General features: G+C 52.1%; 52 protein-coding genes, 1 tRNA gene and 5 pseudogenes (2 of these 58 running past the window's edge). 26 read left to right on the top strand and 32 right to left on the bottom strand.

The annotated features are described in order from the left end of the window. A protein-coding gene (gene nhaC, locus K6K13_RS08885; RefSeq protein WP_222160462.1) for a Na+/H+ antiporter NhaC crosses the window boundary here: on the top strand, positions 1-332 show its final stretch. It extends 1,117 nt beyond the left edge of the window; only the last 332 of its 1,449 coding nucleotides appear in the window; the start codon falls outside the window, past its left edge; it ends in the stop codon at positions 330-332. A gap of 137 nt (positions 333-469) precedes the next feature. On the opposite strand, the gene K6K13_RS08880 is transcribed toward nhaC, so the two are convergent. Continuing rightward, entirely contained in the window at positions 470-2,671 is a 2,202-nt protein-coding gene (locus K6K13_RS08880) for a putative bifunctional diguanylate cyclase/phosphodiesterase (RefSeq protein ID WP_222160461.1), read from the bottom strand. Positions 2,672-2,928: 257 nt separating this feature from the next. On the opposite strand from K6K13_RS08880, the gene K6K13_RS08875 reads away from it, so the two are divergent. Continuing rightward, a complete protein-coding gene (locus K6K13_RS08875; protein WP_222160460.1) occupies positions 2,929-4,077 on the top strand; it encodes an iron-containing alcohol dehydrogenase in 1,149 nt (382 codons plus the stop codon). 529 nt (positions 4,078-4,606) lie between these two features. Continuing rightward, on the top strand, positions 4,607-4,972 hold the full coding sequence (locus K6K13_RS08870) for a hypothetical protein (RefSeq protein WP_222160459.1): 366 nt from the start codon (positions 4,607-4,609) through the stop codon (positions 4,970-4,972). A gap of 29 nt (positions 4,973-5,001) precedes the next feature. On the opposite strand, the gene ttrR is transcribed toward K6K13_RS08870, so the two are convergent. Then, positions 5,002-5,592 carry a tetrathionate respiration response regulator TtrR gene (gene ttrR / locus K6K13_RS08865; RefSeq protein ID WP_222160458.1) on the bottom strand — a complete coding sequence of 197 codons (591 nt, stop codon included), beginning with the start codon at positions 5,590-5,592 and terminating at the stop codon, positions 5,002-5,004. Beyond that, positions 5,583-7,337 (bottom strand): tetrathionate respiration histidine kinase TtrS, encoded by a 1,755-nt coding sequence (ttrS, locus tag K6K13_RS08860; RefSeq protein ID WP_434064597.1) that lies wholly within the window; start codon positions 7,335-7,337, stop codon positions 5,583-5,585. Before ttrS ends, ttrR begins: the two co-directional genes overlap by 10 nt. Before the next feature lie 178 nt (positions 7,338-7,515). Between ttrS and ttrB the strand changes: the two genes are divergently transcribed. From ttrB to K6K13_RS08840, 4 genes are all read left to right on the top strand, one after another. After that, positions 7,516-8,250 carry a tetrathionate reductase subunit TtrB gene (gene ttrB, locus K6K13_RS08855; protein ID WP_222160457.1) on the top strand — a complete coding sequence of 245 codons (735 nt, stop codon included), beginning with the start codon at positions 7,516-7,518 and terminating at the stop codon, positions 8,248-8,250. Then, positions 8,251-9,276, top strand: coding sequence for a tetrathionate reductase subunit TtrC (gene ttrC / locus K6K13_RS08850; RefSeq protein ID WP_222160456.1), 1,026 nt, complete (start codon positions 8,251-8,253; stop codon positions 9,274-9,276). Beyond that, on the top strand, positions 9,269-12,340 hold the full coding sequence (gene ttrA, locus K6K13_RS08845) for a tetrathionate reductase subunit TtrA (protein ID WP_222160455.1): 3,072 nt from the start codon (positions 9,269-9,271) through the stop codon (positions 12,338-12,340). Before ttrC ends, ttrA begins: the two co-directional genes overlap by 8 nt. A 229-nt stretch (positions 12,341-12,569) precedes the next feature. Continuing rightward, on the top strand, positions 12,570-13,763 hold the full coding sequence (locus K6K13_RS08840; RefSeq protein WP_222160454.1) for an MFS transporter: 1,194 nt from the start codon (positions 12,570-12,572) through the stop codon (positions 13,761-13,763). A 61-nt stretch (positions 13,764-13,824) separates the two neighbouring features. On the opposite strand, the gene K6K13_RS08835 is transcribed toward K6K13_RS08840, so the two are convergent. Continuing rightward, positions 13,825-14,760: a DMT family transporter gene (locus K6K13_RS08835; protein ID WP_222160453.1), complete on the bottom strand. Its 936-nt coding sequence runs from the start codon at positions 14,758-14,760 to the stop codon at positions 13,825-13,827. A 393-nt stretch (positions 14,761-15,153) separates the two neighbouring features. Between K6K13_RS08835 and K6K13_RS08830 the strand changes: the two genes are divergently transcribed. Beyond that, a complete protein-coding gene (locus K6K13_RS08830; RefSeq protein WP_222160452.1) occupies positions 15,154-15,708 on the top strand; it encodes a TetR/AcrR family transcriptional regulator in 555 nt (184 codons plus the stop codon). Between the two features lie 13 nt (positions 15,709-15,721). Here the strand turns inward: K6K13_RS08830 and K6K13_RS08825 are convergent, their stop codons facing one another. Then, on the bottom strand, positions 15,722-16,615 hold the full coding sequence (locus K6K13_RS08825) for an ABC transporter six-transmembrane domain-containing protein (RefSeq protein ID WP_222160451.1): 894 nt from the start codon (positions 16,613-16,615) through the stop codon (positions 15,722-15,724). Between the two features lie 94 nt (positions 16,616-16,709). Between K6K13_RS08825 and K6K13_RS08820 the strand changes: the two genes are divergently transcribed. Next, a complete protein-coding gene (locus K6K13_RS08820) occupies positions 16,710-17,270 on the top strand; it encodes a TetR/AcrR family transcriptional regulator (RefSeq protein ID WP_222160450.1) in 561 nt (186 codons plus the stop codon). Between the two features lie 116 nt (positions 17,271-17,386). Here the strand turns inward: K6K13_RS08820 and K6K13_RS08815 are convergent, their stop codons facing one another. Continuing rightward, positions 17,387-18,601 carry a diguanylate phosphodiesterase gene (locus K6K13_RS08815; RefSeq protein ID WP_222160449.1) on the bottom strand — a complete coding sequence of 405 codons (1,215 nt, stop codon included), beginning with the start codon at positions 18,599-18,601 and terminating at the stop codon, positions 17,387-17,389. A gap of 481 nt (positions 18,602-19,082) precedes the next feature. Between K6K13_RS08815 and umuD the strand changes: the two genes are divergently transcribed. After that, positions 19,083-19,514 (top strand): translesion error-prone DNA polymerase V autoproteolytic subunit, encoded by a 432-nt coding sequence (umuD, locus tag K6K13_RS08810; protein ID WP_222160448.1) that lies wholly within the window; start codon positions 19,083-19,085, stop codon positions 19,512-19,514. A gap of 48 nt (positions 19,515-19,562) precedes the next feature. Here the strand turns inward: umuD and K6K13_RS08805 are convergent, their stop codons facing one another. After that, positions 19,563-20,060 (bottom strand): M48 metallopeptidase family protein, encoded by a 498-nt coding sequence (locus tag K6K13_RS08805; RefSeq protein ID WP_222161023.1) that lies wholly within the window; start codon positions 20,058-20,060, stop codon positions 19,563-19,565. A gap of 244 nt (positions 20,061-20,304) precedes the next feature. Here K6K13_RS08805 and umuC point away from each other — a divergent pair, with 244 nt between their 5' ends. Beyond that, positions 20,305-21,567, top strand: coding sequence for a translesion error-prone DNA polymerase V subunit UmuC (umuC, locus tag K6K13_RS08800; protein WP_222160447.1), 1,263 nt, complete (start codon positions 20,305-20,307; stop codon positions 21,565-21,567). A gap of 55 nt (positions 21,568-21,622) precedes the next feature. Here the strand turns inward: umuC and K6K13_RS08795 are convergent, their stop codons facing one another. Then, complete coding sequence (locus K6K13_RS08795; RefSeq protein ID WP_222160446.1) at positions 21,623-22,270, bottom strand: LysR family transcriptional regulator substrate-binding protein; 648 nt, start codon at positions 22,268-22,270, stop codon at positions 21,623-21,625. A gap of 379 nt (positions 22,271-22,649) precedes the next feature. Here K6K13_RS08795 and K6K13_RS08790 point away from each other — a divergent pair, with 379 nt between their 5' ends. Together K6K13_RS08790 and K6K13_RS08785 are read left to right on the top strand one after the other, a co-directional pair. Further along, positions 22,650-23,903, top strand: a complete 1,254-nt coding sequence (locus tag K6K13_RS08790; RefSeq protein ID WP_222160445.1) for an FAD-dependent oxidoreductase — start codon at positions 22,650-22,652, stop codon at positions 23,901-23,903. A gap of 15 nt (positions 23,904-23,918) precedes the next feature. Beyond that, positions 23,919-25,148, top strand: a complete 1,230-nt coding sequence (locus tag K6K13_RS08785) for an MFS transporter (protein ID WP_222160444.1) — start codon at positions 23,919-23,921, stop codon at positions 25,146-25,148. A gap of 150 nt (positions 25,149-25,298) precedes the next feature. Here K6K13_RS08785 and K6K13_RS08780 read toward each other — a convergent pair whose 3' ends face one another. Beyond that, the gene (locus K6K13_RS08780) at positions 25,299-26,240 is read right to left on the bottom strand and encodes an AEC family transporter (RefSeq protein WP_222160443.1); all 942 of its coding nucleotides are present in this window, start codon (positions 26,238-26,240) and stop codon (positions 25,299-25,301) included. Between the two features lie 130 nt (positions 26,241-26,370). Here K6K13_RS08780 and K6K13_RS08775 point away from each other — a divergent pair, with 130 nt between their 5' ends. Continuing rightward, the gene (locus K6K13_RS08775) at positions 26,371-27,270 is read left to right on the top strand and encodes a LysR family transcriptional regulator (protein ID WP_222160442.1); all 900 of its coding nucleotides are present in this window, start codon (positions 26,371-26,373) and stop codon (positions 27,268-27,270) included. Positions 27,271-27,326: 56 nt separating this feature from the next. On the opposite strand, the gene K6K13_RS08770 is transcribed toward K6K13_RS08775, so the two are convergent. The 3 genes from K6K13_RS08770 to licT form a co-directional block, all read right to left on the bottom strand. Further along, complete coding sequence (locus tag K6K13_RS08770; protein WP_286206789.1) at positions 27,327-28,799, bottom strand: glycoside hydrolase family 1 protein; 1,473 nt, start codon at positions 28,797-28,799, stop codon at positions 27,327-27,329. 9 nt (positions 28,800-28,808) lie between these two features. Continuing rightward, positions 28,809-30,695, bottom strand: a complete 1,887-nt coding sequence (locus K6K13_RS08765) for a beta-glucoside-specific PTS transporter subunit IIABC (RefSeq protein WP_222160440.1) — start codon at positions 30,693-30,695, stop codon at positions 28,809-28,811. A gap of 110 nt (positions 30,696-30,805) precedes the next feature. Next, the gene (gene licT, locus K6K13_RS08760) at positions 30,806-31,657 is read right to left on the bottom strand and encodes a BglG family transcription antiterminator LicT (protein ID WP_252120458.1); all 852 of its coding nucleotides are present in this window, start codon (positions 31,655-31,657) and stop codon (positions 30,806-30,808) included. Between the two features lie 483 nt (positions 31,658-32,140). Here licT and K6K13_RS08755 point away from each other — a divergent pair, with 483 nt between their 5' ends. The 4 genes from K6K13_RS08755 (at position 32,141) to K6K13_RS08740 (ending at position 34,824) form a co-directional block, all read left to right on the top strand. Beyond that, entirely contained in the window at positions 32,141-33,199 is a 1,059-nt protein-coding gene (locus tag K6K13_RS08755) for an NAD(P)-dependent alcohol dehydrogenase (RefSeq protein ID WP_222160439.1), read from the top strand. 54 nt (positions 33,200-33,253) lie between these two features. Beyond that, a complete protein-coding gene (locus K6K13_RS08750; protein WP_222160438.1) occupies positions 33,254-34,150 on the top strand; it encodes a LysR family transcriptional regulator in 897 nt (298 codons plus the stop codon). 161 nt (positions 34,151-34,311) lie between these two features. Further along, a tRNA-Val gene (locus tag K6K13_RS08745) sits at positions 34,312-34,388 on the top strand. Positions 34,389-34,614: 226 nt separating this feature from the next. Further along, the gene (locus K6K13_RS08740) at positions 34,615-34,824 is read left to right on the top strand and encodes a SymE family type I addiction module toxin (RefSeq protein ID WP_222160437.1); all 210 of its coding nucleotides are present in this window, start codon (positions 34,615-34,617) and stop codon (positions 34,822-34,824) included. A 121-nt stretch (positions 34,825-34,945) separates the two neighbouring features. On the opposite strand, the gene K6K13_RS08735 is transcribed toward K6K13_RS08740, so the two are convergent. The 5 genes and pseudogenes from K6K13_RS08735 to K6K13_RS08715 form a co-directional block, all read right to left on the bottom strand. Further along, entirely contained in the window at positions 34,946-35,245 is a 300-nt protein-coding gene (locus tag K6K13_RS08735; RefSeq protein ID WP_222160436.1) for a hypothetical protein, read from the bottom strand. Positions 35,246-35,250: 5 nt separating this feature from the next. Beyond that, the gene (ybiA, locus tag K6K13_RS08730; RefSeq protein ID WP_222160435.1) at positions 35,251-35,697 is read right to left on the bottom strand and encodes a riboflavin biosynthesis intermediates N-glycosidase; all 447 of its coding nucleotides are present in this window, start codon (positions 35,695-35,697) and stop codon (positions 35,251-35,253) included. 1 nt (position 35,698) lies between these two features. Then, on the bottom strand, positions 35,699-36,037 hold the full coding sequence (locus K6K13_RS08725; RefSeq protein ID WP_222160434.1) for a hypothetical protein: 339 nt from the start codon (positions 36,035-36,037) through the stop codon (positions 35,699-35,701). Continuing rightward, complete coding sequence (locus K6K13_RS08720; RefSeq protein ID WP_222161241.1) at positions 36,034-36,411, bottom strand: DUF7587 domain-containing protein; 378 nt, start codon at positions 36,409-36,411, stop codon at positions 36,034-36,036. The genes K6K13_RS08725 and K6K13_RS08720 overlap by 4 nt, the downstream gene beginning before the upstream one ends. Before the next feature lie 27 nt (positions 36,412-36,438). Next, positions 36,439-37,005, bottom strand: a pseudogene (locus K6K13_RS08715) (RHS repeat-associated core domain-containing protein); the annotation flags it as partial. 17 nt (positions 37,006-37,022) lie between these two features. Here K6K13_RS08715 and K6K13_RS08710 point away from each other — a divergent pair. After that, entirely contained in the window at positions 37,023-37,205 is a 183-nt protein-coding gene (locus tag K6K13_RS08710) for a SymE family type I addiction module toxin (protein WP_252120457.1), read from the top strand. Positions 37,206-37,257: 52 nt separating this feature from the next. On the opposite strand, the gene K6K13_RS08705 is transcribed toward K6K13_RS08710, so the two are convergent. From K6K13_RS08705 to K6K13_RS08675, 7 genes and pseudogenes are all read right to left on the bottom strand, one after another. Further along, complete coding sequence (locus tag K6K13_RS08705; RefSeq protein WP_222160433.1) at positions 37,258-37,722, bottom strand: SMI1/KNR4 family protein; 465 nt, start codon at positions 37,720-37,722, stop codon at positions 37,258-37,260. 9 nt (positions 37,723-37,731) lie between these two features. Beyond that, on the bottom strand, positions 37,732-38,007 hold the full coding sequence (locus tag K6K13_RS23545; protein WP_222160432.1) for an HNH/ENDO VII family nuclease: 276 nt from the start codon (positions 38,005-38,007) through the stop codon (positions 37,732-37,734). 125 nt (positions 38,008-38,132) lie between these two features. Then, positions 38,133-38,417, bottom strand: a pseudogene (locus K6K13_RS08695) (RHS repeat-associated core domain-containing protein); the annotation flags it as partial. A 20-nt stretch (positions 38,418-38,437) separates the two neighbouring features. Beyond that, a pseudogene (locus K6K13_RS08690) lies at positions 38,438-39,535 on the bottom strand (IS3 family transposase). 190 nt (positions 39,536-39,725) lie between these two features. After that, positions 39,726-40,465, bottom strand: a pseudogene (locus K6K13_RS08685) (IS5 family transposase). Positions 40,466-40,606: 141 nt separating this feature from the next. Further along, positions 40,607-42,274: an ATP-dependent endonuclease gene (locus K6K13_RS08680; protein WP_222160431.1), complete on the bottom strand. Its 1,668-nt coding sequence runs from the start codon at positions 42,272-42,274 to the stop codon at positions 40,607-40,609. Between the two features lie 242 nt (positions 42,275-42,516). Beyond that, on the bottom strand, positions 42,517-42,825 hold the full coding sequence (locus K6K13_RS08675; protein WP_222160430.1) for a hypothetical protein: 309 nt from the start codon (positions 42,823-42,825) through the stop codon (positions 42,517-42,519). Positions 42,826-43,400: 575 nt separating this feature from the next. Between K6K13_RS08675 and hcp the strand changes: the two genes are divergently transcribed. Both hcp and hcr read left to right on the top strand, forming a co-directional pair. Then, complete coding sequence (gene hcp, locus K6K13_RS08670; RefSeq protein WP_222160429.1) at positions 43,401-45,053, top strand: hydroxylamine reductase; 1,653 nt, start codon at positions 43,401-43,403, stop codon at positions 45,051-45,053. 59 nt (positions 45,054-45,112) lie between these two features. After that, positions 45,113-46,129, top strand: a complete 1,017-nt coding sequence (hcr, locus tag K6K13_RS08665) for an NADH oxidoreductase (protein WP_222160428.1) — start codon at positions 45,113-45,115, stop codon at positions 46,127-46,129. A 1-nt stretch (position 46,130) separates the two neighbouring features. Here the strand turns inward: hcr and K6K13_RS08660 are convergent, their stop codons facing one another. Together K6K13_RS08660 and K6K13_RS08655 are read right to left on the bottom strand one after the other, a co-directional pair. Continuing rightward, positions 46,131-47,249 (bottom strand): glycosyltransferase, encoded by a 1,119-nt coding sequence (locus tag K6K13_RS08660; RefSeq protein WP_222160427.1) that lies wholly within the window; start codon positions 47,247-47,249, stop codon positions 46,131-46,133. A 201-nt stretch (positions 47,250-47,450) separates the two neighbouring features. Further along, positions 47,451-48,263, bottom strand: a complete 813-nt coding sequence (locus K6K13_RS08655) for a polysaccharide deacetylase family protein (protein WP_222160426.1) — start codon at positions 48,261-48,263, stop codon at positions 47,451-47,453. 393 nt (positions 48,264-48,656) lie between these two features. Here K6K13_RS08655 and artP point away from each other — a divergent pair, with 393 nt between their 5' ends. From artP to artJ (K6K13_RS08630), 5 genes are all read left to right on the top strand, one after another. Next, on the top strand, positions 48,657-49,385 hold the full coding sequence (gene artP, locus K6K13_RS08650; protein WP_222160425.1) for an arginine ABC transporter ATP-binding protein ArtP: 729 nt from the start codon (positions 48,657-48,659) through the stop codon (positions 49,383-49,385). Positions 49,386-49,405: 20 nt separating this feature from the next. Then, entirely contained in the window at positions 49,406-50,137 is a 732-nt protein-coding gene (gene artJ, locus K6K13_RS08645) for an arginine ABC transporter substrate-binding protein (RefSeq protein WP_222160424.1), read from the top strand. Positions 50,138-50,146: 9 nt separating this feature from the next. Next, entirely contained in the window at positions 50,147-50,863 is a 717-nt protein-coding gene (gene artQ / locus K6K13_RS08640) for an arginine ABC transporter permease ArtQ (protein WP_222160423.1), read from the top strand. After that, positions 50,863-51,531, top strand: a complete 669-nt coding sequence (gene artM, locus K6K13_RS08635; RefSeq protein WP_222160422.1) for an arginine ABC transporter permease ArtM — start codon at positions 50,863-50,865, stop codon at positions 51,529-51,531. The genes artQ and artM overlap by 1 nt, the downstream gene beginning before the upstream one ends. A gap of 175 nt (positions 51,532-51,706) precedes the next feature. Further along, positions 51,707-52,438 carry an arginine ABC transporter substrate-binding protein gene (gene artJ, locus K6K13_RS08630; RefSeq protein ID WP_222160421.1) on the top strand — a complete coding sequence of 244 codons (732 nt, stop codon included), beginning with the start codon at positions 51,707-51,709 and terminating at the stop codon, positions 52,436-52,438. A gap of 60 nt (positions 52,439-52,498) precedes the next feature. Here artJ (K6K13_RS08630) and rlmC read toward each other — a convergent pair whose 3' ends face one another. The 6 genes and pseudogenes from rlmC to potF all read right to left on the bottom strand — a co-directional run. After that, on the bottom strand, positions 52,499-53,626 hold the full coding sequence (gene rlmC / locus K6K13_RS08625) for a 23S rRNA (uracil(747)-C(5))-methyltransferase RlmC (RefSeq protein ID WP_222160420.1): 1,128 nt from the start codon (positions 53,624-53,626) through the stop codon (positions 52,499-52,501). A gap of 74 nt (positions 53,627-53,700) precedes the next feature. Further along, a complete protein-coding gene (locus K6K13_RS08620; RefSeq protein ID WP_222160419.1) occupies positions 53,701-54,177 on the bottom strand; it encodes a YbjO family protein in 477 nt (158 codons plus the stop codon). Between the two features lie 79 nt (positions 54,178-54,256). Then, entirely contained in the window at positions 54,257-55,102 is an 846-nt protein-coding gene (gene potI, locus K6K13_RS08615) for a putrescine ABC transporter permease PotI (protein WP_196906831.1), read from the bottom strand. After that, positions 55,099-56,077 (bottom strand): annotated as a pseudogene (gene potH / locus K6K13_RS08610) (putrescine ABC transporter permease PotH). The gene potI and the pseudogene potH overlap by 4 nt, the downstream one beginning before the upstream one ends. Positions 56,078-56,089: 12 nt before the next feature. Next, a complete protein-coding gene (potG, locus tag K6K13_RS08605; protein WP_222160418.1) occupies positions 56,090-57,223 on the bottom strand; it encodes a putrescine ABC transporter ATP-binding subunit PotG in 1,134 nt (377 codons plus the stop codon). A 160-nt stretch (positions 57,224-57,383) separates the two neighbouring features. Further along, positions 57,384-57,671: the 3' end of a spermidine/putrescine ABC transporter substrate-binding protein PotF gene (gene potF, locus K6K13_RS08600; protein WP_222160417.1), read on the bottom strand. Its footprint extends 822 nt past the window's final position; the window shows 288 of its 1,110 coding nt (coding positions 823-1,110); the start codon falls outside the window, past its right edge — the gene reads right to left on this strand; the stop codon is at positions 57,384-57,386.

Here is a 57,671-nt window from a genome sequence, read left to right as displayed (position 1 = left end):
TGGTCACGGGCGCGACCAGTGACGGGAAGTTGGCGCTGCTTATTCCCGCTGAATTGTTTAGAGAATCTTATCTGCGCATGGGGCTGGACACCAAGAACCTGTCGCGAACGGTGGAGGATGCAGGTACAGTGACTGAGCCACTGCTACCCTGGACCTCAGCCGGGGTATATATGGCCAGCACCCTGGGGGTTAGCACACTGGATTTACTCCCGTGGGCAATCCAATGCTATGCGGCGATCTTCTTCGCGCTGATATACGGCTTTACCGGATTCGGTATCGCCAAATTACCCGCCGTCGCCAGAACAGCACCGCAAGGCCTAAACCCAGTGTAATACGGGCGATCCAAAATAATGACACCCAGCCATGCTGCCACACTGGCTGGGCACACCATTAAGGTCATGTGTTAAGGCAGGCAAAAAAGTATGTGGAGCCTCGTTAATATTCTCCCCCTTTTGTCCTGAAACCCTGATTATGGATTAACCTTCTGCCTAAACGTCTGCGGAACAAGCCCGAATTTCGAAGCAAAGGCTTGCACCTCCAACGGCTTACCAAACCAATAGCCTTGTCCTTCCTGACAGCCGTGCTGGCGTAAGTCATGCCACTGCTCTGCGGTTTCGATGCCCTCTGCAATCGCTTCAATCTCGAAATTACGGGCAATATCAAGAATGGCATAAGCAACAGAGGCATCACGTCGGGAAGTGAGCAAATTTTGAATAAATGAACGATCGATTTTTATGCGTGTTACCGGGTACTGGTTAAGCATACTCAACGACGCGTAGCCCGTACCAAAATCGTCGAAGGCAATAGAAACGCCCATATCATGAATTTTTTGCAGTGTGTCCGACATGATTGAATCATTGTTATTATTCAGGGCGATATTTTCCGTTAGTTCAATTTCCAGGGCTTCGGCGGGAAGACCGTGGCGTTTTAGCACATCCGCAATCTCTGCGGCCAAATCCCCAGTGGTCAGTTGCACATCGAACAAATTCACGCCGATGCGAAAATCAGGCGCACCGCAACGGCGCCAATAGGCAGCCTGCGCGCAGGCTTCATCGAGTATCCAGGATCCCACGCTGACCGCCATTGGCCCACGGGCTAATGTGGTTAAAAACTCCGAACGGGGTAATAGCCCTCGCGTGGGATGGATCCAGCGGATTAACGCTTCCGCACCGGACAATGAGCCGTCGCTCAGTTTTATCTGTGGCTGATAAAACAACACAAACTCGCTGTTGTCCGTTGCGCGTAATAGCTCCATAGCATGATGACGGCGCGCCGTTGCTTCCTGACGTAACTCCGGCGTAAAGATATAGAGTTGATTTCGTCCTGTCCGCTTCGCCCTTGATAAGGCCAGGTCGGCATTGGCAATCAGTTCCAGCGCCTCATAGCCGTGTTTCGGTGCCAATGAAATGCCCCCACTGCCCGTTACACTTATTGGGCTGCCCTGCACCAGAATCGGCTGAGCGATATGCGCCATGATCTGCTGGGCACAAAACCCAGCGTCAGCCTGTTCGTAAATATCCGGCAGCAGCACAGCAAATTCATCACCGCCAATACGCGCGACAATCTGCGTTTCCTTGGTTGATGTGAGCAAGCGATGGGTGATTTCACATAAAATTTCGTCACCGGCGGCATGCCCAAAAGCGGCATTGACATCCGAGAAACCGTCAATATCAATCATCATGATGGCAGCATTGGGGTCTCGCAATACGGCGTCTTCGACGCAGCGATAAAAGCGGCGCCGGTTTCTCAGCCCGGTTAGCGGATCGCAATCGGCACTGATGGCAATGGCCTTTTTATCCTGTCGATAACGCGTCATATCGCGTAACGCGGCGGTAAACTGCAAATTGCCCCCACAGCATTCACAAAACAGCGATAACACAAGGAACAGCGGGCTGCCGTTTTTATGACGCCCACTCACCTCAAAAGGCGGTGTTTCACTGCATGTACCGTCCGCAATAACGCGGCGGATGGCGTTCCAAAACTCTGTATTTTCATCAATACCAAAAAGGTCGCTGACCACTAATTCGGCGAGATCATCCTCCGCGTAACCACACAGCTGCGCGGTTGCCTCGTTCCAACTGGTAATGCGCAAGGCGCGATCAAAGTGGATAACCGGCGCTTCCCCCGCCAATACCGTATTCTCCATCTCAGCGCGATGTTCGCTGGCCACTTCAATGCGTCGCAGTTCAAGGCGATCGGACGCCATTCTGGCCAATTCTGTCAGGCGAGCATGATCCTCAGCAGTAAAGTTCTGATGGGGGCTGTTATCAAGAATACATAACGCACCTAGCGCATATCCTTCGGGGGAGCGTAACGGCACCCCCGCATAAAAACGGATATGACTCGGCCCGATCACCAAGGGATTATCATGAAAGCGCTCATCCCGTTCGGCGTCACGCACAATCATCCCATTTTCGGTGAGAATGGCATGCGCACAGAAAGAGGCATCTCGGGTCATATCAACAGACCCCTCGCCTAACCCATGACTCGCGGCAAAAAACACGCGATCGCTGCCGATCATATTGACTGCAGCTATCGGCATATCGAACATACGGGACGCGATGCGCACAACTGGCGACAAACTGGATAAGGTAGCCCCAGGATCAAGCGCATATTCGCCGAGCGCTTTCAGTCTTTGTGGATCATCATCAGGAATGCTCGGACACTTCATAGAGTCTCCTTAATACCAAACCATACAGAAAATCTTACAAAAAAACTTCACAGAGATAAGCGTAGGCCAAAACTATATAATTCCGCCACTCCCACACTTTTTCATCGCACGCCAGCAGGCATCAATACAGTGAAAAATTTTTGTCATGTTGAGAACAATTGAGCTCTTTGGCTTGTGAACCATTTGAAAATAGATACATTACTTATTTTAATGAACCGCACAGGTGTGTGCAGATTGATGTAATAAAGGAGTTTTCAATGCCCCGGTCATTTTCTGTGGTAAGCCCCGGTGAAATTCGTTTTGGCCGCGGTGAAGCCGCGGGTGCCGCCACCTGGCTGGCCGCGCGCGCACGGCATGTCCTTCTGGTTCAGGGCGCCAACCCACAACGCGCCGCTTTTCTTATCGAAAAACTTCATGCGGCGCAGGTGCGCGTCAGCACGTTCACCATGGCTCACGAGCCCACGCTTACCAATATTGAACAAGGGGTTGAGCTCGCCCGGCAGCATGGCGTAGATGCGGTTGTCAGCCTGGGTGGCGGCGCGGTTATTGATGCCGGCAAAGCAATCGCAGCCCTGGTGAAAGCACACGGACCACTGATTGACTATCTGGAAGTGGTCGGTACTGGCAGGATCCTGGAGTCAGCCCCCTTGACTTTCGTTGCACTGCCGACTACCGCAGGAACCGGTGCCGAGGTAACCAAAAATGCCGTTATCAACGTTCCAACGCACCGTCGAAAAGTCAGTCTGCGTGATAATCGCATGCTGCCAGATCTCGCCATCATTGATCCAGCCCTGACAGACAATACGCCTCGCAGTGTGACGCTCGCCTCTGGGCTGGATGCCTTGACGCAGGTCATTGAACCTTATATATGCAATCGCGCAACGCCCTACACGGACGCCCTGTGTCGGGCCGCAATTCCGCAGGGCATCAGTGCGTTAATGCAGTTGATGAAGCAAGAATGTCCGCAGAGTCGGGATACTATGGCGTGGGTAAGCCTGTGTGGCGGCCTGGCGCTGGCGAATGCCGGGCTTGGCGTGATTCATGGCTTGGCGGGTCCATTGGGTGGGTTATGCGATGCCCCACACGGTGCGCTATGCGGTAGCCTGCTCCCCTTCGGCTTGATGCTGAATAATGCCCATGTCACCGATCCAGCTTTACTGGTGCGCTTTGATGAAATACGCCATTGGTTTGCCAGTGCGCTCGACGTTCCTCCGATTCAGGCCTTTGACGCACTTCGCGACTGGCGTCGCCAGGCTGGTTTAGGTTCACTCAGTACGCTCGGTGTCTCGCAGGACGCATTGCAATCCGCTGCGCTGGCGGCCAGCAGTGCATCATCCATGAAAGCCAATCCGGTGCCGTTAACCTACGAGCAATTACTCGGGATGTTACAACTGGCTTGGGAATAATGCGTTCACAGCGACGCAGGCCAAACGCGATCTTACCAATTCACTTTCTGAATGTATTGAAAGTGCACTTCTCACCACCATCAGTGGGGGCCCCACATGGCGTATTGCTCAGGGAATCAGATTGGTTCCTGCCGCCACTTTTAGTGCGAGTACATACTCAGGCACTACTGTTGTAGGCATGAACGGCACGATAGGCTTGAATGGCACACAAGGAGAAATGTCGACGGGTGGAAGTGCAGCGATCCCATCAGACCGAGCATGGTGCCTGAACGTTGGTGGTATAACGCCATCAATTCAACAAAGTTTTAGTGTTTCAGGACGTTGGGTGATATTAACTGATGGCACTCAACAATTCGGTCTTTATACCATACCCCGAATGTACGCAGGTACGTTCACTAGTGATAAGCGTAATACCATAGGAATGATTACCTATGCTCACCTACGCGTTAACGTCGTATCTTGCACAATTGCGACCCCCGCCGCTGTTAATTTCGGTAACGCGGCTCGGAATACGACCTCTGGCGCCGAATTGGCCAATCAATTTTCTACATTTCCCGTCGCGTGCGGACAAGATGACCCGAATACTATTGATACGAATATCAACGTCCAATCCAGCGGCAATGTGTTTGAAGGAAATACATCGCGGTTAGCATTAAACGAAGCTGGGGGATATATCACGGAAGAGATCGGAAACAGCGTCACGGGTAGCGGCACCTGTGATGCCACTACCGGGGTTAACGTTAACAGTACCGATATTCATGTCGGCGTGCTCACTGCCAGTACGCTAGACCAAACCGTCGACAACCAAATTACCTGGCGATTGTGCTCGGGCGGAAACGCGTTACCTACCGGGCCGATTACCGCTTCCGCCAATGTGGCAGTAACCTACAATTGATAACGACGCGCAGGCGGTTAATCTTACGGCTATGCCAGCGCGGTTTTATAGAATTTGTTGACCAGGCTGGCGAGGCTGTCCGCCTGCATTTTTTCCATCACGCGGGCGCGGTGCACTTCAACAGTGCGCAGCGCAATATGCATTTTTTCCGCGATTTCCCGGTTGATCAACCCTTGCACCACATAGCTGGCCAGCTCCCGCTCTTTAGGCGTCAGCTCGGCGTAACAGCGTCGGATCTGGAGGCAGGCATAGAGATCGGCAGAAACGGTAAAGGCCTGGGCCAACGCGGCGGTTAACGGCGCAACGGCAACCGGTTTTTGTAAAAAATCCACTGCGCCCTGTTTGATTTGTGTGACCGCCATCGGCACATCGCCGTGTCCGGATAAAAAAATCACCGCCAGCGTACTGTGCTGTTGCCGCATGGTGGCGTAAACCTGCTGCCCATCCATTCCTGGCATACGCATATCCAACAGTACCACGCCTACTTCATGCAGCGGCGCCTGCATGAGAAAGGGCTCCGCACTGTGCCAGCAGGTCACGCTATAGTCCATGCTCTCTAACAAAAACTGGCATGCCTCGGTCACCGCAACGTCATCATCCACCAGGTGGATCATTGGCATTTATTCCCTCCGTCAACAATCATGAAGCGTAACGTAACGCATATCCCCCGCGTGTTTTTGGGACTGGGGCGGTTTTCCAGCGTAATCTCGCTGCCGCATTGCCGCATCAAACGCTGGCAAATCGCCAGGCCTAATCCCATGCCCGTTGCTTTGCTGGTGGTAAACGGCGTAAAGGCCTGACTGAGTGCATTATCACTCATGCCACCCGCATTATCCTGAAGCTCAAGCACCACAGCGGCTTCATCACGCCATCCGCAGAGCCAGAGATCCTGTGCGCCTGCCTGCGCCGCATTCAGCATCAGATTCGCCAACACCTGATCCAGCAACACGGGCGGCAGCCTCAGCGTCAGGTCATTTTCGATATCCAACCAGAGCCGAACCTGCGGGTATTGTTGCTCCATCCGCAACAGGTGCCAGACATGCTGTGCCGCCGTAGCCACCGCCACCGATTGCCAATCCCCTGCTGCCGCACCTTGTGATTGGGTCACCCACATGCGTAAATTATTCAGGGTATCACCGCCGCGTTGCGCTTGAGCATCAATGTGTTCCAGCGCCGGGATCAGCGAATGGTGTGCATCCGCATTGCGTAAACGAATCAACCCCCCTTGCGCATAGTGGCGTATCGCCGCCAGCGGCTGGTTTAATTCATGCGCAAAACCGGATGCCATTTCGCCCAGTACGCTCATTTGTCGCGCCGTCGTCAAAGCCTGTTCCTGCTGATGCAATTGCGCACTGGCCGTTTCCAACTGCTTGCCCCGCCGTCGTACCAGCAGCATCACCCAGACATAATTCACGGTCAGTACCGCCAGTCCCATTGCCAGGATGCTCATCACCAGTTGGTGCTGAATCAACCAGCTTTTAATATCCAGCCATAAGCGCCGCTGTTCCGGGTGCTGGTTCACGTCGCGCAGTAACGCTTCAACCTGGTTGGTGGAGGCTGGCGCACTCCATTGATATTCCGCCGTCTCGGGCGCATTCAACAATGCGCGCGCCACGCGATCGACCAGCACGTTATCCACCTCCGGCAAAGCGGCAAACGACCAGTTAGGATAAAGCGCCGTGCTGGTGACACACGGAAAGGGCTGCGTTTGCGCCAGCAACGGACGGAATTCCGCCTTGTTGATCAGCCCCTCTTCATCCATGTTTTCTAACAAACATACCGGCACAATCGCGGCCTGAATGGCGCGTTCACGCAGCAGATACAGCAAGGCATCCGCAGGGAACCCGGTAAAACGCAGTTGGAAATCGTGCTCCGGCCTTAACCCGGCGTCGTTAAGCACTTTATAACCTAATAAGTAGCCACCAAACGCTTGTGTATCAATCGCGCCCACGGTTTTCCCTATCAGCGCTTGCGGGCTGACAATATCACTGTCACGCCGCACCAGAATGGCGCTGCCAATCAGGTTCCCGCCCTCCATGCCTCCGCGCCGTGAGCGTAACGACGCCAGCCAGCGCAGATGATAATGGCTGTTTAGCTGAACAAATTGCGCCGGGTTGGTCACCAGAAACTGTACGCTGCGCTGGTTGACAGCCTCGCCCATTTGCCGCAAATCCAGCGGTTGAATATGAAAGCGTTCCTCAGGAATCGTCTGATTTAACATCTGTTCCAAGGCTTGCCACTGCTGACGGGTATTGGCCTCACCGCGCATGGCCAAAACCCCCACCGTCCACTCCGCCGCCAGCCCCCTTGGGCACAGCAGCAGGCACAACACCGCGACCACAACCTGTTTCACCCCACCTCCCACGCAATACCCCTGTCGTTATTGTTGTTTTAGATCAACAACGCTTCGGGTATGTGGTTAACCACAATAGAGCCATACCCCCGCCATTTTTACACTGTAAATCATCGACATTGTTAATTCATCGCTCACCGGCTGACAGCGTGACGCAGGTTACGCCGTTACGACGTGATGGGAGAACACCATGGACAGCAGTAAACGACAATTTCTGCAACGTATAGGCATGATTACCGCAGGTGCATCGCTGGTTCCACTGGCGCAGGCGGGCATAACGTTGGCTCCTCAGCGCAAAGGAGGCTCCCGCGAACATCGCTATGCGATGTTGATAGACCTGCGCCGCTGCATTGGCTGCCAGTCCTGCACCGTCAGTTGTGCCATTGAAAATCATGTCCCGCATGACGCTTTGCGCACCCACGTTAATCAGTACCAGGTGGTGTTAACTGAGACACATTCGGTCACCAATGTGCTCTTACCACGATTATGTAACCACTGCGATCAACCGCCCTGTGTGCCCGTATGCCCGGTGCAAGCCACCTTTCAACGCGAAGATGGCATCGTGGTGGTGGATAACACCCGCTGCGTCGGCTGTGCCTACTGCGTACAAGCCTGCCCTTACGACGCACGTTTTATTAATCATGAGACTCAAACCGCAGATAAATGTACGTTTTGCGTGCATCGCCTTGAGGCGGGATTACTGCCCGCCTGCGTTGAGTCTTGCGTCGGTGGCGCTCGCATCATCGGCGACCTGCGCGATCCCAACAGCAAAATCAGCCGCATGCTGACACACCATCACAGCGACATCAAGGTGTTGATGCCGGAACAGGGCACTGCGCCTCACGTGTTTTATCTCGGTCTTGATGAGGCCTTTGTCACCCCACTACTGGGGCGCGCGCAGCCTGCACTGCATCAGGAGGTTTAAATGACACAGCCGATTATCATCGAAGAGTTGGTTACCCAGTCGCAATCCATCACCTGGTTACCCTGGGCCGTACAGTATTTCTTCTTTATTGGCATTGCCGCCTGCGGTGCGCTGTTTGCCTGCGGCCTACGCTGGCGTGGCGATGCCCATAGCGCACGACTGGAACATATCACGCTCATCATTACCCTGACCTGTGCCATTACCGCCCCCTTGGCACTGACCGCCGATTTGCACCAACCCGCGCGCGTGTGGCATTTCTACGCCTATCCAACCCCTTGGTCATGGATGCCGTGGGGCGCGGTGTTTTTACCGCTGTTTACCCTGTTACTCGGGCTATGGTTTATCGCAGTACAGTACAGCGCACAGACAGGAAAATCGTTTGCCGCCACGCGTTGGCTGGCGCTGTTCAGCGCACTGGCCGCTATCGGATTGCTGATCTACACCGGCAGAGAAGCGTCGATTGTTAAAGCACGGCCAATCTGGTTTAGCTATGCCTTTCCCCTCACCATGTTTCTGAGCGCACTGCAAACGCTGTTCGCGTTACTGATTTTCGCCCTACGACAAGACGACGTGTGGCGACGCCGATTAGGGCGCGCGCAGCTTGTGTCACTTCTCGCGTTAGCGGGCACCGTTATTCTTTGGACAACCGGCGATACCGTCTCCGGCAACGCGGTTCGCCTGTGGCTGGCAAACAGTGCCTCGGCGCGCCTGTATGCCGGTGCATGGGGAACGCTGTGGTTATGCACCACCTTGCTCGCTATCGCGGTAAGCCTTCGGGCGCGGGCACCGCGCATGTTGCTGTGCGGAGCCTGCTGTGCCATGGCCCTCGCCTGGCTGATTCGTTGGTCACTGCTGATTGAGGTGCAAACCGTTCCTAAATACAACGCGCACCTCACCCCTTATACGCTACCGAGCACTACCGACGGCCTGCAAGCCCTTATCGGTACTTTCGGACTCTGGGTAACACTGCTGATTATGGTTCGAGAAGCCCTCGGCTGGCTCGCAAGGAGAAAACAACATGGCTAAATTGACACGACGCCAGTGGCTGAAAGTGGGCCTGACGATCGGCGGACTTTCCGCATTTGGGTTAAGCTATCGCGATGTCGCAAAGCGCGCCGTTGATGGTCTGATGAAGGGCACCTCGGGTACCATCACCCGCGATCGTATCATCGGTAATACGTTGGAGCCGGAAGGGGTAGCCCTCAATGGCTGGCAAGCCAACCCACAACAAACCGTATCGATGACACAATGCTTCGGCTGCTGGACGCAATGCGGTGTGCGCGTCAGGGTCGACCGGACATCGGGGAAAGTACTGCGCATCGCGGGCAACCCTTATCACCCGCTGTCGCACGAACGCCACATCGACGCTGCCATTCCGATGGCTCAGGCGCTGGCGAGTTTATCCGGCGAAAGCGGCCTTGATGGGCGCTCTACCGTCTGCGCCCGCGGCGCCACGCAGGTAGAAAGCCTTTACAGTCCGCTGCGTATCCTTGAACCAATGAAGCGCGTTGGCAAGCGTGGCGAAGGTCAATGGCAACGCATCAGCTTTGAACAGTTGATCGCTGAAATCGTCGAAGGTGGCGATCTTTTTGGTGAAGGACAGGTTGACGGTCTACGCGCCCTCCACGCGCCCGATACCCCTATCGATCCGCGCCATCCCAGCTATGGGCCTAAAACCAATCAGCTACTGGTGACAAACGCCGCTGATGATGGACGCGATACCTTTCTACGCCGTTTCGCGCAAAACAGCTTTGGCAGCAAGAATTTCGGGGCCCACGGTGCTTACTGTGGCCTCGCCTACCGCGCCGGTTCAGGCGCCCTGTTAGGCAATCTCGATAAAAACCCACATGTGAAACCAGACTGGGATAACGTCGAATTTGCACTTTTTATGGGCACGTCTCCGGCACAATCCGGCAACCCGTTTAAACGCCAGGCCAGGCAATTAGCCAGTGCACGGTTGCGCGCAGCGTTTCATTACGTGGTGGTCGCCCCAGCACTGCCGCTCACCACCGTGTTGGCAGACGATAACGGTCACTGGTTGCCGATCAACCCCGGCAGCGATGCCGCGTTAGCCATGGGGATGATCCGCTGGATCATTGAAAACCAACGTTATCAATCCGCTTACCTCTCCATTCCCAGTGTGGCGGCAATGCAGCGCCAAGGAGAAAAGAGCTGGACCAACGCGACACATCTGGTCATCGTTGATGACGATCATCCACAAGCAGGCCAGCACCTCACCACCGCACACCTCCTCAACGACGGCACAACCTCTGCCATGCCCGTCGTGGTTGATGCCAGCGGTACGCTGGTTGCGGCGGATCGCTGCGATGCGGCGACGCTGCTGGTGCACCAACTCGTCACCCTGCACGACGGACGGCAAGTGACGGTGAAGAGCAGTTTCCAGCGCCTGAAAGAGGCGGCGGAGCAGATGACATTGGCGGCCTACAGCGCGCAATGCGGTGTGCCGGTTGCACAGATCCAGCAGCTTGCGGAAACCTTTACCCGCTATGGGCGCAAAGCGGCGGTGATCACCCACGGCGGCATGATGGCGGGCAACGGTTTCTATAACGCCTGGGCGACCATGATGCTCAATGTGCTGATCGGTAACATGAGCCTGTCTGGCGGCGTATTCCTCGGCGGCGGTCAGTTTAATGGCGTCAGCGACGGGCCACGCTATAACCTGGTTAGCTTTCCCGGTCAGGTTAAGCCGAAAGGGCTCAATATTGCGCGCAGCAATACCGCCTATGAAACCTCCGATGAATACCGGGAAAAAGTTGCTGCGGGCGTCTCGCCCTGGCCGGCAAAAGCGCCCTGGTATCCGTTCGTTGCTGGGCAACTGACGGAACTGCTCAGTTCCGCGTTGGAGGGGTATCCCTACCCGCTCAAGGCCTGGATTTCCAACATGACCAACCCGATGTACGGCATCCCAGGCTTACGCGGCGTCGCGGAAGCCCACTTGAAAGATCCGGCACGCTTACCGCTGTTTATCGCCATCGATGCGTTCATGAATGAAACCACCGCACTGGCAGACTACCTGGTGCCCGACACCCATAATTTCGAAAGCTGGGGATTCAGCGCGCCTTGGGCAGGTGTAGCCAGCAAAGCCTCCACGGCACGTTGGCCCATCGTCACGCCAGCAACCGCACGCACCGTCGATGGGCAAGCGATCGGCATGGAAGCCTTCTGTATTGCCGTAGCAAAACGGCTTGATTTGCCCGGTTTTGGTGAAAACGCCCTCAGTGATACGCAAGGCAATCGCTACCCGCTGCATTGTGCAGAAGACTATTACCTGCGCGTTGCAGCCAATATTGCTTTTGCCGGTAAAGCGCCGGTCGCCGCCGCGACGCAACAAGATATTCAACTGTGCGGTGTCGATCGCATCATGCCGTTGCTGAAACAAACACTTCGTGCCGACGAAGTTGACCGCGTGGCCTTCATCTACACGCGCGGCGGCCGTTTCGCCCCCGATGCCAGTGGGCGCGTTGATGACAGCGTGGGTAATCGCCTGGACACACCGTTGCAGATCTGGAACGCACAGGTCGCTGCTCATCGCCATGCCATTACCGGTGAACGCTTCAGCGGCTGCCCAACCTGGTATCCCGCACGCTTATCCGATGGTCGCGCCATTGAACAGCTCTACCCTGTCACACACTGGCCATTAAAGCTGATCTCGTTTAAATCCAATACCATGGCAAGCGCCTCTGCGGTGATCCCACGGCTACATCAGGTGAAACCAAGCAATCTGGTCGCGCTCAACCCAGCGGATGGACAGCGTTATGGGCTACAACACGGCGATCGGGCGCGTATCACTACACCGGGCGGTAGCGTCATCGCCCAGATCAGTTTATTGAGTGGCGTCATGCCCGGCGTTATCGCTATTGAGCACGGCTATGGGCATAAGGAAATGGGCGCGGCACAGCATTATCTGGACGGTGTTGCGCTGCCCGTTAATCCTCAGGTGGGCTCAGGGATCAATCTTAATGATTTAGGTTTTACCGATCCCACGCGCCAGATCCCCAATACCTGGCTTGATTGGGTTTCTGGCGCTTCGGTGCGGCAAGGGTTACCCGCCACCATCGCACGCCTGTAACGCGGCAAACACGCGGGTTATTCATCACACCCGCGTGTTTTCACCTCATGGCATAACAAATAAAAAGACCTGATAGCTGACAACCGTAAATGGATATGCAACACTTACTCGTACAAATGTACGATGCGTAAGAAACGATTATTGGTGGTGAATATTTATTCCCGGTCAATAATCACACTTACTGCTATGCGTGCTGTGCAACCCGATAATGTGATTAAGGTTGGCTGTTATGTCTTCATCCGTTCTGCGCCAGAAAATGGCGTTATTTTCCCTGATGTTTTTGCCCGGCTTTGCCTGGAGTTCCTGGATCACCCGAACGCCGTTGATACGAGACACGCTGCATGCGTCTACTGAGGTTTTCGGATTGATTTTGTTTGGTTTTTCCTGCGGGTCTATGGTGGGGATACTCGGGTCAGGAAAACTGATCAACAAGTATGGCATTCGTCGCGTTACGCTGGCCGGTTTTATGCTGCTGGCGATCGGTTTTCTGCTGCTGGCTGTAGCGCTTTTACTGGCAAATCAACCTGTCGCGTTTTGTGCGCTGGCGCTGTTTGGCATGGGACTGGGCATGATTGATATTGCTTTAAATATTGAAGGTGCCGCGTTTGAACAACATATCAATCAAGTCATCATGACCACGCTGCACGGCTTTTTTAGCCTGGGCACGCTGGTTGGCGCGCTGATCGGCATGGGGATGACCGCACTTAACGTCAGCATCAACCTCCATTTTGGCATAATTATCAGCCTGACTGCGCTGACGCTTGCATTGCAATTTACCCATATGCCGTGGGCAAGCGACCTTGTGGCAGAGCAACACAGTGAAAACCGCAGCTATAAAGCGCAGGTGATTCATGAACTGAAAGACACGCGTCTAATGCTTCTGGGCGTAGTGATTTTAGCGATGGCGCTGGCAGAAGGCTCTGCCAATGACTGGCTGCCGTTGTTGATGATCGATGCGCATGGTTTCAGCCATACATCAGGCTCTCTGTTCTTTGTCGGGTTCGCCGCTGTTATGACCGCTGGGCGCTTTGCAGGCGGTTACATCGTCAACCAATTTGGCCGCACAGCCATTCTCAAATTCAGCGCGGTTTCAGCCGCCGTGGGGTTAGGGCTGATTATTTTAACCCACACACAGTGGCTCGCGGCCCTCGCGGTTATTCTGTGGGGGATTGGTGCATCGTTGGGCTTTCCACTCACTATCTCTGCCGCTGGCGCTACGGGAGGCAACCGTTCGGTGCGCGTCACTCTTGCAGCCATTCTCGGCTATATCGCTTTTCTGGTCGGGCCGCCAGCGCTGGGGTTTATCGGCGAACATGCTGGGCTGCGTATCGCCATGCTGCCGGTCTTGTGCATGGTGATCCTGGCGTTTTTCTGCACCTCTGCCGCCAGTGAGAAAAAGACCCCGTTGAAACATCCCGCGTGATACGTTTTGCTCTCACCGTTGGTGCCGCTTATCTGGCACCAACGGAAAACTGAGGCTATACCTATCTCGATGCCGACCGCCATGCCTGACGATTAACCATTCCGATGCCAGTACACACCAATACCAGCGCAATGGCATAGCGCCACTCCAGCATTTTCTCGCCCAAGAACAGCGCAGAAAGCAGCACGCCAGCAACCGGGATCAGGAAGTTAAACGGCGCAAGTACCCCCACTTTGTTGTACTTCAGCAGTTGGCTCCACAGGGCAAAACTGACCGACGAAATCAGCACCAGATAAAGCAATACCATGCAGGCCGTGCCGCTTTCGACACGAATATTGCCGCCCAACAGGTAGCCCGCCGCCATCATGACTACGCCGCCAATGGTCAATTGGTAGCCCGTCATCATTGTTGCATCCATGGCAGCAGAAATACGCTTACCGTAAATACTCGCCGCAGAGATTAAAAATGCCGATATCACGATGAAACCGTCGCCCATCAGCGTAAACGTGAAATCCCCCAGCCCGTTGATATTCACGATGGCAACACCGATAAAACCCACCAGACAGCCAACGCTTTTATTGATGCTTAACTTGTCATTGTTGTATAAATAGTGCGCCAGCAGCACGCTGAAAAACGTCTGGGTGGCATTCATGATCGATCCGTTAACCCCGGTGGTGTGCGCCAAACCAATATAAAATAGCGTATATTGCACCGCGGTCTGACTTAACCCCAGGATCACCAATTGCTTCGGTTGGCCCGGCAGTAACTGCGTCAGGGAAAACCCGCGCACTTTTGCCAGCAGCAGCAACAAGATACCGGCAATCGCAAAGCGATAACCGGCAAAGAGCAGTTTCCCCGGAATATCGCCGTCAGCGATATGAAAAAGCGCATAACCATTTTTTATCGCCGGATAAGAACTTCCCCACAGCAGGCAACAGAGTGTTGCCAGTATAAATACCACTTTCTTATTGGTATAAAATGCAATCGCATTATTCAAAATCCTCTCCTTTCCCCGATCCCAATGCCACTATCTCAAAGACCAAGGCATTCTCGGGTCTTGGTTTTCAAGAGTGAATTACCGCTTCAGAATAAGGGCTTACTCAGCGCGACAACAGAAACATCTATGAATAAAATCTCATAACGTACCATTTTAAAAACTAAAAATAATATAAGCTGATGATTGTTAATCATTTAAATAAAATGAAAATATTTTCACTTATAAGTTTGATGAATATCACAGACTGCAATAACGGATAAAACGACTCATTAAGTACAATAACCCGATATAAAAATCTGAGCATTAACAACAGGGTTTATCGCCTCAAGGTAGCGAATAGCTTAGAATGCCGTGGAGTCCAGCGCAGCAGCAATGGGGAATAAGGAGCAAAAGATGGCCGCCTCGTGCAATCGGACAGATATCGTAACAGATACACCCACCAGGATCGCGCAAGCCGCGTTAAACGTAATCCTTGAACACGGTGTGCGCGCAACCACGTATCGCCGAGTGGCGGCGCGGGCGCAACTCTCTTTAGGTACCTTAACTTATCGCTATAAAAGCATTGATGCGCTGCTGATCGACGCGTTCACCTTTATGATTGACGAAATTTCTCACGCCTTCCATCAGCGACTGGCACAAGCAGAAGACATTGATAGCGCCTGTGAAGCCGTCGCCGATCTGATTTGCGGGAATATCTGGGCAACGCCGAACCACCTGACGTTAAGTTTTGAACTCTATGCGCTGGCTTCGCGCCAGGAAGCCTACCGCGCGCTGTTACAAGAGTGGATGTCCCGCAGCAGGACTGCATTGCACCGCCATTTTACCGAGGAAACGGCATGGACGCTGGATGTGTTAATTGAGGGGTATACCATTCATAACTTTTTTAATCGCCACCCCATGAGTCGGGAAAAAATTTTGCTGGCGATCACCCGACTGGTGCGGGAATAAGGGCACAGCGCGATCAGCCAAGCCCCGTATTCACCCGTTTGCCAATCTCTTTCAATTGCGCGTATTTTTCCAGTAGCGCCGGGCTGTCATCCAGGCTCATCACAAACATCCACAGGTAGGTCATCACAGAATAAACGTGCCCAGCATCGATGCCTTTTTTTCCCGCCATCAGCATGATGGCACCACCAAACAGCAGTGCCGAAGCAGCACCGATGGCAAGATAGCCACACGCTTCACGATCGGACAGACGGATACGCAGACGCGCCATCACATCATAATGGCGATGCAGTTTTTTTTCGCCTGCACTGCTGACAACCGCAATATCCTTTTCTAATCGGTTATTAAGTCGTTGATAGAGAACTTCATTCCGGCGTGTATATTCCGACAGGAAAAGAGCGAAAAAAGCTAGGATCCCCAGGCAAAAGAAACCGGCCATGCGCTCAATGACCAGCAGCATGACAACGGCACCGCATATCGACGCTAACGACGTAATCAACAGAGGCAAATGCGTTTCGAAAAAGCTGACAAACTCTCGAGACAGCGCCAAGCGAGCGGCAATGGTAGAGTTGTTCTGCGCATCCTCACGCTGAGTCAAAATCACCGGAACCGCAAGCGCAGCATAAATACGCGCAAAAGTACGCGTATCAATACTGCGCCGCGCCGCACCAATCCCCCACATGAGTAGCACCAGTGCGGCATAGAAAACCCCGTGTGCCGCCTGCCCCTTCATTATCGCATTGATGGCAAAGCCCGCCAGCAAGGGATACAGCAAGTAGATCACGTTCTCAGCCACAACCAACAGCAGTGTAAAAAACAGCTTTTTTTTATGCCTGACGGCCAGGTTTTTAAGTGTGCCGACGGCGCTGTGAGAGCGCACTGCGGTTGCATGGTAAGATGTGTTTTGCATGACAACTCATTCGTGGGTTATGATTTTGAGCAGTTGCTCAAAATCATGTCGGAGTGTATTTGAGCACTTGCTCAAAGTCAATATGGACAACAGGATGAAAGAAGATCGCACAGCACTACGGGGGAGAATTTTGGATGCCGCCGTTGCCCTTTTTATCGAAAAAGGCAGTGAAAATGTCACCACGCGAGAACTGACAGAAGCACTGAATCTTTCCCGCAGCCACATTTATCACTATTTTTCAGACTGGCAGACGCTGTGTCTCGAAGCCTACTCGCGTTTTATGCTGGCCGATCTGGATAATTTTGCCAAAACGGTGCGAGCAGCACCGCCCGCCCAGCAGCTTCAGGCTTTTGTAACAGAATATCTGCCGGAAACCAGCGATGCCATTTGGCAACTGTATAGCGCGCTGTGGCGCAAGGCCATTCATGAAGAGCAATATGCCGCGCTGGCGCTAACGCTCACCCATGTCTGGGATGGATTATTAAGCGACATTATTGCAGCGAATGTTAGGCAGGACGTTGATGTGTTGCAGGTCACCCGGCAGCTAAGCGCGCTACTTAACGGTTATGCCGATCATCTGATTATCAATCCAACACCAGAAGCCCGTCGTCAGGCAATGTCCGATATCGATGCCTTTCTCCAGCGCATCCAGTAGCAATACGCATTAACGCACCGCATATGCCATCCGTGGGCACCCCGGTCAGTTTGCGGGGAAAAATACGTTAGGCAGACATCAGTTGGTTCATGATGTTGCGGTGTGTTGACCGACAATCAACCGCGCCGGTGCGGCCAACAAATAGCCGGTGCGCCATTGAGTTTGGGCTTAGCAAAAAGGAATCCCTGAAAACGTCTAATGCCTGCAGCTTCTAGCCAGCACCACTCTTCCACCGTTTCCACCCCTTCAGCAACGACGCTGATTTCCAGCTCCGCACAACATTTTACGATGGCCTGAACAATCGCCTGCTTGGGCCCATGTGCATGGATATCCGTTACGATACTACGGTCGATTTTGATCTTGCCGGGCTGAAACTTGGCGAGCAGCGATAGCCCGGCAAAACCGGCACCAAAGTCATCGATAGCCAGACCAATCCCCGCCGAACGTAATTGCCGAATAGCAGAAGAGAATTCGTCGAAACTGGAAATGACTTCATCCTCCGTCACTTCAACGATGACCTGCTCAGGCACCAGGCCATTGCGATCGATCTGCTCCAGTAAAATATCAACGGCATTCGGCACCTTGACCAGCGACATCGGCAGCAAGTTAATAGAAATTTTATGGCTGCCAATATTGATATTTTTCGCCAGCGCCAACGCCCATGCTTTGGACGAAAGATCGGTTTCATGCAGTTTGTCGGGCGGGATCGACGCGAAATAATCCTGCGGCGACTCACCGTTCGGACCACGGATCAGCGCTTCAAACGAGCTGATTTGCCCACGCAGCGGTTCAATAATAGGTTGCAGCGCGAACTGACAAGGTTGCCCCAAAAACGACTGTTCGGGCGGAGAGGTAAAGGGCGGCGCTTCTGACAAGAACCCCCAGGATTCAGGTTCACTGCTGTAGGCCAGCTGTTTCTTCCAGCGGCCTTCAACAAAGGTACGAATAAATTTATAAACCCGGTCATCACTCGCCAGATTATAACGCAGCGCACCGGTTTTTATCACCGCTCGCAGCACGGCACCGGGTTTATCATGGCGTAAATCAAACAGCGCCATGCCCATATTGATAAAACGGCGCTTCGCCGCATAATCACGCATCAACTCAACCACACCGTCATGGCGAGGATCGTCGCAGATAGCGTCATACAGCTGATTCACCGTTTCGGGTTCACCTTCCAAAACCTGAAGAAAATGACTGCCATCAAAGATCAGAATGCCGGTCAGTTGCAGCGTCATATTACGCACCTGAGACTGCGCCACTAACGCATCGAGCAGCGATAGATCAAATGTTCGGCTTGCACGACTTCGGTAAATCAATGTAGACAGCATAAGACCCAGACTCTTAGAAAAAAAATAGGTGTTTCAATATTCCCATCATTAGGGAAAGGCATCACGATAGATAAGATAGCAGACAAGATGCCTCTCGCGTATCACCGTTTTTCCTAAACGTACAGCGCTGACAACCCGTGCTCAGCGGACGATCGCCGTTGTAAAGTGTCCACTAAAAGACACGCTCATGGACAAAGATTAGCAGTAACAAAATTCATCCTCCAGTTTTCAATACCCCGTATCACACCAATAACCCGTTGACATCAATGACTATGCCCGCAAATCGTTACCGAACAACACGGTAGAAAAGCGTTTCTTGCTAGTGTTGCAAGTACAGCAAACCGGAGAAAGCGTCACCACGCAAACCTTGCCTGTAAACCACTCGGTATAATAGTCCATTACAGGAAACTATCAGAAAAACGCTTGATCGATGGTCATTCCACATATGCTGTGTTTATATACATATATAGAGAAAATCATCATGTCGTTATCCACGCCCACACGGCCTCCACGCCTCAGCGTCAATGCCTCTTCGTTGCCCTTTTTTATCGAACACGTGCCCTGTGGTTTCCCCAGCCCGGCGCAGGACTACGTGGAAGATAGGCTAGATATCAATCAACTGGTGATCAAACACCCTAATGCTACCTACTTTATTCGCGTCAGCGGTGATTCGATGATTGATGCCGGCATTAGCGACGGCGACTTGCTGGTGGTTGATCGGGCATTGACGGCACAGCACGGTGATATCGTTGTGGCCGCCGTGGACGGCGAGTTTACCGTTAAGGAGTTACGCATCCGCCCTTTTATGCAATTGGTGCCGCATAACACGCGCTATTCACCGATACACTTCCAGCATGAGGAAGCGCTTGAGATCTTTGGTGTGGTCACCTTTACGGTAAAGGCGATGCGCTAGCGGAAGGAAAAAGAGCAATGCGCCTATCGTTCGACGCATGACATCCGGTTAAATCAGTCCTTCTTCTCTGCAAATCAACCACAAACGCATGTCAAACTCATACTGATGGTAGTCCGGCTCCATGTGGCAACAGAGTTGATAAAAGGCTTTGTTGTGGTCCTTCTCGCGCAGGTGTGCCAGCTCATGCACCACGATCATGCGCAAAAAGGCTTCAGGCGCGTTCCTGAACAGGGTCGATATCTTGATTTCATTCTTGGCTTTTAACTTCCCGCCATGATTTTTAGAGATAAAGGTATTGGTGCCGAGCGTGCCTTTAACGGGATTTAACGCACCGTCATAAATAATTTTAGCAAGCGCGCTTTCCTTTTTCAGATAGCGATTTTTTATGCCATTGACATAGTCGTAGAGCTGTTTGTCATTCGTCACGGTATGCGTTGTGGGGTACTTTTGTTTAACCACCGCAGCCAGCCTGCCAGCTTGCAGCAAGCTATCGACACTGGCGATCAGTTCTGATGGGTAATGCTTTATGTAATCCAGTTTGCTCATTGTGGCCGTAAACGCGTCAGCAGCAGTGAATGCACAGGGCGAAAAAGTTACGGACATGCTAATCGATTTTCCTCACCGAGGCTATCTGGCAGATACCGAACACCGTGTCATTTACCCGCATGGACAGTGAGTAAAAATAGTTATCCCGCCCTATCAATGGATTGCTGGCAGCACATGCAATACCACTTGATCGCTTTACCCCACAAATATACTGTATATAAACACATACCCAGAGATTCCCACCATGTTCGCCCTTATTGACGTCAATAACTTCTATACCTCCTGTGAAACCTTGTTTCGCCCAGACCTGCGCGGAAAACCGGTGGTAGTGGTGTCCAACAATGACGGTTGTGTGATATCCCGTTCACGAGAAGCCAAAACGTTGGGGATAAAAATGGCAGCGCCCTATTTCATGATGAAAAAAGCGTTTCCCGATGCGCAAATCGCCGTGTTCAGTTCTAACTACACCCTCTATGCCGACATGAGTAATCGCGTTATGGCCACATTGTTTGAGTTAGCGCCAACGCTGGAAATCTATTCGATCGATGAAGCCTTTATGGATTTGTCCGGCGTCAGCAACGCAACCCCGCTTGCCGTGTTAGGCCAACAGATCCAACAAAAAGTGCATAAAGAGATCGGGCTGTCGGTCGGTGTCGGTATCGCACAAACCAAGACGCTGGCCAAGCTGGCAAATCATGCCGCCAAAACGTGGCGAAAAACAGGCGGTGTGGTGGATTTGTCGAACACCGATCGGCAGCGCAAGCTGCTGTCACTGGTGCCCGTCAACGAGGTGTGGGGCGTAGGCCGGCGTATCAGCAAAAAGCTCAATCAGATGGGCATAGAAACCGCGCTGAATCTCGCGGAAAGCCCAACCTGGCTGATTCGCAAGCACTTTAACGTGGTGCTGGAACGCACCGTGCGTGAATTACGCGGTGAACCCTGCCTCGAGCTGGATGAGTTTGCTCCCACCAAACAGCAGATTGTCTGTAGCCGTTCATTTGGTTATCGCATCACCGATTATAGTGACATGCATGAGGCTATCTGCGCCTACGCCGAGCGCGCAGCCGAAAAACTACGGCAGGAACAGCAATATTGCTGTCAGGTTAGCGTGTTTCTGCGTACCAGCCCACATACCGATGGTGAAGTCTTCTATGGTAATCAGGCTTCCGGCAGAGTGAGTATTCCCACCAGCGACACGCGCGACATTATTCGCGTGGCCATTCAGGCGCTCGATCGCATCTGGACCAACGGGCACCGTTACATGAAAGCCGGTGTCATGCTGAGCGATTTTTACAGCCAGGGCACCGCCCAGCTTAATTTGTTCGATACCAACCAACAGCAAGCCAATAGCGCAACGCTCATGCAGGTTATTGACCACGTAAATACCTCGGGAAAAGGGTCAGTATGGTTCGCCGGCCAAGGTATTCAGCAACCCTGGGCGATGAAGCGCAACATGTTGTCACCCGCGTATACCACGCGGTTTGCCGATGTACCGATTGCAAAATAGATGACAAACCTCACCAGAATGGCATGCGCAACCCACTGGGAGGAACACAGCGCGATTAGTGCGTTACCATATCCATGACGGGGGTGAGTAATTTATTTCTTCTGTTGCGACGTAAAAAACTCAGGTATATCGATTTATTGATTTTCTGCTTTAATGGAATAGTCACTACATGCTCACGTTTATATAAATCGACAATTGAACTGGAAAAGAGTGCAATACCCGCATTGTTTTCAACCATATCCATCACAATATCGATCTGGCTGCACTCTTTGTACTGTCTGGGCTTGATGCCCGCCAGAGAAAATGCCGTTGAAATAATGGAATACGACCCCGTGTCCTTTTGCGGCAAAATAACGTTTTCATACGCCAAATCGGACAATCCGATCTCCGATTTCGACGCCAGTGCGTGCTGTAACGGCAGCACCGCGACAACGTGATCTTCCAGCACTAACTGATGTTCCAGCAGACCATCGTCAAGTTCCTCTTGTGACGGCGTACCGAACGCTGCCAGCAGCGTTGTGTTTTTCACTTTTTCAATGAGCGCGTGGCTGGAGCCGTCAACAAAGGAGTAATTAATATTTTTGGCTGTTTGATTTACTGCCAGGAAGTTTTTAAAAAAATCCATACGCCCGACAGGCGGAATAACGCCGATAAAAGCATGATCTAATGTCCCCTGCCCCTGATGCGCATCGACGAGTGCCATTAATTGATCGAATTCATCGACAATACGCTCACAGCGCTGCGCAAAAACAGCACCAAATTCCGTCAGTGAAAAAGTACGTGTCGTACGGTTGATTAATTTAATGTTGATCTCTTGTTATATTTTTGTGATTAAATGTGTTAAGTTGGATTGTGATATATTTAACATTGTCGCAGTCTTAGTAAAACTTCCAACTTTACTAAGAACCTGAAAATGAATGATATTTTTAATATTCAACATACAACGAAAAACCTTTTTTATCGACATTATTAATAAATGATATCCATTATTTCAAAAAAAATAATGTGAGGCCAATCCCAATATCCTTCTCGCTGTTCCGCAAATATACCCGCCATCAATGTATCTGCGAACAGGAGTAACAATGCTTCAAAATAACTATGACGTTGTGGTGATCGGCGGCGGTGCCGGCGGTGTTGCAGCAGCCATTGGCGCAGCACAAGCGGGGAAAAAAGCATTATTGGTAGAAAGAAGCTCCTATTTAGGAGGACAAGCCACGCATTGTTCTATTCCCACCTATGACGGTTTTTTTACGCGTCATGAAAATAGCGAGCAAATCGCGGGCGGCGTCGCCAGCATGGTCATGGAGAAACTCAAACAATACCGCGGCTGCGGTGAACCGCTGAGATCGCCGTGGGGCAACGTGATGTTCCCAGTAAACAACGAAATGACCAAGATTGTATTGGAAGAGCTGGTCATGCAATCCGGTGCCCACCTGTTGCTCAACAGCCAGTTGTGCGATGTGGTACGTAACGGAAATACCATTAAAAGCATTACCTTACTGACCGATGGTGACAAGGTGCAGATCACGGCACAGGCCTTTGTCGATGCCAGCGGCGATGGCAACCTGGTTTACCTGTCCGGAGCGGAACACACGTCACCCGACGTAGAAAATCTGCAATTCGGATCTCTGCTAACCCGCTTTGGCGGCGTGGCAAGCGAGGCGGATGTCAGCCCGGCAGCACTGCGTGCCGCCATCGCACAGGGCAAGGCGGCGGGTATTACACCACTCAGCAAAGACAGCGGTTTTGCCATGCGTATTGTTGGTACTGAGGATGTCATCGCCATTCTGTGCAATGAGAAGGTGAACCCGCTCGACGCCGACAGCATGACGCAAGGGCAAATTCGTGCACGCAAGCAGGCAATGGCCTATTTGGACACCTTCAAGCGCTTCTTGCCGGGTTTTGAACAGGCATACGTCATCAACACTGGGCCACATATCGGTATCCGCGAATCGCGCCACGCCGTGGGTGAATATGCGCTGACCGGGGACGATGTGGTCAATGCCGCCACCGTTGACGATGCCATCGCACGTGGATGCTGGCCCATTGAACGCCATACGTCAGCCAACAAGATGCAGGTCTATACCTGGATCAAAGATGACGGCTATTACGAAATTCCGCTGCGCAGTCTGAAAAGTATCAATATCGATAATCTGTGGCTGGCAGGCAGAATTATTTCCTGCGACAGCGAAGCGTTCGCTTCGGTACGCGTTATGGGTACGGCATTTTTAACCGGCCACGCCGCAGGTATTGCCGCCAGTATGAAAAACACGTCAACAGAAAACGATATAGCCGCGATCCAATGCGAATTAAAACGACAAGGCGCGCTCATTTAAATCAGGGATAACATAATGAAAACAGAAACGATGGTTCAACCTACCTCGCATATTACTCGAAAGCACATTACGATATTTGTGCTGGTGTATGCCTGCTATTTACTCTCCTTTTTTTCACGATTATTGATTAACCCCATCATCCCCACCATTTCCGTCGATCTGGGGTTGACCAAGGCGCAAATGGGCGGATTTATGTCTGCCTTTTATCTAGGCTATGTATTGACCAATCTGCCGGGTGGCCTGCTAACCGACAAACTCGGCTACCGCAAAGTGATTCTCGGCACCCTGTTAGCATTAGGTGTCAGTACCCTGCTGTTTGGGACTGTGACCAGCTATAACACCGGCTTTATGATCCGCGTGCTGGCCGGTATCGGCTCTGGGGCGACGTTCTCCGCTTGCCTGCGTGCTATCTTTGAATGGTTCCCGAAAAACAAAGGGATGGCGACTGGTATTCTGCAAACCGGCACCACCGGCGGATTACTGCTGGTGAATCTGGCAGCACCGCCGTTTACCGAGCAGCACGGTTGGCAATACACCTTCTTTATTATGGGGTTGATACCGTTGGTGTTCTTTGCACTGTCCTTCTTCTACCTGCCTAACCCGGTGCAGACCGACAAACCGAAAATCAATAGCACCCCCTCCACGTTCTGGCGTGACGTGCTGTCGATGTTCAAGAACCGCAATCTGGTTTTACTGGGCCTTTCTGGTTTCTTCGCGATGGCTGCCACCTGGGGCACCGCATCATGGGCAAACACCTACCTGAACGGTCAACTGAATTTATCACTGGTGACGGCCGGTTCCTGGATGTCGCTGTATGCCATCGCCTCCGTGATCGCTAAGCCGCTGACCGGCTCCCTGATGGATAAATTCCAACGCAAAAACAAGAAATATTATCTGTCAGCGCTGCTGTTGGTGCTGGTGCCTGCGCTGATGTGGTTTAGCCGCAATAATAGCGTTAGCGCGCTTTATGTGCTGATTCCTCTTCTGGGGATAACCGCCTTCGCTTACAGCCCGGTAATGAATACGTTTATCGGCGAGCTGGTCCCGGTAGAAAAAACCGGTGCGGCAGTGGGATTCCTTAATACCATTTGGCAATTGGGATCGTTATCCGCACCGATCGGCATGGGGATGATTCTGGACACTTTTGGTAACAGCTATTATTACGCGTTCTCCGCACTGGCTGTGTGTGCTTTTATTTCCGGGATGATCGTTCTGTTTATTTCCCTGCCTCATACTGAGAAATAACGTTATTAATAGAAAGTAATCCATCCTTTGGTTGTTATACCGGCAAGCACGATTGTCGCAGGATAAGTGTTGCTTTTAATCAGAGCAAACACCTTAAAACAGCTGCCCGAATATAGCATTCGGGCAGTTTATTATTATAAACACAGCACGCTAGCGCCGAATCCAATATAGATAGAGCGTGATGGTCACAATCGAAATCAGCGTCGAAAACAGCACGCAGCGTGAGGTAATACGCCCCTCACGCTGATAAAACTCTGCCAGCATAAAGGGGCCTGTTCCGGTAGGCAGTGCGGCCAGCAATACGGCGGTATGCACCAGCATCGACGGCAAGGCGAATACCCATGTTGCCATCACCCATACAATAAGCGGATGCAGCAGCAGTTTTAGTGTGACCAATAGGCCGATGATCACATTGGGTTGATACGGCGCTTTACGCGGTTTGTTAGCCAGAAACAACCCCAACGCGATCAGGGCACAAGGGGATGCAGCACCGCCGAGTAGCTTCAAAAATACCGTGACCGGTGATGGCACACTAAGCCCGGTCAAAGGGAAAAACATCGCCACAACCGGAGCCACCAGCAGTGGGTTACGCACCAGAGAACCTGTCACTTTCATCACCAGACGCACACCGCGCTGTTCACTCTGCACGCCCACTTCGATAATCACGATAGCAATAGCAAATAGCACGCAGACGGTAATGATGGTAGCGATCAGCGTCGGTGCCAGCGCATCTTGCCCTAAAAATGCCAGCGCCAAGGGAAATCCCATAAAACCCGTATTGGCATAGCTGGCATTGAGTGCGTCCAGTGCGGCATCGGCCAGGTGGCGTGAGCGTTGCATTTGCAGCACTACCGTGATGACAAACACCACTAGCGTTCCAAGGGTAAACGCCAGAATAAAACCAGGTTGCCAAACGTCTGCCGGACGCGCGTGGGCGATAATATCGAATAACAGGGCAGGCAATGCCAGATAGACGACAAAACGATTTAGCTCGCTGGTCGCATTTGGGCCCAGAATGCCCAACGTGCGGGTAAACCATCCGGCAAAAATCAGGGCGAAAATCGGTAAAACAATACTCAGGGTGGATAGCATGACAACTGCTCACTTCAATGGATAAGCCACGACAATTCGGGCAACAGCACCAGGCGAGGGATAACTGTAAAAGCGCACAGTCATATAATCCAATGCACTTTTACAACGATCGTGATACCTTTTCGGTATCATGATCGATATACGTCAACTTCGTTACTTTGTGGCACTGGCAGAAACGCGCCATTTTGGTCGGGCAGCACAGCGCCTGCATATCAGCCAACCCCCACTGAGCCGCCAAATTGCCGCGCTGGAAAAAGCGCTGGGTGCACGACTGCTGGAACGTCATGCCCACGGGGCCACGCTCACCTATGCCGGTGAAATTTTTCTTGCCGAAGCGCGTGACGTGTTGTCAGCGTTTGACCGGGCTTGCCGCAATGCACAGTTGGCAGAACGCGGTGAACTGGGCAACCTCGCCATTGGTTTCATGATGCATGCCGCTTACACCAGCGTGCCTGAGCTGACGAGACGCTTTATCACCCACTATCCCCAGGTGCAATTGGAACTGCGGGAAACCATTCCCGGTCTGTTAGCGGATGAGGTGCTAAGCGGACAATTCGACGCGGGGATTCTGTTTAATCCCGGTCCTGTCGATGGATTAGAAGCGTTATCACTGTACCGTGAGCGCCTGTGTTTAGCGCTGTACACCACCCATCCCCTTGCACAACGGCCCCAGCTTAACGCGCGTGATTTGCAAGGCGAAGCGTTGATCGCCACACCGCACGAGGTTGCTCCCATGCTGCGTGAAGCCATTGAGGTGTATTGCCGCTCGGGTGGCGTTGCACCGCATTTCCGGTTGGAAACACAGTTGCAGCAAACCATTATCAGCTTTGTCGCGGAAGCACTGGGCATCGCGTTGGTGCCGCAGTCGATTGCCAAAATCGGTGTCGCCGGCGTGGTTTACCGCGAATTGGAAAACAGCCCCTGCGTTGAGCAAGTGTTGGTGTGGCGTGCAGGCAATCGAAACCCTTCGCTAGCACTGTTTCTGAAAGAAGCCGAAAAGGCCGCGCAGCGCTGGGCTACGCCAACCTGAAGAGACGGTACACCACGCCCCCGCCATGCAGCGGCAAGCGTGGCCTACAGCACGGCTTAATTGCTGAGATCGACACCGTTAGAGGCAATGACTTTCTTGTACCAATGGAAGCTTTTTTTGCGTGAGCGCTTCTTGCTGCCATTACCCATATCATCCTGATCGACATGGATAAAACCATAGCGTTTTGACATCTGTGAAGTACTGGCACTGACCATATCAATCGGCCCCCACCAGGTGTAGCCAAACAGTTGCACGCCGTCGGCAATCGCTTCTCGCATCTGCTCAATGTGCAGCCGCAGATAGTCAATGCGGTAATCATCTTCAATGATGCCGCTGGGTCCCACTGTATCAACGGCACCGAGACCATTTTCTGCAATGAATACCGGTTTCTGATAGCGATCATAGAGTTGATTCAACGCCAGACGCAGCCCTTTGGGATCGATCTGCCAGCCCCAGTCGCTTTCCGGCAAGTGCGGATTGCGAATACCGCCGGTGATCAGATTGCCCTTAACCCCCTCCAGTTTTTCCGGATGTGCGCTGACCGTGCTCGACATGTAGTAGCTGAACGACACGAAATCTACCGGGTATTGACGCAGAATCTCATCGTCGCCCACCGCTTTCTCCAGCACCACGTTCTTCTCGGCAAACATACGTTCTGTCCAAGCGGGGTAGTAACCGCGTGCCTGCACATCACTGAAGAACAAAGAAACACGCTGCACCTCTTCACACGCCTGAAGATCGTCGGGATGGCAGGTATGTGGATAGAGGATTTGGTAGCTGATCATGCAGCCGACTTTGGAGTCGGGAATGATGGCATGGCACGCCTTGGTTGCCAACGCACTGGCAACAAACTGGTGATGTGCGCCCTGATATTTCGCCTGCTCCAGATGCGGGTGATTCTCCTCCACAACGCCGATGCTGACGTAAGGATGGTGCTTCACGCAGTTAATTTCATTGAAGGTCATCCAATACTTAACCTTGGTGCGGTAACGCTGGAACACCGTTTGCGCAAATTGGACATAGAAATCGATAATCTTGCGGTTGGGCCAACCGCCGTATTCGGTCACTAAGGTCAGCGGCATTTCATAGTGGGAAAGCGATACGATCGGCTCGATATTGTGCTTGCGCAGCGTATCGAACACCTTATCGTAAAAGCGCAGCCCGGCTTCATTAGGTTCTGTTTCATCTCCGCGCGGGAAAATACGCGTCCAGGCGATAGACATACGAAAACATTTAAACCCCATTTCGGCAAACAGCGCGATATCTTCTTCATAGTGATGGTAAAAATCGTTACCGTTACGCTTCGGATAGTATTTCTTACTGTCAGGATCCTGCGCTTCCGCCACCTGAGCATGGGTCATGCCCGCCCATTGATCCAACCAGCGTTCTTTGGGTGCATTGGCATCGAAAATAAAGACATCAGAAGCAGACAGCCCCTTGCCATCAACCTGACAGGCGCCTTCCAACTGGTTAGCCGCCGTTGCGCCACCCCATAAAAAATCGTCAGGGAAATCCTTGGTAAAGGTCATCATCTTTCCTTACGCCGCGGTCGCGGACAGTTGCAAAAAGGGTTCACGTTCACTGATATTTCCCTGTTTCACCAGGCTGATATCACTGTAGTTTTCGGTATTGGTCACGATCACTATCACGCTGGGGTCGATGTTTTCTGCCAACAGTGCATCGAGATCGAAGCTGATTAGCGGGTCGCCCACCGCCACGCGCTGCCCGTCTTCGACGTGACGCGTAAAGTGGCGGCCATTGAGTTTCACCGTGTCGATACCAACATGAATCAGCACCTCGGCACCGGTATCGCTTTGCAGCGTGATGGCGTGATTGGTGGCAAACACCGCGCCAACCACGCCGGCAATCGGTGAGCGCAATTCGCCGCGTTGTGGCACGATCGCAATCCCCTTGCCAAAGACTTCATCGGCAAACACCGGATCGCTCAATTGATGTAAAGGCACCATGTTACCGGCCAGTGGGGCAAACAGCGCTTCACTGCGCGCGACCACGGCGACAGGTTCAGTTACGGCAGGGGCTTCCACGTGTTCATCTTTCGGTTGTGTCTTTTCAGCCGGGTCTTCAAATCCCATAAAGACGGTAAGCACGCTGGAAACCGTAAAGGCAATAACCAGACTGACCAGCGCCCAGCCAAAAGTCGGCCCTACCAGCGCCGGAAGGCCGGGTAAACCGCTTAACGCGTAAGCGTAGGTATTGACGCCCATCATCAGCGCAAATCCACCGCCGCAGGCACCGCCCAGCAACGCCGCAGCAAACGGACGCTTAAAGCGAATGTTGATACCATACATCGCCGGTTCAGAGACCCCCATCAGGGCACTGAATGATGTCGACAGTGCCAGCGATTTCAGCTTCTTATTGCGTGAACGCAAGAACACACCGAATGCCGCGCCCGCCTGACCAAAGTTGGCAACAAAGAACAGAATTTTTACCGGATCAAAACCCATGCGGCTGATGTTGTTGATCATGATAGGCACCAGCACGTAGTGCATGCCGGTAATGATCATCAATGACAGCGTGCCCCCCACCAAAATCCCTGCCAGCGCCCCCATATTGGTCAGCAGCCAGAATATGCCACCCGACATGGCGTTACCGAGGGAGATACCAGCTGGCCCGATAACAATCAGCATCACCGGCGCCACAATCAGCAGGCTCAACAAAGGCACAAAGATGGTGCGCAGCGCGGCGTGCATGACGGCATTCAACAGGCGCTCCACCCAACTCAGCAGCCAGACAGACAGCACAATCGGAATCACCGATGAGGCATAGGAGACGGGTGAAACGCTCAGCCCCAGGAAGTGGACCGGCGCGCCAGATTTGAGTAGCGTGACCAAGGTCGGGTGAAACAGTGCCGTCGCCAGCGCCACGCTGACAAACGGGTTAGCACCAAATTTTTGCCCGGCGCTGAATGCCAGCACAATTGGCATAAAATAGAACACACCATCGGCGATCGCAGAAAGGATCTGATAGGTCTGATTGGTATTCTCCACCCAGCCAAAGGAGATGAGCAGCGACAGCAACCCCTTCATTACCCCGGCACCGGCAATGGCCGGAATAATCGGCGAGAAAACCCCGGAAATCACTTCAAACAGCGCCGAAATCGGGTTGCGTTTTTTCGTCGTGTCGCTGTGGTTTTCACCTTCTGCGGCCTGGCGTTCAAGGTGGGGCAATTGCGCATAGATGGCCTGACACACCTGCGCCACTTTCCCGCCAATAATCACCTGAAATTGATCGCCCGACAGATTGACGCCCATCACGCCATCCAGGTTTTCCAGCGCCTGACGATTCACCTTATCGGTGTCTTTTAAATTAAAACGTAAACGTGTGATGCAATGAAACAGGGAGATAATATTCTGCTCGCCGCCCAGATGTTCAATTATCCGGGTAGCGCTTTGTTTACTATCCATCGCCGAGATTCTCCAGAAAGAAACGTGTTGTTTCGCTCAATATCGACCGATAGCAAGGCTATCGGGCACCTGGCTTCCTCTGGGGTTTGCCTGATTAAACAGTAACAAGCCTAAATGGAATGCTGTTGTCGTTGCATCATGTTTTCAATGTGCACCGTTAAATACAATTTTTCCGCATCTGTCATCTGATACTGGTAATTTTTTTTAATGAAATCGCCGATCGCATTGACACAATTAACCGTTTTTTCATGCTTTTTCTTGACCAGATTAAATAAGTCATCGACATCATCATTCAGTTCGGTTTTTCGTAATACGCGCTGGGCAAAGAATTTAATATGTGTAATAAAACGTTGGTAGCCGATACTTTGCTCATCAATAGCCATGCTATACCAGTATTTTACGATATTCTGAATTTGATAGATGAGCTTGGTGATTTCAGTTACCTGACCATCGGGGCTTTTCATACCGGCGTTTACCATATGCAGCGCGATACTGCACGCCTCGGCGTTGGGCAACACTACGCCAGTTCGCGCGGCAATAAGCGCGAGCGCCTGTAATGCGACGGTATATTCCTCTTGATAAAAGTGTCGAACTTCCCACTCCAGAGGATTGTGTATTTCCTGCCCCTGCTTTTGCCGCTCAATGGCATAATGCAAATGGTCAGAGAGGGAAACATACAGCCCTTCACTCAATTTGTAATCCAGCGCCTGTTGTGCCAGTCGAACAATATCATCGGTGAGCTGAATAGTTTCCACCGGAAGCTCATTGAGCAACACCATAAAACGGGAGGTGATCTTGTCATCACGCAAGTGGAACGTTTTTTCCACTTTATCTTCCGACACAATATCGCCAACACGCGCTTCAAACCCCAAGCCTCTGCCGGTCAAAATACGTTCATTGCCTGCGGTGTCAATGGCACTGACCACATTGTTATTTAATATTTGTTTGATCGTCTGTGTCACCTGCCATCCCCCAAAAACAAAAACGGGCAAAACATAAATGCAAACGGAAAAGAAAATGTTCTTTTTCGCGCCTGCAATTAGATTTTGCCCGCCGAACGGTAACAAGCTCTAAAAGCTGTCTGAAATCTACCACTGCGGCAATAACGGGTCAAGGCAGTGCCATAGGCCAAGGGGATAGGATGTTAAAATTGTGATCTCGATAACATCGCAGACAAGGGACTGCGTTTGCTGTGCATTTATGCGAAACACCATCACTGCGGCGGCATAGAACAAGCAAGGCAGATGCCCCCTCCGCCGATGATTCATGAATTATACTCATTGGTGCATGCACATTTTGCTATCTGGTATCGGATTACGCGATGCGATACGCTCGATGTAATACCGTTTCGCGCCGCCATAACACAGTGATGCGCGCTGATGACAAGCCGCATCGCCCTTTTATTTCGACGCATATCGTCAATCACGCCAAACAGAGAGCCTACCATGAAAACCATCGGTTACGCCGCACTGAGCCCCAGCACGCCGCTCGCCCCGTTCACCTTCGAACGCCGCGCCCTGCGCGCCAATGATGTTGCTATGGAAATTTTATACTGCGGCGTGTGTCACTCGGATTTACATACGGCACGCAATGACTGGGGGTGGACACAGTACCCCGCTGTGCCAGGCCATGAAATTGTTGGGCGCGTCACCCAGATCGGGGCCGACGTTACCCGCTTTCGCGTGGGCGATGCGGTTGCAGTGGGTTGTTTGGTCGACAGTTGTCAGGAATGTGACCATTGCCATCAGGGCGAGGAGCAGTTTTGCACCAACGGCAGAACCGATACCTATAATGCCCCCGATCGCATCACCGGAGAAAACACCTACGGCGGCTACGCCAAGCATTTAGTGGTGCGTGAAGAGTTTGTGCTGCGCGTACCGGATACCCTGACGCTAGCGCATGTCGCGCCGCTGCTGTGTGCAGGCATTACCACCTATTCTCCGCTGCGCACCTGGAATGTCGGCCCCGGCAGCCGGGTCGGAGTCATTGGACTGGGTGGTTTAGGCCATATGGCCGTCAAGCTGGCTGCGGGTCTCGGCGCGGATGTTACGGTAATGAGCCGGACCAACAGCAAAGAAGCTGATGCGCTATCGCTCGGGGCCGACCGACTGCTGGTCTCCAGCGACAGCGCCGCTATGGCGGCTGCACAATCTCATTTTGATCTGATTATTGATACCGTTCCGGTCAAGCACGACGTTAACCCCTACATGCCGCTGTTAAAAGTCGACGGCACGCTGGTGTTGGTGGGGCAAGTTGGCCCGCTGGCAGAACCGACCACGGTGCCGTTGATCCTCGGACGTCGGCGTATCGCCGGATCGCTGATTGGCGGCATCCGTGAAACACAGGAGATGCTTGATTTCTGCGCGAAAAAACAGATCTTACCCGATTGCGAAATGATTCGTATGGACCAGATCAACGAGGCTTTCGAACGTATGGAACGCGCCGATGTGCGTTACCGTTTTGTCATCGATATGGCCTCACTGCCTGCGCCCAGCGCACAGTAAACCGTTGATCAACGCGCCGCCGCCCCATGCCGGTGGCGCCAACCGGAAAGCCATATGCTGAAAGAAAACTTCAACGATCTGCTGTCATTTTTAGCGGTTGCCAGAGAACGCAGCTTTACCAAAGCCGCCGCTCATCTTGGCGTATCGCAATCCGCGCTGAGCCATTCGGTACGCAGTCTGGAAGAGCGTCTGGAGCTGCGACTGCTCACCCGTACCACGCGCAGCGTCGCGCCAACCGAGGTTGGCGAGCAGCTCGCAAGCCGAATTGAACCGCATCTGGCCGATATTGAAAACGAGCTCATTGCCCTGCGCGACATGCGTGCTCGTCCGGCAGGAAATATTCGTATCACCGCCGGTGAACATGCCTCCGATTATGTACTATGGCCGATACTGAAATCGTTCCTCGCCTCTTACCCGGATATCAATATTGAAATTACGGTGGATAACGCACTCACCGATATTGTCAGCGAGCGCTTCGATGCGGGCATTCGTCTGGGCGAACAGGTAGCGAAAGACATGGTGGCAGTACGTATCAGTCCGGAGATGCGCATGGCCGTCGTCGGCTCACCCGACTACCTTGAGCGCAACGGCGTGCCCTCATCTCCTCAGGCGTTGCAGCAACACCGTTGCATTAATATGCGTTTGCCTACGTTGGGGGGATTGTATGCCTGGGAATTTGCACATGCCGGTCGCGAAATGCGGGTGCGCGTGGATGGACAATTAACCTTCAACAGTTTGCGCCAGCGCATTGATGCCGCACGCCACGGTTTCGGCCTGGCTTACGTACCGGAAGATACCGTTTGCCAGGAACTTAAGGCCGGCACACTGACGCGGGTGCTGGAGGAATGGTGCGCACCGTTTCCCGGCTACTACCTTTATTATCCGACACGCAAGCAGCACCCCACGGCATTTGCCCTGTTTATCGATGCGATACGCTATCAGGATAAATGACCGCCAAGGATGCGCGCAGCACAAACATTCAGCACTCGGTAAAAAAGCGGTAATAAAGCACTTGCCATCACGGGAGGACAACGCCATAATAGCGCCCACTCCTCGAGCGGGGGTGTCAAAAAATGTATCTAATCAACTAATTGATTGATACTACATACAGTACGACCATAGCTCAGTTGGTTAGAGCACCACCTTGACATGGTGGGGGTCGGTGGTTCGAGTCCACTTGGTCGTACCAATTCATATTTTATAGACGGACAGTGATGTTTATAATGTCTTGAAAAATCTTATTTCCCTTTATTCAGATCGAATTTTCGAGATATACCCGTATCCAAATCAGTTTGATGTCTCCCTACGAAGCTCGTACGTAGGGCTGTTAGCGAAATATCGGCTGCCTGTTCCTTGTCCCACAGGAAAAGTTGATGGGAATTGACCATGGCTGAACAGGATTCATCGTCAGAACCATGCATTTTCAAAACCGAGCGCCGCTACATCGTGGAATACCGACCGCAAAATGGCAACACTGGCAACTTACCCCTGCGCTGGGAGGTTTGTCCCTCGCGCGCCTTGCTAACCCGGCGGCCAAACTGTCCGGCAAGTGGCTCAGAGAGTTGGGATTTGACACCGGTATCGGCGTGACCGTGCTGATACCCGACAGCGTTCCGGTGCAATAGCGGTACTGTTGGCCCTGATAACGCAGCTCGAAGTAGACTTCTTCGTTTGCGGCATCACCCAGATAGCGTCGCAGTGGGATTGGGCTTCGAACCTCGCGTTGATCTAACTATAATCATAAATTTATCGTTCTAGAATATAAACCACCCCTACCTTATGTGGCCCTTCATATATTTCAAATGCATCATGATTATTTAGCTGCTCTTTAGGGGCATTATCCATCATGAATTCAACAGTCCCTGCACTTACTTTATATCCATTAATACTTTTAGGTGGAGATAAATCAAAAATAACACTCCATGCATTATTTTGCCACGTGGTATCATCAGGAAATCTAGCTATTGAGAGATACCGACCACCAGGAGGAGGAGTTTGCCGCCCCCCCTCATCAGGGCTTAACCATTTTACGTTCACATTAACCATACACGTCACATGCTTTGTCGTAACAATTCTCTTGTTTCCATAAGTATTATTCCAAGCATATTCTTACCCGTTCCATCTCCGCCATCAGCCCAGTATGCATCATTTTTGGTATGCTCAACGAGTCGTGCATTGCCTGTAGATAGCAGAATTTTTCTCGCATCCGCATTTTGCTTGAATTTTTCCATAACCGCAAAGCGCATAATACTATCTTTAACATCATCCCAATCATCTCTTAATGGAAGAGTTCTATCTCGTCCTAATTTAGCCGCATCCATAGGCGAGATTAAATTATTTATTTTTACTTTCAACGAGTCATTATCAAATTTTTGAGACTGAAAATAATGTTCAACCGTTCGCCAATGGGTGTCATTAACGTAAAACCCCACATTATAAAAGTTAGAAAATATCCCATAAGAATCATTAACCCTGTAAAATAAAATTACATCATTCATATCAAATTATTCTCGGACCACTAGCCTTAACATCATCCACAGACTCACCCGAAATAAGCATATTAAAACAACGCATTATGAATTCAGACATATTAGATAACAACTCCTGTTTGATATGATAATTTTCACAATCTATTCCAACAGAAATCAAATAAAGCTCTAAAAGAATTTTTTTCGGAATCAGCTCTTCATTCTTATATAACTTTGTAAGTTCCTCAGCAACAGTAAGTAGCTCTGAGAATGCAGGCTCAATAATCTCCCCTCCCATTTTCAAAGGATAAATAAACCTCGTCCCTTTCTCTTTTAGAAGCTCTAAAGCATTATCCTTTTCCACGATCATTTAATCACACCTTTTATAGCTGAGTTGGGGATTTCTTTAAATACTGTGACTTCTTGGGCCCAAATAGACCGGTGATAAGGCAATCCGTTAACTCCATTTGCTCTTGGAGCTGTTTTCCAAACCTCAACACTTTGAGATGTCACCTTGTTAAGGTCAATTTCAATTATACCATGACCGCTATCATATGCTTTTGCTATATCTAGATCTTTTGTAGTTGATATCCAAGGACTATTTTTAAGTGGCCCCCCTGTGGCTTTAGATGTAGCTGACAACGGTTGGTTAGCAACATGCTCAGCTGCCGTCCATGTTCCATCTACAGCTTTACCTTGTATAGATTGTCCTTGCGCTAACCTTGCTGCATCTTGCTCTGTCAAAGCGCGATAGACTATATTGCTCTGTGCCTCTTTCGAGGTCAGTCCCAGCGGATCACCCCAAGTGAGCGGATTGTGAACGTATCCTTGAGGCCTTATCCCCCCTGCCAGCCCTATCGGGTCCGGCGAGAGATACTACCCGCTATCCGCACCATAGTAACGATGCCGGTTGTAGTAAAGCCCTGTCTCCGCGTCGTACAACTGCCCCTGATAGCGCAGTTCGCAATATACCTCTTCGTTCGACGCATCACCCAGATAACGCCGCAACGCGATGGGCCGGTGCTCCTCGCGATGATTGCCCCACAGCACCTGTTCACTCCGCCAGTGAACCTCTCCCTCCTCGCTGCACAGCTCGCGCGCCGTACCCGTCAAATCCGTGACGATATAGTGCAGCCGGGTAACATCGCCTTTTTCTTCCACCTGTGCCAGCGAACGGAAACTCCCCGGTTCATACACCCACTGCACTGTACGTGCCGCAGTGCCATCCGCCAGATACTGCTGTTGCCCTACCAGCTGGTCTCCGTCCCAGCGATAGGCTACCCGCGCTACCGCCTGCTCTGAGGAGGCTTGCCCCTCGCGCACCTTGCTGACCCGGCGCTTAAGCTGTCCGGCAAGTGGCTGAGAGAGGGGGATTTGACACCGGCACTGGCGTCACCGTGCGGGTTACCGATGGCTGTATCGTGCTGATACCCGACAGCGATGAGATACAGCAGCTGCGCAAGCAGCTACAGCAGACGCAGCAAGCGGTTAAGCGGATGGCGAACGAGGCAGCCGCCGCATGGGACTGCGGCAGGTAAGCAATAGCCAGAAGGCTCATAAGATCTCTTCCGGCTTTTTACATCAAAAAAATCAAGTTAGAGATTCTTCTATTTGATTGAGGAAAAATTCACCGAAGTTATCCGCAATAATAGTTTTTTCACCATGTATTTTAAAAGCTAAAGATGTTTCTACTACCACTGGCTCACCTGCCTTTCCCGTTACATCAGTATCTATAGAATAAGAAGGTCCATAACCCGATGATTTGATTTTTATCATTGCATTACTGATATCACCCTGTTCTCTCGCATCTTTTGTTGAAAAATAAACACAAGGAACCTCATTAGCATCTTTACCATCTCGTGTAATTCCATAATATGTATCACCACTAAAAGATAATGCCCCATATTTTTTCAAAAAAAGCTTATAGGACTCAGGGAAAGCGACACCAAGCAAAGTTTCAAACTCTTTTATTTCTTCCTCACTAACACCACCAGTAAACCGAATCCGCTCACCGCTCTCTTTCATTTTTTCTTCTGCTTCAGCAAGAAAATTCATATCTTTCTCCTAAAAATCAAGTGATCTTGTTTTCCAGTACGATTTTTTCCATTGATTAAAAGGACCACGATTCATTGACGGAGGAGCACTATTATATGTTCTCCTTACTCCGTCAGAATCAATCCACGTTTTATCCCACTGATTTGAATACATATGAAGGGCACGATCGTTTTCACTATGGAAAGTACTTGATATTTCTGCCATTGACCCCGGTTCATCTTGAGTAAGATGATGCAAGTTTATTTCTTTGCCGTCATGTCCTATTGGCGCATTACCCTGTCGCATTCTTTCAATATTACTATATTACTATCTCCAAATTTATCGACACGGTTTGGATCAAAAAGGTCATCAAGCTGATAAACTTTTCGGCCATTAACCTATTTGGCCGTCCAACGTTTATTTTTCTTATCCAGCCCAAACGGATCAACCCACTCCAGCGGATTATGCACATATCCCTGTGGCCTCAGCCCTCCCAACAGCCCTATCGGGTCCGGCGAGAGATACTACCCACTATCCGCATCATAGTAACGATGCCGGTTGTAGTAAAGCCCTGTCTCCGCGTCGTACAACTGCCCCTGATAGCGCAGTTCGCAGTATACCTCTTCGTTCGACGCATCGCCCAGATAGCGCCGCAACGCGATGGGCCGGCGCTCCTCACGATGATTGCCCCACAGCACCTGTTCACCCCGCCAGTGACTATGTAAGCACACCTGTTTTAGTTCCACGCACTTTTTGAGAGTTCCGGTTTTTCAGCCATCAGCCGGTATTCTTCCGGCGTCAGGTTATTCAGGGATTCATGGGGACGCTCGCTGTTGTATTCATTCAGCCAGCGTGCCGTAATTTCCCGTGCTTCATTCAGTGTTCTGAACAGGTAAAAATCCAGTATTTCTGTCCGGTACGTCCTGTTAAAACGTTCGATAAACGCATTCTGCGTCGGCTTACCCGGCTTGATAAATTCCAGTGCCACACCATGTTCTTCAGCCCACTGCGCAAGTGTCAGTGAGACCAGTTCCGGGCCGTTGTCCATCCTCAGTTTCAGCGGATACCCCCGGTTCGCCACTATCCTGTCCAGCACTCTGACCACCCGCTGCGCCGGGATATTCAGATCAATTTCTATTGCGAGGGCTTCGCGGTTAAAGTCATCCACCACATTGAAAGTCCGGAAACGCCTGCCGCAGACCAGCGCATCATGCATAAAGTCTATCGACCAGCTCTGGTTAAGTGCCTCAGGTGTCACCAGTGGCGCCGGGTTACGTACCGGCCTTGCGGCGAAAATTCAGTTTCAGCAGGCAATAAATCCGGTGAACGCGTTTATGGTTCCAGGTGTTACCCTGCCTGCGCAGCAACTGGAACAACTTCTTAAAACCGTATCGCGGGTAGCGCTCTGCCAGCTCAGTCAGCAACTGGATCACCGGTTCATCGCGCCGGGTATCTGGCTGGTAAAAATACACCGTCCTGCTCAGCGATAATGTCCTGCAGGCCTGGCGGATGCTCATGGCAAATTGTGCCGTCAGATAGCTGACGAGCTCCCGCTTTATCGCTGGTTTTAAAGCTTTTTTTCGATAACGTCTTTCAGTGCCCGGCATTCAAGGCTGAGATCAGCAAACATCTGTTTTAATCGCCGATTTTCATCCTCCAGGTCTTTCATCTTCTTGATATCAGACGTTTCCATACCGCCAAACTTCGCTTTCCAGTTGTAATAGCTGGCTTCAGAAATACCGGCTTCACGACAGACATCCTTAACGGTACGTCCGGCTTCGACGGACTTCAGAACGGCAATGATCTGGTGTTCGGTGAATCGGGCTTTACGCATGGCGATCTCCTCAGAGGACATAATCAGTATGTCGGAAGATCTCTAAAAGTGAATGGTTCGGTTTACCGGGATGCTTACAACTACACCACCGCATCTTTCTGAGTCAGCGCTTCGCCCATACCGGGCGCTATCTGAAAGATTTCACACAGATTTTAAATATTGTTGCGCAAAATCTAGGGGCTGTTGACAATTAACACAGCCAGACGAATGCAGCAGCGAGCGCAACGAATGATGCGAAGCGTTTTGAGAGTTTGTCGAAGCGTGTAGCTACGCGTCGAAATTGCTTGATACGGCAAAAGAAACGTTCGATCAAATTGCGTGAAGCGTAAAGATGTTTGTCCAGTGGGCGTTGCTCACGGCGATTCTCTTTGCTGGGGATGACAGCCTGAATGCCTACCGACTCCAGATATTGTAGGATCACATTCGTATCGTAGGCTTTGTCTGCAGCCAAGCTTGAAGGTTTCAATTCACCAAGTAAAGGCAATGCTTCTCTGGTGTCGCTCTTTTGACCACCAGTCAAACTAAAACGGGCAAGCATGCCCAGCCCATCAACCAGAGCGTGAATCTTGGTTGTCAATCCCCCGCGAGAACGACCAATCGACTGGTCACCGTTTTTTTGGGAGCGCCCGCTGCATGCTGATGAACCCGTACGATAGTGCTGTCGATGAAGATTTCCTCGAAATCGGCATCGCCCGCAAGTTCAGCAAAAACGGAATGCCATATTTCTGCCCGTGACCATCTGGCAAAGCGTTTGTACACACAGTTCCAGAGTCCGAAATCGGGTGGTAAATCTCTCCATGGGCTTCCAGTTCGGGCGATCCATAAAACCGCTTCGACAAAAAGCCGATTATCTGCTGCTGTTCGTCCCGGATCCGAATCCTTTCCCGGCAAAAACGGGCTAATCCGTTCGTATTGGTCATCACTGAGCATCAATCTTGGCATTCTGCTTTTCCAAAAAAGACAGAATGTAAACAGATTCTTTTACAAAAAAACAGGTTCTTGGCGATGATTGTCAACAGGCCCTAGAACCGGCATTTTTATTTTGACCTCTCTCTCTGCGCGCGAATCGGCTCAATCTGCGCGACCACGCGCCAACCAGAGGACGCGTGAAAAAAGCGTGCGAATCAACACAGGAATAGCGTCATTGCCGCGTTCGGCCGCAGCCATTGCCACTTCGATGGCCAGGTCCGGTTTTGAGGCGCGGTGAATCGCTTTGACAATCACTTTCGCGGCCGAGAGCGGCACATTTTCCGGCAGTTGTGCAATGCGGTGGAAAACGTCCTTATAGCCATTGCGATACATAAAATGTTCCATATCAGGGGCAGAAAGCATTGTGATGTGGTCTCGGTCAGTTTCCCCCTGTTGGGTCAACAGGCTACGCGCCGTGGCAGCATACTTTTTACCCGCATCATCGCCGTCTACCAGTACATGCCACTCGATGCCCACGCGGTGTGCAAACTTCAACAATGGTCGTAGCCCTGATTGAGCAAATTCAATGACGCGCACCCCTTCTGCCTCGAAGTGATGTCCACATTGACGGCCGAGTTCGCTGAGCATCCACACTTCCGTTTCGCCTTCGACCAGCAGCCAACAGCGCGCAAACAGCGGTGAGGGGCGATTAAAGCGGATATGAAACGCGATACGGCGGCTGTCTTCAGGGCTCATCCCTTGCTTGCCGATACGGTAAGTCGCCACCCGCGAGGACTCCCGCACCAGGCGGCACACTTGCTCCACCGGCACCAGCGACAGCAGATCGCCGGAATTGGTGGTGGTGACTTTTTGCAAGGGCAAGTGCATCAGCAACTCCCAGGCAACCGACAGCATGATCGGGTGCAATCGTGTTTCAGGATCTTCTACCAGCAACAGTGGACGCGATTCCGTATCCAGTGATACTGCGCCTTTCGCCTGCAACAGCGTCGAAAACAGTTCAAGAAGAATGATACGGCGACTGCGACTATTGGGATCGCTTAGCATCCGGTTGATATTATCCAGTGAGCGCCAGGATTTTCCGTTGTGCGCACGCGCATGGCGGGGATGGCGCGGCGTGAAACCGTCATCGTCCTGTTCGGAAAAGTAATGCTCCAGCAGTTGACGCATCGCCACAATCCCTTGACGCAGATCCTGATCGGTCAGCCGCTGCGGGTTGCGAGTCAGTTCCTGCATCAGTTGGTTGAGGTGTTGAGTCAGGTCGTCGCTGTTACTGTCCCGCACCGGCAGCGGTATGACATCGACCCGCTTGCGCCGGGTGAAACGCGCATCGCGCAGCCGCAAAACCGGGTGCAAACGAATGAGTTCACGCGCCAACGCATCAATGTTTTCCAGCGCCAGCGGCTGCCCATCCGCGTCAAGAAAACTGCGCCAGGTACACACCGCACCGCTGTCATCCACTTCACCTTCCAGACGGTAAAAAATACGCTGTAATCGCCCCTCGCCCCTGACCCAAACCGGTGCCAGGCCACGGTAACGCGGCCCAAGGTGATGCCCGACGCCACTTTCACAGAAGGTGAAGATAACCTGCAAGTGATGTTCCCGACTCGCTTCATCGCCGGGCGTAAAGTGGAAATCCTGCAACGAAAAGTGATACAGCGGCAATGCCGGCGACAGCAGCAGAGACAAGGCATCCAACAGACTCGACTTGCCCCAGGCATTTTCCCCAATCAAGACCGTATTGTGCTCCAGTACCAGTGACAGACGATTGATGCCGCGGAATCCAACAACCTCCACGCTTTCAAGGTACATGCACACCTCCTGATGTTTGGGCTGTACAACTGCACAGCGCTGTTTTCATTGTATACCTTAACCAGCGTGCTTTACCCCGACGCCAGTGTCATCCGGCAGATACCTTTTCTGTGATCCCTTACGGGTTCGAACTTGCTTCACCACACGAGTTTCTCTTCGCAGCCTTACAGTACGCCAGCACATCAGTGCCTGAACGCAGCAGCGTCACATAAGATCGAATGGTGTTATCGACCTCCTGCCTGTCAATCAAGGTTGGCGGGCGGATGCGCGCGCCAAAACCGGTGTAATTTGACCATCATGGTGGTCAGGTAAATGCGTTGCGGAATCGCTAGTTCATTATAGAGTTGGTACGCACAGGCATAAAAATCACTGAGCTGGGATAATGTGCAAAGGTTACTCGCCTGAAAAATCACTTCGGCTTGCGCATCAAACGAGCGCAGCTCAATGCAGATATTGTATTGGTACCGGTAGCACAGCGTCGGGCACGATGACGGTTCCTGGCGCATGGTCATCGCCGTCAGTTTCTTACAAAATGCCTCTACGATCTCCATGATGCCATCGTTTAACGTCAAATCGTCTATCGGGTATTGGTACTGAACCGAGATAGTCCTGCCATGCGTAGAGTATGGTCGCACGCGTATGTTGAGTAACGTGTCAATTTCACTCTCAGTCAATCTGTGACACCGGGCCTCAAGGTGTTTAGCCTCTGCACAAATTTTGTAGAATGCGCCTTGTGCACCATAGTGAGGTTTTTCAGCCAACGCGTTGTGCATGCTATTTATCGATATCAGGGCATCGCAAGATCTTCAAACTGCTTGCAAACGCGGTTCCCCTCAGCGCTAACATCTCGCATAGGCAACAGAACTCCTCTACCACAGATTATTTAGAGGCAGCTACTCTACGTGAAAGCGGTAACCCCCCCTTTCATAAAGTAGGCGTTACTCTCCGTGCGCGCGCGCTCCTGCGCAAACAGACTGAATTGAGACGTATTTTCATCCGCCAAGATGAAAATTGCGCTACATCAAATTTACCTGAAGTTGCATGTAAAAAGCCTTTTTTACTGAAGGGTAAGTCACTATGCTTCAAAACAAGCATTATAAATGCAACTTTAAAAAAGGATAACGTTATGTTTTGTGTGCAATGTGAGCAAACCATCCGTACCCCGGCTGGAAACGGTTTCGCCTATGCGCAAGGCATGTGCGGTAAAACCGCCGAAACCTCCGATTTGCAAGACCTGCTGGTCGCCGTATTACAGGGGCTATCTGCCTGGGCACTGAAAGCCCGTTCACTGGATATCATCGATCATACGGTCGATAACTTCGTCCCTCGCGCCTTCTTCGCCACGCTGACCAACGTCAACTTTGATTCGCAGAGAATTATCGGTTACGCACAAGAGGCAATCCAACTGCGTCACGGACTGAAAACACGCTGCCGTCTGCTCGAAGCGGATGCCTGCGTTGATCACCCGCTGTCTGAACTGCAACTGGCGGGCAGCGATATTCCAACGCTGGTACAGCAGGCGAGTCAATTCGCGTTGGATCATGATAAAGCCACGATCGGTGCTGACCTGCACGGTTTGCGTATGCTGTGCCTGTACGGCCTGAAAGGGGCCGCCGCCTATATGGAGCATGCTCACGTACTCGGCCAATACGATGACACTATTTATGCCGAGTTCCACGCGTTAATGGCCTGGCTGGGTACACAGCCGAGCGACATGGATACGCTGCTGAACAACGCCATGGCGATTGGCAAAATGAACTTTAACGTGATGGCGATCCTCGATAAAGGTGAAACCGACGCCTACGGCCATCCCCACCCGACCCAGGTCAACGTGCGCCCGGTGGCAGGCAAGGCTATTCTGATTTCCGGTCACGATTTGAAAGACCTGCGGATGCTGTTGGAACAGACCGAAGGCACTGGCGTTAATATTTACACCCACGGTGAAATGTTACCTGCGCACGGCTATCCCGAGTTGAAAAAATTCTCGCATCTGGTGGGTAACTACGGCAGCGGCTGGCAGAACCAGCAGGTTGAATTTGCCAAGTTCCCAGGCCCTATCGTGATGACCTCCAACTGCATCATCGACCCGAATGTCGGGAACTACGGCGATCGAATCTGGACGCGCAGCATTGTCGGCTGGCCGGGCGTCAACCACCTGGAAGGCGATGATTTCAGCCAGATTATTGCTCAGGCACAAGGCCTGGCCGGTTTCCCGTACAATGAAATTGAGCACAACATCACCGTCGGTTTAGGGCGTGAGACCCTGCTCAGCGCGGCAGATACCGTGATCGACTTGGTGGCTGCAGGTAAGTTGCGTCATGTGTTCCTGGTGGGGGGATGTGACGGTAGCCGCAGCGAACGCAGCTATTTCACCGATTTCACCCTTAGTGTTCCGGATGACTGCCTGATCATGACGCTGGCATGCGGTAAATATCGCTTTAACAAGTTGGATTTTGGCACACTGGAAGGGTTACCGCGTCTGCTCGATGTCGGTCAGTGTAACGATGCCTACTCAGCCATCATTCTGGCCGTGAAACTGGCGGAAAAACTGGGCTGTGGCGTGAACGATCTGCCATTGAGCCTGATACTCTCCTGGTTTGAGCAAAAAGCCATCGTCATTCTGCTCACACTGCTGTCGCTGGGCGTGAAAAACATCAGAACCGGCCCTACTGCCCCCGGCTTCCTAACGGATAACCTGCTGGCCGTGCTGAACGAAAAATTCGGTATGCGCTCGATTACCACCGTAGAAGAAGACATCAACACCATTCTGTCCGCTTGAGAGCAATAGGATAACAAGCGGCGCGGCAACGCGTCGCTTGTGCTGTTTGGAGAGCACACATGACACAACCAACCGCCGCATGCCCGAACCGCATGCAAGTTCACTCCATTCATCAGGAAACCCCTGACGTCTGGACACTTTCGCTGATTAATCACGATTTCTACCCCTATCGTCCGGGGCAGTATGCGCTGGTGTGCATTGCCAACGACCCCGACACCCTGCGCGCCTATACCCTCTCCTCAACGCCAGGCTTAAGCCCGTTCATCACGCTGACGGTGCGGCGGTTAGAACAGGGCACAGGCTCAGGCTGGCTGACGCAGCAGGTCAAACCCGGTGACTACCTGTGGCTTTCCGATGCGCAGGGCGAATTCACCTGCGTCGATGCGGGTCATGGCGAACAGGAACGTTATCTGATGCTGGCCGCAGGCTGTGGCGTTACGCCCATCATGTCGATGAGCCGCTGGTTACTGGCACAGCGTCCTGACACTTATTTGCAGGTGATCTTTAATGTTCGTAACCCACAGCAGGTGATTTTCGCCGCAGAGTGGCAGCACCTTGCAGAGCACTATCCATCACAGTTAACGCTGACGTTGGTCGCCGAGTTTGACGCCGAGCCCAGTTTTCTCGCCGGAAGGTTAACCCCTGAGCTACTGAAACAGGCGGTGCCGGATCTGGCACAGCGCATTGTGATGACCTGCGGTCCGGCCCCTTATATGCAGCACGTTGCCGCATTGGTCGCTGACGCAGGTGTCCCCGCAACGCGTTTTTACAAAGAGCAGTTCCAGATTGGCGCTGAATCACTGGAAGAAGACGGCGAGCAGTTGACGTTGACCATCCGTCAGCCGCTCAATACGCTGCGAGTTCCAGTGGGCATCAGCCTGTTAGCCGCGCTGGAAAGCCATAAAATACCGGTTAATGCCGCCTGCCGTGCCGGTGTATGCGGCAGTTGCAAAACCAAAGTGCTTTCCGGTGATTACACTACCAGTAGCACCATGACACTGACAGCGGACGAGATTGCTCAAGGCTATGTGCTGGCGTGCAATTGCCAACTGCACGGCGATACGGTACTGGCGTAACCTAAGGTGTAGCCACACCCGCAACCGTGGGTGTGGGCTCCTTATAGGCCAATGCGATAATTTTTTTGACGCAGGCATCGATAGAGTAGCGCAACACCACGTCATCGCAGGCGTGGCTGGCCCTCTGCCGGTAAGATTCAGGATGTACAAGGAAATCAGCAATCGCGTTCTGCCAGGCCGCAACATCATCGCACGGCAACAATACGCCGTTTTCCTGATGGCGGATAACATCCGGGATGCCTCCCACGTCGCTCGCCATCACCGGGACGCCAAAATACATCGCCTCAACCAGCGCCATCCCAAATGACTCATTACGTGAAGGCATCAACACCAGATCTGCATGCCGGTAGACGGCCGCTGCCGGAAACAGCTTACCCGCCATCATTACGTTATCTTGCAAGCCATAGCGCGCGATCATCGTGTTGATAACCTTGTATTCCGGGCCATCACCGACGATCAGGTAACGAAACGCATGACCTGACTGCTTGAGCGCAGCCAACGCGGCCAGCGCAGTATCATGCCCTTTTTCACCGCGCAGCATACCAACCTGAACAATAACTGGCGACGTACTGGCCTCCAACCAACATTGCACAGATACAGGCAAGGGTCGTTCGCTTTGGGCATGTAAGGTAGCAAAGTCAAACCCGGGTGCGACCACCTCAATTTTTTCATCTCGACAGCCACCCGCCACCATCGCGCGCTTCATGCCACTGCTGGGCACCACCACCTGATCCGCCAGATAATTGGTGCTAAACGGTTTAATCCTGCTGGTCAAATAAGTTTTTTGCCGCACGAGCGTTGGTTTGCTCCAGGCCAACTTGGTTGCCAGCTCTGCAATATTTGCATCATGCCCACTGTGGCTGACGACAAATAAGGGATGATATTCATTAATAAGCTGTCTGAAACGCCACAGCGAGGGAAAATGATAACTATTTCTAAATGTAATCGGGTATATTGGAATATGTTTTTCAGCGGCAAGTGTGGCAACTTCACTTTCCGGACGACATGCCAATAGCACCTCAAAGCCTAAATGTTGCAAGGCATGTAATTGCATCATCGCCTGCAATTCCTGCCCGCCTACATGCTTAGAGGATTCCGTGTAGAGAATGCGTTTTCTCATAAATAAACCTAATAAAAACAAGCAACACCTTACCCTCAAACGAGGATATGCACGGTGCGTATAATGTCTGGCGTAATTTTATGAGAGCGAAACTAAACGGATGGTAAATACTTTTTATACAGAAGCGTATTTTCGGTAAATAAATACATAAAATGCCCAGGAACATTATTCTGGGCACGTTGTGATTCCATCAAAAGCATCTCAGGTATAACGCTGACCTTTATGTAAAGCAAATAATGAAGAAATAACCGGTGTGGTATACATAAACAGTCGCCACTTAAGCCAGGAGGTGTCTTCTCGCTCTTTGGTACTGATTCGTCCCAAACGCCAGGTGAGATGCTGCGGCATGTTCATGCGGCGCTCTGTGGTATAGAGATAGTCAAACCCTTGCGCTTGAGCAATGGCTGCGTAATCGTGGTTATAAAAACCCATAGGCCAGCAAAAATGGCGGCTGCACGACCCCAGTCGCGCAAGCAGCGTTTCACGACACAGGCGCAGATCGGTTTCCAATGCGCGATGGCGCTCGGCAGGATCGGTGATTTGCCAGTCCCAGCGCTGATGCGTATGGGTATGCGCGTGAAACTCGACGACCCCACTGGCTTGCATCTCTTCAATTTCAGACCAGCGCAGCATGACATCGTCGGCATGGCCTGTAGCGACTTTTTCCTCACAGGCTTTGTGAGAGAAAGAAATCTCCGTAAGTTCGCGTACGGGTCCATCGCCAATCTGGCCGGTAATCAGAAAAATATGCGCCTGCAGCCCAAGACGTTTTAGCACCGGAAACGCATAAACCCAATTGTCTAAATAACCGTCGTCAAAGGTGATCATCACACTTTTACGTGGCAAAGGCTCTCCACGGTAAAATCCTTCCAATTCCGCCGCGGTCACGGTTTTCCACCCGGCACGCGCCAGCCAGGTCATCTGTTCAATAAAGGTGTCAGGCGACAGTGTCACCAACCCAGGTTTAGGGCCTACGTGGTGATACATCAGGATAGGAATTGCACTGGCATTCATTCTATTACGCTCTTTTACGCTCTTTTCTGTATGCGCTTGTTCACAGGCGCAGCTTGCTGCCACTCTCGAAGCGCCAACGTCATAACCAAAAATATAAAAACTATTAATCCTGCCACAAACAACTTCAACAATTCATCACTACAACGCATTCATAACCTGTGATTTTTGATGCTATCGGCGCTAAACCGCAGCATGATAGTCGCCGCTACGGGTAGATTTGCTGTCTGTTATCCTTCGGTCCCGACAATTACAGCCACCCCGCCGCTTAACCGATATTTTGTGCTATTATTTATCCATTAGTCCGCTAATCAGCAAATTTTAACCCACGGCGATTGCATAAGTATCCTGCCGACGTTAACATTCGCGGCATCAATGTATATTCAATTCTTGCGCATGAGTATTCAACTAAACAGCATTAACTGTTTCTATGGCGCGCATCAGGCGCTATTCGATGTCACCCTTGATTGTCCAGCTGGCGAAACGCTGGTGTTATTGGGTCCCAGCGGCGCGGGGAAAAGCTCGCTGCTGCGCGTATTGAACTTGCTGGAAATGCCGCGTTCAGGCACGCTTGCCATCTCAGGCAACCAGTTTACGTTTGCGCAACCGCCGAGTGACGGAGCCATTCGCGAGCTGCGCCGCAATGTCGGCATGGTGTTTCAGCAATACAATCTCTGGCCACACCTGACTGTCACACAAAACCTTACCGAAGCACCTTGTCGGGTATTGGGGTTGAGCAAAGACGAGGCGTTGGTACGTGCCGACAAACTGTTAACACGTTTACGCCTGCGCGATTTTGCCGATCGTTTCCCCCTGCATTTGTCCGGTGGGCAACAGCAGCGCGTAGCGATTGCCCGCGCACTGATGATGGAACCTCAGGTACTGCTGTTCGATGAACCTACGGCTGCCCTCGATCCTGAAATCACAGCACAGGTGGTCGGTATTATTCAGGAACTGGCGCAAACCGGCATCACTCAGGTTATCGTCACGCACGAAGTGGATTTTGCACGTAAAACAGCCAGCCGTGTGGTGTACATGGAAAATGGCCGTATTGTCGAACAGGGTGATGCGAGCCACTTTACCGCGCCGCAAACCGCTGAATTCGCCAGTTATCTTTCTCATTGATGAACAAGATGGAAATGACAATGAAAAAATTACTCGTTGCAGCACTCCTCGCCAGCGCCAGCGTTGCCGCCAGCGCCGCAGAAACCATCCGTTTCGCGACTGAAGCCTCTTACCCTCCGTTCGAATTCGTGGGCGATGATAACAAGATCCAAGGGTTTGACGTCGATCTTGCTAACGCGCTGTGCAAAGAGATGAACGCGACCTGTACATTCAGCAACCAGGCCTTTGACAGCTTGATCCCAGGGCTTAAATTCCGTCGTTATGAAGCCGTTATGGCCGGGATGGATATTACCCCGGAACGCCAGCAACAGGTGACCTTTAGCCAGCCTTACTACGACAACTCAGCGCTGTTTATCGCACAGAAAGGCAAAGTGGCCGATATCAGTGCCCTGAAAGGTAAACGCGTCGGCGTGCAGAACGGTACTACTCACCAAAAATACCTGCTGGACCAACACAAAGATGTGACGACAGTGCCTTATGACAGCTATCAGAATGCCATTTTGGATCTGAAAAGCGGCCGTCTGGACGCGGTATTCGGTGACACCGCCGTGGTGAATGAGTGGCTGAAACAGAACGACCAGTTGACTACCGTAGGCACTAGCGTGACGGATAAAAACTACTTTGGTATCGGTTTGGGCATTGCGGTGCGTCAGGGTAACGATGCGCTGGTCAAACGCTTCAATGATGCACTGGACAAAGTCAAACAGGATGGCACTTATCAGTCCATCTACAACAAATGGTTTCAGCAGTAATCTCGCTCAATGATTGAATTTCATCCTCTTGCAAGCGCCGCCGGCATGACCGTCGGCCTTGCCGTTTGTGCACTGGTACTCGGTTTGATTCTGGCGATGCTGTTTGCCGTCTGGGAAATGGCACGTTGGAAACCCGTTGCCTGGAGTGGCACAGCGCTAGTGACGCTGCTACGCGGTCTGCCGGAAATTCTGGTGGTGCTGTTTATCTATTTTGGTTCATCACAGTTGCTGCTGATCCTGGCGGATGGCTTTACGCTGAGTGTTGGTGGTACAGAGCTTACCATCAGGTTAAACATTGAGACGTTTGAAGTCAGCCCATTTCTGTGCGGTGTGATTGCGTTGGCGCTGTTGTATGCAGCCTATGCGTCACAAACGCTGCGCGGCGCGCTGAAAGCGGTTCCTCAAGGGCAGCGCGAATCAGGGCAAGCCTTGGGCTTGAGTAAAGCAGCCATCTTCTTTCGCCTGATCATGCCGCAAATGTGGCGTCATGCCCTGCCCGGCCTCGGCAACCAATGGCTGGTGTTACTGAAAGATACCGCATTGGTGTCATTGATTAGCGTGAACGATCTGATGCTGCAAACCAAGAGCATCGCCACACGCACCCAGGAGCCTTTTACCTGGTATGTGATTGCGGCAGCGATTTATCTGGTAATTACCTTGTTGAGTCAATACGTCCTCAAACGTATCGAACTGCGTACTACGCGCTTTGAACGGAGGCCGTCCTGATGCTCGCCTACTTACCTGAATTGCTCAAAGGGTTGCACACCAGTCTGAGCCTTACGCTGGTGGCGCTGATTGCTGCACTGGTTATCTCTTTGGTGTTGACGGCAGTGCTGGCGTTAAAAACACCGGTGTTGTCCCTGCTGTCTCGGGCGTACATCACCCTGTTTACTGGTACACCGCTGCTGGTGCAAATATTCCTGATCTACTATGGTCCGGGCCAGTTTCCGGCAATCCAGCAGATCCCGTGGTTGTGGCACTTACTCTCCCAGCCCTGGCTGTGCGCCATGATTGCGCTGGCATTGAACAGCGCGGCCTACACTACGCAACTGTTTTACGGTGCGTTGCGCGCCATCCCTTCCGGGCAGTGGCAATCCTGCGCGGCGCTGGGTATGTCGCCTGCACAAACGTTGCGTATTTTGCTGCCCTATGCCTTTAAACGTGCTCTGTCGTCCTATTCAAACGAAGTGATGTTGGTGTTTAAAAGCACCTCACTGGCTTACACCATCACGCTGATGGAGGTGATGGGGTATAGTCAACTGATGTATGGCCGTACCTATGATGTGGCCGTGTTCGGCACCGCAGGGATTATTTATTTGTGTGTCAATGGCTTGCTGACATTACTGATGCGACTTATCGAACGACGCGCACTGGCGTTTGAACACCGTAACTGATCCAGTTTGTACGATAAAAAGCAGGCTTCGGCCTGTTTTTTTTGTCTGTTTTATCATCACTCAAATGTATTTTTAATCATTTTATTTGCATACCAATTCACTTAATGGCAATGTAATTGCCGTTGAGCGGGAAGCATGCCGCAGGAAAAATTAAAAAAAATCATTGGAGCACAACATGAAAAAATTCGTGGTCGCCACGTTACTGGCAGGTATGGCATTCGGCGCTAACGCCGCAGACACTATCCGTTTCGCCGCCTCCGCCACCTATCCACCGTTTGAATCTCTCGATGCCAACAACGAGATCGTCGGCTTCGATATGGATCTGGCGAAAGCCCTGTGCAAACAGATGCAAGCTAACTGCACCTTCACCAACCAGGCTTTCGACAGTCTGATCCCGGCGCTGAAATTCCGTCGTTACGATGCCGTGATCTCCGAAATGGACATCACGCCAGAACGCAGCAAGCAAGTGGCGTTTACCCAACCCTATTATGCCAACTCGGCCGTGGTTATCGCGCAGAAAGGCAAATTCAGTGATTTTGCCGCCATGAAGGGCAAGCGCATCGGGATGGAAAACGGTACCACACACCAGAAATTTATGAATGACAAGCACCCGGAAGTGCAGACCGTGTCCTACGACAGCTATCAAAATGCGGTGCTGGATTTGAAAAACGGACGCATCGACGGCGTTTTCGGTGATACGGCGGTGGTCAATGAATGGATCAAGAACAATCCGGAGCTGGCAACCGTTGGCGAACACGTGACTGACGCGGAATATTTCGGTACCGGTCTCGGTATCGCCGTTCGCCCTGATGACAAAGCCCTGCTGGCAAAATTGAACGGCGCGCTGGAAGCCATCAAAGCAGATGGCACCTATAAGGCCATTAACGACAAATGTTTCCCGCAGTAAGTCAGCGTCTGGTCAAAAAGCGCCCTCGGGCGCTTTTTTTTTGCCCGAATCCCCCCAGAGTTACTCACGCCGCAACAGCGTCAACACCTCATAGTGCGCAGTATGCGGGAACATATCGAACAGCTGCACCTGGACAATCTGGTATCCCGGCAACAGGCTGATATCACTCGCCATGGTCTGCGCATTACAGCTTGAGTAGAGGATATACGCCGGGGCCATCTGGCTCAGATAGGCACACAGTTCTCGCCCAATGCCGCGTCGGGGCGGATTCACCAGCACCAGATCCGGCGCACTGGCTTTGCCAGTGGCAAATTGTGTGGAGTCCAGCGCCTGAAATGTCACCTGCGTCAGCCCGAGCTGTGTGGCGGAACGCTGCGCACAGGCGATAGCCTCGGCGCTGATTTCAATCCCGGTCAGGGGCATGTCTGGCGTGGCACAGTGCAACCCAAAACCACAGACGCCGCAAAACAGATCCCACATGCTGGTCACCGGCAACGCAGCAACCCAGTCACGCGCCGTGGCGTAGAGTGTCGCAGCGACGTGCGGGTTGGTTTGAAAGAAACCGCGCGGACGTAGGAAAAGGGGCACCTGATTGAATGCCTCTTCCAGCATTTGGTTTTCCGTCAGCGCAATCTCCTCTTCCCCTTCCAGAATCGCCTGATGAACCGGCTGGATATTGGCTGAAATCACCGCCAACTGCGGTAACTGCTGCTGTAACCAGGGAAGCGCTTGTTGTAACTGCACCAGTTTGGTTTTTGAGCGCAACACGAAGCGCAGCATAAACTCACCGCGCAGGCGACTTTCCGTCAGCAGCAGATATTTTAATTCACCACGTCGCCGGGCCACCTGGTAGGGCGTCAGCCCGGCGCGCGCAATGAAGGTCTTGAGCACAGAAAACACCGGCGCGAACGATGCCGGATAGAGTGAACAGTCACACAAATCGACCGCGCTGCCGTCTTGACGCAGGATACCGAACACCGGGCGTTCAACGCTACCGCTCACCACCATTTTGGCCTTGTTGCGAAAGGCCTGCTGCGGCGAGGGAACCACGGGCAGCCAGGTGCCCACCGTCTGTTGGTCTAGCAGTTCAGCCAATTGTTGCTGCTTGTCAGAAAGCTGCTGCGTATAAGGTTTTTCCAGCCACTGGCAGGAGCGGCAACTGCCTTCGGTATATCGTGCACACTGCATAGGAGAAGAGGAGTCAATAAAGTCGGGGCGGCATTATAGCACCGTCAGGCACGATGTCTTATAGTGCCACAGAACTATGCGGCGCGACGTTGAAAATAGCGGCGGCTGCGATGAGGTACAAAAAGCAAAAAAACCACCAATACGTCGGGCAGACGCTGTGTGGCGAACTGGTGCAGAACGTCCCAGTTGGTCTCTCCACTAAAGTGGAAAATATCAGGCAAAAAATCGCTAAAGGAGGCCAGCAACATGTAGCCAGAGATCGCCCCCTGAGCAATAAGGTAGCCCCAACGCCCCCAGTTTTTCCCTGCCATCACCGCCACCCCGCAGCGCACTTCAAAGCAGAGAATCACCAATGCGGCCAATAGCACCAGCGTTGAATCCCAAGACTCGGCACTACTGCCAATCCAGCCACCAAAACTGCTTAATCCCAGATCCCACAGCAGCATCACCAGGCTCAGTACACAAGTGGCAATAATACCGATGCCCGCGACTGTCACAGCGACAGGGGCATAATTGCCTTGAGCAACCAGTGTCTTCTTGCTTGGCAGCATCGTTAATCGGTTTCCTTTACAGAGACAACAGCGACACCGAAGGGGTGGCGCTGTGCAGTTTATATCCTTACCACTTCACTCAACCGTGTCTGGCTCGCTGCATATCACGAATGCGCTGCTTCTCCGCGCGTGCCATAAACCACCAGGCAATCAAGCCAATCACACCTACCACCAATAATATCAGCGATGCCAGCGCGTTAATTTGTGGATTAACGCCCATTCGCACACTGGAGAACACCAGCATCGGCAGCGTGGTAGCCCCCGGTCCGGAAACGAAACTGGCGATCACCAGATCGTCCAGCGACAGCGTAAACGCCAGCAGCCAGCCGGAAACCAGCGCTGGCGCAATCATCGGCACGGTGATGATGAAAAACACTTTGAGCGGCGCCGCCCCCAAGTCCATTGCGGCCTCCTCAATGGAGCGATCCAGTTCGCGCAGCCGTGCACTAATTACTACGGTGACATAGGCGGTACAGAAGGTCACATGGGCCAACCAGATGGTCAGCATGCCGCGCTCGGAGGGCCAGCCGATAGCATGTCCCAAGGCAACAAACAGCAGCAGCAACGACAAACCAGTGATCACATCAGGCATTACCAGCGGCGCCGTCAGCATAAACGCAAAGCCGTTAGAGCCGCGAAAACTGCCAAAACGCACCATCACCACCGCCGCCAGCGTGCCGAGCACCACCGCCATGGTGGCGGAGGCGGCAGCAATAGTCAGACTTAATGCCACGGCAGTCATCATGGCGCTGTCATGGAACAGTGCGCTGTACCATTGGGTCGACCACCCCGCCCACACCGTCACCAATTTGGAACTGTTGAAAGAGTAAATCACCAGCATCAGCATCGGCGCATACAGAAAGGTAAAGCCGATAACCAGAATCAGGGTACGCCACGGAGAACGAACCACAGGTAAATTATTCATGCCTGATCTCCCGCACTTTTGTTCTGATGCTTGTGGAACCACATGATGGGCACAATCAGCAGCAATAGCATAATGGTCGCTACCGCAGACGCTACCGGCCAGTCACGGTTGTTAAAGAACTCCTGCCACAGGATACGGCCAATCATGATGCTGTCTGGACCACCTAACAGCTCAGGGATCACGTACTCCCCCACCGCCGGGATAAACACCAGCATGGAACCGGCGATAATACCGCCCTTGGTCAGCGGCACAATTACGTGGAAAAAGGTTTTCAACGGACGCGCGCCCAAATCCAGTGAGGCTTCCACCAGCGAATAATCCAGTCGGGTCAAGGCGGTATATATGGGCAACACCATAAACGGCAGATAGGAGTAGACGATACCGATATACACCGCCAGATTGGTATGGAGGATGATCAACGGCTCATCAATGACGCCCAACCACAGCAGAAAATTATTCAATATCCCGTTGTTCTTCAGTATTCCCATCCAGGCATATACGCGGATAAGAAACGAGGTCCAGGAAGGCAGTATAACTAACAGCAGCAAAATGTTGCGCGTAGAGGGCTGGCTGTGCGCGACCGCCCATGCCAGTGGATAGCCAATGATCAGGCAGAGCACCGTCGACACCGCAGCGACTTTCAGCGACTGCAAATAGGCTTCGAAATAGAGCGGGTCATCGAGCAGATGAAGATAGTTGCCCAGATTGAGGGTGATATCGAGCTTATCATCCGCCCAGGAGAGCAAATCGGTATAGGGTGGCACCGCGCGCCATTTCTGCCAGACTGATTTTGAAAACAATCAGGAACGGCAGCATAAACAGCAAGATAAGCCAGATATACGGCAGCGCAATCACCAGTTTGCGCCCGTATTTCAGGTGCCACTGTGTCAACAACTGGCGCAGAGGACTGCGCGGCACATCCGGTGGTTCCGCCGCTTTGCCATCCGAAAGGTTATGTTCAGGAAACATGGTCATTATCTCGCCCTATCACACCGTCAACACCACACAGCTGTCCGCTTCCCAACACAAGCGCACTTCATCACCCCAGGTGGGTGCGCCTTTGCGATAGCGGTAAGCATTTTGCAACTGGGCACTGATGATCTGCCCACTGTTGAGACGCACATGGTAAATCGACAAATCGCCCAGATAAGCGATATGCACCACTTCACCGACAGCGAAGTTACAGCCGTCTTCGGGCACCTCTTCACACAGCATGATTTTTTCGGGGCGCAATGCAACATGCACCGGAACGCCATCCACCACAGACACATCGGTATTCACTTTCAGCGGATGTACCAGCCCAGGGCTCTGAATGATCAACGCATCGTCCTGGCGCTCTTTCAGCAACCCTTCAAACATATTGACCGAGCCGATAAATTCGGCACTGAAACGCGTGGTCGGGTGTTCGTAAATCTCTTCCGGCTCACCGATTTGTACAAACTTTCCGCGATTCATGATGGCAATGCGCCCGGCCATGGTCATCGCTTCTTCCTGATCGTGGGTCACCATCACGCAGGTCACGCCGACACGTTCAAGAATATCCACCACTTCCAGTTGCATACGGTCGCGCAGCTTTTTGTCCAGTGCGCCCATCGGTTCATCCAGCAGCAGCAGTTTCGGGCGTTTCGCCAAACTGCGTGCCAGTGCCACGCGCTGGCGCTGACCACCGGATAGCTGATGGGGTTTGCGTCCGGCAAACTCCTGCATATGCACCAGCGTCAGCATCTCTTCCACACGGTCTTTAATTTCAGCACGCGACAGCTTGTCCTGCTTCAAACCAAAGGCAATATTCTTCTCAACCGTCATATGCGGAAACAGGGCATAGGACTGAAACATCATATTGATGGGGCGCTGATAGGGCGGCACCAGCGACAGATCCTGTCCATCCAGCACAATCTGCCCCTGAGTGGGGTGTTCAAAACCGGCCAACATACGCAATAAGGTGGATTTACCGCAGCCGGAAGCCCCCAGCAGCGCGAAAATTTCACCTTTGTAGATTGTCAGACTCACATCATCCACTGCCGCCTGACCGTCAAAGGATTTGGTCAAATTGCGCACTTCCAACAGTGGCGTTACGGCCTTTTGCGTTTTAGGCTGGGGACGGGAAATTGCATCATTCACTTAGCATTGCTCTCCGGCAAAAGCAGAACAAACGAATAACCCACGGTGGAGAAGGGCCTGCGACAGCCACCCTCTCTCCGTGCGTTACACCACATACAGCACAAACAGGCGGGGATTAGCCGCCTGCGGATTATCACATAATCTCAATGTACAAAAACAGTTACTTACCGCTTTTTACCTTGGTCCAGGCACGTGTACGCGCGCGATCAATCTGCGGTGATTGCACTTTGAGCGTAAACAGCTTGGCACGCACGTCATCCGGCGGGAAGATGCCCGGATCGTTACGCACCGCTTCATCAACCAGCGGAACGGAAGCTTTGTTACCGTTGGCATAGAAGACGTAATTGCTGATATTGGCAATCACTTCCAGTTTCATTAGGTAGTTAAGGAATTGGTAAGCTTCCTCTTTGTTTTTGGCATCTGTTGGCATGGCGAGCACGTCAAAAAA

Source organism: Symbiopectobacterium purcellii (assembly GCF_019797845.1).
Lineage (GTDB): Bacteria > Pseudomonadota > Gammaproteobacteria > Enterobacterales > Enterobacteriaceae > Symbiopectobacterium > Symbiopectobacterium purcellii.
Note: the sequence above shows the minus strand (reverse complement) of the source record. Positions and strands in the feature narration are given on the sequence as shown.

What these genes read in the sequence shown, in the direction of transcription:
- umuD (WP_222160448.1), top strand. Translation starts at nt 19,083, where the DNA reads ATGTCGTTATCCACGCCCACACGGCCTCCACGCCTCAGCGTCAATGCC.
- K6K13_RS08770 (WP_286206789.1), bottom strand. Translation starts at nt 28,799, where the DNA reads ATGACCTTTACCAAGGATTTCCCTGACGATTTTTTATGGGGTGGCGCA.
- K6K13_RS08825 (WP_222160451.1), bottom strand. Translation starts at nt 16,615, where the DNA reads ATGCAAAACACATCTTACCATGCAACCGCAGTGCGCTCTCACAGCGCC.
- K6K13_RS08675 (WP_222160430.1), bottom strand. Translation starts at nt 42,825, where the DNA reads ATGGAGATCGTAGAGGCATTTTGTAAGAAACTGACGGCGATGACCATG.
- artJ (WP_222160421.1), top strand. Translation starts at nt 51,707, where the DNA reads ATGAAAAAATTCGTGGTCGCCACGTTACTGGCAGGTATGGCATTCGGC.
- artQ (WP_222160423.1), top strand. Translation starts at nt 50,147, where the DNA reads ATGATTGAATTTCATCCTCTTGCAAGCGCCGCCGGCATGACCGTCGGC.
- K6K13_RS08680 (WP_222160431.1), bottom strand. Translation starts at nt 42,274, where the DNA reads ATGTACCTTGAAAGCGTGGAGGTTGTTGGATTCCGCGGCATCAATCGT.
- ttrB (WP_222160457.1), top strand. Translation starts at nt 7,516, where the DNA reads ATGGACAGCAGTAAACGACAATTTCTGCAACGTATAGGCATGATTACC.
- hcr (WP_222160428.1), top strand. Translation starts at nt 45,113, where the DNA reads ATGACACAACCAACCGCCGCATGCCCGAACCGCATGCAAGTTCACTCC.
- artM (WP_222160422.1), top strand. Translation starts at nt 50,863, where the DNA reads ATGCTCGCCTACTTACCTGAATTGCTCAAAGGGTTGCACACCAGTCTG.
- artJ (WP_222160424.1), top strand. Translation starts at nt 49,406, where the DNA reads ATGAAAAAATTACTCGTTGCAGCACTCCTCGCCAGCGCCAGCGTTGCC.
- K6K13_RS08840 (WP_222160454.1), top strand. Translation starts at nt 12,570, where the DNA reads ATGTCTTCATCCGTTCTGCGCCAGAAAATGGCGTTATTTTCCCTGATG.
- K6K13_RS08755 (WP_222160439.1), top strand. Translation starts at nt 32,141, where the DNA reads ATGAAAACCATCGGTTACGCCGCACTGAGCCCCAGCACGCCGCTCGCC.
- ttrR (WP_222160458.1), bottom strand. Translation starts at nt 5,592, where the DNA reads ATGCCAATGATCCACCTGGTGGATGATGACGTTGCGGTGACCGAGGCA.
- K6K13_RS08790 (WP_222160445.1), top strand. Translation starts at nt 22,650, where the DNA reads ATGCTTCAAAATAACTATGACGTTGTGGTGATCGGCGGCGGTGCCGGC.
- ttrC (WP_222160456.1), top strand. Translation starts at nt 8,251, where the DNA reads ATGACACAGCCGATTATCATCGAAGAGTTGGTTACCCAGTCGCAATCC.
- K6K13_RS23545 (WP_222160432.1), bottom strand. Translation starts at nt 38,007, where the DNA reads ATGCGACAGGGTAATGCGCCAATAGGACATGACGGCAAAGAAATAAAC.
- K6K13_RS08655 (WP_222160426.1), bottom strand. Translation starts at nt 48,263, where the DNA reads ATGAATGCCAGTGCAATTCCTATCCTGATGTATCACCACGTAGGCCCT.
- K6K13_RS08620 (WP_222160419.1), bottom strand. Translation starts at nt 54,177, where the DNA reads ATGCTGCCAAGCAAGAAGACACTGGTTGCTCAAGGCAATTATGCCCCT.
- rlmC (WP_222160420.1), bottom strand. Translation starts at nt 53,626, where the DNA reads ATGCAGTGTGCACGATATACCGAAGGCAGTTGCCGCTCCTGCCAGTGG.
- potI (WP_196906831.1), bottom strand. Translation starts at nt 55,102, where the DNA reads ATGAATAATTTACCTGTGGTTCGTTCTCCGTGGCGTACCCTGATTCTG.
- K6K13_RS08795 (WP_222160446.1), bottom strand. Translation starts at nt 22,270, where the DNA reads ATGGCACTCGTCGATGCGCATCAGGGGCAGGGGACATTAGATCATGCT.
- K6K13_RS08765 (WP_222160440.1), bottom strand. Translation starts at nt 30,695, where the DNA reads ATGGATAGTAAACAAAGCGCTACCCGGATAATTGAACATCTGGGCGGC.
- ttrA (WP_222160455.1), top strand. Translation starts at nt 9,269, where the DNA reads ATGGCTAAATTGACACGACGCCAGTGGCTGAAAGTGGGCCTGACGATC.
- K6K13_RS08725 (WP_222160434.1), bottom strand. Translation starts at nt 36,037, where the DNA reads ATGATCGTGGAAAAGGATAATGCTTTAGAGCTTCTAAAAGAGAAAGGG.
- umuC (WP_222160447.1), top strand. Translation starts at nt 20,305, where the DNA reads ATGTTCGCCCTTATTGACGTCAATAACTTCTATACCTCCTGTGAAACC.
- K6K13_RS08735 (WP_222160436.1), bottom strand. Translation starts at nt 35,245, where the DNA reads ATGGTTAATGTGAACGTAAAATGGTTAAGCCCTGATGAGGGGGGGCGG.
- K6K13_RS08805 (WP_222161023.1), bottom strand. Translation starts at nt 20,060, where the DNA reads ATGAGCAAACTGGATTACATAAAGCATTACCCATCAGAACTGATCGCC.
- K6K13_RS08785 (WP_222160444.1), top strand. Translation starts at nt 23,919, where the DNA reads ATGAAAACAGAAACGATGGTTCAACCTACCTCGCATATTACTCGAAAG.
- K6K13_RS08820 (WP_222160450.1), top strand. Translation starts at nt 16,710, where the DNA reads ATGAAAGAAGATCGCACAGCACTACGGGGGAGAATTTTGGATGCCGCC.
- K6K13_RS08775 (WP_222160442.1), top strand. Translation starts at nt 26,371, where the DNA reads ATGATCGATATACGTCAACTTCGTTACTTTGTGGCACTGGCAGAAACG.
- K6K13_RS08660 (WP_222160427.1), bottom strand. Translation starts at nt 47,249, where the DNA reads ATGAGAAAACGCATTCTCTACACGGAATCCTCTAAGCATGTAGGCGGG.
- ybiA (WP_222160435.1), bottom strand. Translation starts at nt 35,697, where the DNA reads ATGAATGATGTAATTTTATTTTACAGGGTTAATGATTCTTATGGGATA.
- K6K13_RS08780 (WP_222160443.1), bottom strand. Translation starts at nt 26,240, where the DNA reads ATGCTATCCACCCTGAGTATTGTTTTACCGATTTTCGCCCTGATTTTT.
- K6K13_RS08880 (WP_222160461.1), bottom strand. Translation starts at nt 2,671, where the DNA reads ATGAAGTGTCCGAGCATTCCTGATGATGATCCACAAAGACTGAAAGCG.
- K6K13_RS08815 (WP_222160449.1), bottom strand. Translation starts at nt 18,601, where the DNA reads ATGCTGTCTACATTGATTTACCGAAGTCGTGCAAGCCGAACATTTGAT.
- artP (WP_222160425.1), top strand. Translation starts at nt 48,657, where the DNA reads ATGAGTATTCAACTAAACAGCATTAACTGTTTCTATGGCGCGCATCAG.
- K6K13_RS08875 (WP_222160460.1), top strand. Translation starts at nt 2,929, where the DNA reads ATGCCCCGGTCATTTTCTGTGGTAAGCCCCGGTGAAATTCGTTTTGGC.
- K6K13_RS08750 (WP_222160438.1), top strand. Translation starts at nt 33,254, where the DNA reads ATGCTGAAAGAAAACTTCAACGATCTGCTGTCATTTTTAGCGGTTGCC.
- K6K13_RS08830 (WP_222160452.1), top strand. Translation starts at nt 15,154, where the DNA reads ATGGCCGCCTCGTGCAATCGGACAGATATCGTAACAGATACACCCACC.
- K6K13_RS08740 (WP_222160437.1), top strand. Translation starts at nt 34,615, where the DNA reads ATGCATTTTCAAAACCGAGCGCCGCTACATCGTGGAATACCGACCGCA.
- hcp (WP_222160429.1), top strand. Translation starts at nt 43,401, where the DNA reads ATGTTTTGTGTGCAATGTGAGCAAACCATCCGTACCCCGGCTGGAAAC.
- K6K13_RS08705 (WP_222160433.1), bottom strand. Translation starts at nt 37,722, where the DNA reads ATGAATTTTCTTGCTGAAGCAGAAGAAAAAATGAAAGAGAGCGGTGAG.